Here is a 57,671-nt window from a genome sequence, read left to right on the forward strand (position 1 = left end):
CTGATCCCTTCTCGAACTCAGAAGTGAAAACGTTCAGCGCCGATGGTAGTGTGGGGCTTCCCCATGTGAGAGTAGGTCATCGCCAGGCTTTTATTTTAAACCCCAGCATCAATGATGTTGGGGTTTTCTTGTTTTAGAGTTTATGTTTTTAGCTATCTAAACGCTTTCCATTTCCCTCTTCATTTAAGCGATACATGACATCCGTTCGGATGATGTATTTAGTCCCAGAATATACTTCTTTCCCTTCGTGAATGATTGGATGCTGGAACAGCAAACCCATGCCTCTCTTTGGCGCAAAGCTGACCTCTGGCTCGACACAAAAAGAAGTTTCACCTCCTTTTTCTACTTCATTTAGATAGATTAGAAAGGTGTAATAACTGCGTTCTTTTGGATTGCGAATAAATGCGGCATCAGGGTGTGGTGCGAAGCGCATTCCTGGCTTATAACGGTAGTAACGAAAGAGTTCGTTAATACCACAGATAGATGCGCCATGTATTTCTGCTGGAAGTTTATCTTTGATGGATTGATAGATGCTTTTTGCGAGTTTCTGATCTTGTTTAAGTATGCGCTCATTGTTTCTTATAGAGGATTTATATTTCTCTCCGTAAGCAGTGAGGACAGGTGCCATTGTTGGATTATTCGATTCGATAAAATCGATATGATGATTGCATTCTTCTTGGCTGAAGATGTCATCGATAGTAAAAATATATGGACCGTTTCTATCCAGATTCATTGAAAGTTTCCTGTACTAGGTTGCTCTTTTTATTTCCGTTCCTTCGGAGACTGATATTGATCTTTCCGTAATCTGACTAACATTATAACGAAAATCAAAACTCAATATTTTGTTTTCTAGTGTGCTTTATATTAGAGCTTAACTCACTTCCAACAAGTAGTTTAAGGGGGCTTAAACCTAGTTGCTCTTGGTAGCCGACTATTTGACTTCCTTGATAAAAAAGGGAATGCTAATGCTGCAATATAGGTAAAATCTATGATTGGAGGCTAGCATGAAATACCAGGAGCGGTGCCATATTCTCTTATGCTCTTTCTTGAGTCTGATGCTTATCAGTTGTGGCTCAAATGAGAGTACTCCTCCTTATAGTTACAAGGAGCCTGCTCAAATAAATGATGGTTGGCAAACGGCACATCTAAATGAGCTAAATCTTGATGATGCGTTATTGTCACAGATGATGAATAACATCAATCAAAAAGTGCAGAATTTTAAGCATATTGACTCTGTACTCATTGCAAAGAATGGACGTCTGATTTTTCATGAAGAAGTTCGCACTCAGCTAGATTTTACAGACAACTGGGCGAGTAATCAGGATGTTAGTCTTCATGTTATGAATTCTGTCACCAAGAGCTTTGTGTCAGCTTTGGTTGGTATTGCCATTGAACAAGGGCATATAGCTAATGTTGATGTGATGGTTCACGACTATTTTCAGCATAAGTTTCCGGTTGCTAACTGGGATAATGAAAAAGCGGCAATAACACTTAAGAACTGGTTAACAATGCGGCATGGTTATGTATGGGACGAGTGGGATGTATCCTATTTTGAGCCTACTAATCTGAATGCTCAAATGAATGCTTCTGCAGATCCTATTCAGTTCTTGTTAGATCGACCAATGACTACCACGCCGGGAACAACGTTTGCGTATTCAACGGGGGTTTCTTTCGGTTTGGGCCGTCTCGTTCAACTGGCTACAGGACAGCCTCTAACAAGATTTATGGAGAACAACCTGTTGCGGCCTTTGGATATCAATAAATACACTGCTTGGTACTTAGATGGACAGATCCACACCGGGAGTGCACTTTATTTGACCACTCGTGATATGGCGAAGCTAGGGCAGCTTTATCTGAATAAGGGAGTTTGGAATGGTCAGCGTATTTTGTCTGAGTCCTGGGTAGATGAGTCGATTGTTAAGCACGTCGATAATGGGAATAGGGGATATGGATATCAGTGGTGGATGAGTGAATATCGAGTCGATGGTCGTATCTATGAAAGTTATAGCGCTCAAGGGTTAGGTGGACAGTACATTTTTGTTTATCCAGAATTGGATGCCATTGTCGCTTTTACTGGTAGTGCTTATACTGATGAAGAGCTATCACAACGTAATCTTCGACTTGTTTTGGAGCAGTATATATTGCCTGCGATCGAATAGTCGCAGGCACTTTTAAAACTTGTGAGCTCTTTTAATTATTCAAAAGCTTTGGGTAATGCACTGTTAGCATAGCAACCTAATATTTTTAAAAATTTACAATGTTTTTCTGCTGAGCTTAGCGCAGAAGAAATAGTTGGGTCTTCAATATGGCCGTCAATGTCAGCATAAAATAACTCTTCCCAAGGACGGTCAGGAATAGGTCTTGATTGAAGTTTTGTTAAACCAATATCATTTTGTTTTAAACAATTAAGTACGCTGACCAATGCTCCTGCTTGCTGACCCGTTGAAAAAACAATGGATACTTTTGCTGGAATTTCTGATGCTAACTTTTTTTCTTTTTTAGAAATTAAAATAAATCGAGTGAAGTTTTGTTGAGCATTAGATACATTTTTTTCTATGACTTTTAAGTTATAAAGTTCGGCAGCAAATTGGTTTGCCAGAGCTACAGTTTGGTTGTTACTTCGACTGATAACTTCTTCTAAAGCATTTGCACTACTCGAGCAGTATTCAACTTTAATATCTGGGTTTTTAATCAATAGTTCATTGCATTGTGCAATCGCTTGCGGATGCCCTAATATTGTCGTGATCGTTTCTTGAGCAGCGTCGGCTTGGCCGACCAGACAGTGTTTAATCTCAAGTATATCTTCTCCAATTATATAGATTCCGCTGCCTTGAAGTAGGTCGTAAACCTCTAATATTGCTCCAGAAGTTGTGTTTTCTATCGGTAAAATACCAATATCCATAACATCATCTTGAACGGACTTGAGGATTTCTTTAAAGCTTTTAAATCCAAAGGAAGAGATGGAGGCATTCTTATCAGAGAAATGTTTTAACATTGCTTGATGGCTATAGGAACCCTGATCTCCTAGATATCCAACACGATAATTTTTTTCTGGCTGACTGTGTTTTTCATCTTTCATTTGATATTGCATTCTTACCGAATGCTCGATAACCAAATCAAACAATTGATGAGTGAACTTTGGGTTGAGTCCTAAACGTTTACCGAGCGCAATCTTTTTTAATATGATTTCTTTTTCTCTTTCGAGATCGCGTGTAGGATGGCCTGCTTCAATTTTATGTTCTCCAACTTTTACACACAGCTCATGACGTTTTGCCAACAGCTCTAACACTTCGATATCTATGTGATCAATATTTTGGCGCAACTCATCGAGTTCTTTTGACGACAGCATTTTATCCCCCTAAAAAAAAACCTCCCGAGGGGAGGTTTTTTGAATTCAGCAGTTAACCTTCCCCATTTATTGTGGAATAAAATAAAAGAAAAAGAAGTTAACAAAAATAAAAGTTTTCATGCTTACAACTTAATAAGCTTAGAAAATAAAGTCAATAAAAAACCCGGCCGAAGCCGGGTCAACCATAACTGGAAGGAATATAACGTAATAACCAAGACTTGGAAAACCTTTAGAGATGAAAGAAATTGAGTACCAGCATAAGCTGAAATTGCCAACATCTTTTGGGGCTTCCGAAGTCAAGTATAGACTACGTTAATTGGAGATATATCTTTGGATAAAGTTGATCTGTTAACGTCGCTGAATCAAGCAATTAGCGGGCTCTATTGAGATTCTGAATCAGGTACTAGAAAAATAGGGTGATAAAAAATAATTTTTTTATTCGAAATAAGTATTAAAAAAGGCGGCAAATACGCCGCCTCGGGATTATTTGTCAAAAGAAGTTAATATTTTTGCTGCGTAGCCACAATAATCACCCTGAAGAATCTGATTCTGGATGGGGGAAATATCTTCTGACATATATCGATCTTTATCATAAAAGCTCACCGCACTACGAATATGCGCAAAAGCATTTTGTAGCTTGGGAGATGTTTTGAGCGGCGAGCGGAAGTCGAGACCCTGTGCCGCACAAAGCATTTCAACAGCGATAACACCGGCAGTGTTTTCGTTCATATCGGTTAATCTGCGAGCGGCAAAGGTCGCCATGCTCACGTGATCTTCCTGGTTGGCAGATGTTGGTAAGCTGTCGACAGAGCCGGGGTGAGCCAGAGTTTTATTTTCACTCGCTAACGCCGCAGCGGTAACCTGCGCGATCATAAAGCCTGAGTTAACACCACTATCATTCACAAGAAAAGCGGGCAAACCACTAAGATGTTTATCCATAAAGAGTGCGATGCGTCGTTCGGAGATAGCTCCGATTTCTGCAATCGCTACCGCCAGAGCATCTGCTACCAATGCTACTGGTTCTGCATGGAAGTTTCCGCCAGATAAAATGTCACCATCTTCACTGAAGACTAATGGGTTATCAGATACCGCGTTTGATTCCGTTAAAAGAACAGAGGCGGCATGTGCCATGTGATCAAGGCAAGCGCCCATAACCTGTGGCTGGCAACGCAATGAATAAGGATCTTGGACCTTGTCGCAATCTTTATGAGATTGATTGATTTCGCTACCTTCAAGCAACTCTCGATACAAAGCCGCTGTCTCGATTTGACCTTTGTGTCCACGTACAGCGTGAATGCGATGATCGAAAGGAACGACACTACCAAGCACTGCGTCAACACTTAGGCTTCCGGCTACCATGGCGGCAGCAAAGTTGTTTTCTGCTTCGAATAAACCTTTAAGGGCTAAAGCCGTCGATGCCTGTGTTCCGTTAAGTAACGCGAGGCCTTCTTTAGGAGCAAGCTCCATTGGTTCCATTTTTAGTTCGGCAAGCACTTCTGCTGCTGGGCGTTTGTCTCCCTTGTAATACAAGAAGCCTTCGCCTAATAAGACACCGCTCATGTGAGCAAGTGGTGCAAGGTCACCTGAGGCACCGACAGAACCTTTCTCGGGAATAGCTGGGTAAGCTTGAGCATTGAGCAAGTCGATTAAAAAATTAACTGTCGCTAGCTGAATACCTGAGTGTCCTTGTGACAAGCTGTTAATTTTTAACACCATCAACAGGCGAACTGTATCACCGTCTAAATCTTTGCCTACGCCCGCAGCGTGAGAAAGTACCAGAGACTTTTGCAGTAGTTGCAATTTTTCTTCAGGAATACGGGTCTGTGCTAACAATCCAAATCCAGTATTGATGCCGTAAACAGTTTGGTTTTTATCAATACAGTTTTGAACGGTTTTTGCAGACTGATGAATTTTATCAAGGCAGTCTTTATGCAAAGCAATGGTTAGATGATTTTCGTAAACGTTACGCAAATCAGAAAGAGTCAACTGACCAGGATTAATAACTAAAGTTTCCACGTTATTCTCCAGTACTATTATTCGGTAATCATGGGCAAGCGGAGGCCCTGTTTTTTGGCACAATCTTTAGCAATGTCGTAACCCGCATCGGCATGACGCATGACGCCAGTACCAGGATCGTTATACAACACGCGCTCAACCCGTTTAGCTGCTTCATCAGAGCCGTCACAGCAGATAACCACGCCTGAGTGTTGAGAGAAGCCCATGCCAACGCCACCACCATGATGTAGGCTCACCCAGGTTGCACCACCTGCAACGTTGAGCATGGCGTTGAGCAGAGGCCAATCCGATACGGCATCAGAGCCATCCATCATGCCTTCTGTTTCTCTATTGGGGCTGGCAACGGAACCAGAATCCAGGTGATCTCGACCAATAACAACCGGCGCTTTAAGTTCGCCATTTTTTACCATCTCGTTAAATGCTAAACCTAAGCGATGACGTTCACCTAAACCTACCCAACAGATACGAGCAGGTAAGCCCTGGAACTGGATTTTTTCTCGAGCCATGTCTAGCCAGTTGTGCAAGTGAGGATTATCAGGAATCAACTCTTTTACTTTTTGATCAGTTTTATAGATATCTTCTGGATCACCAGATAGTGCTGCCCAACGGAAAGGTCCTACACCTTCACAGAATAGTGGGCGAATGTAAGCTGGAACAAAACCGGGGAAATCAAAAGCGTTATCAACGCCTACTTCAAGAGCCATCTGGCGAATGTTGTTGCCATAGTCAAACGTTGGAATACCCATGGCGTGGAAATCAAGCATCGCTTTTACTTGCAATGCCATCGATGCTTTGGCTTCTGCAACGACTTTTTCTGGGTTGGATTGGCGTAGTTCTTCTGCTTGCTCAAGCGTCCAACCAACGGGCAGGTAGCCATTTAACGGATCGTGCGCACTGGTTTGGTCGGTTACCATATCAGGTTTGATATCGTGTTTTACCAGTTCAGGAAATACTTCTGCGGCGTTACCTAATAAGCCAACAGAGATGGCTTCGCCTTTCTCGCAAGCCTCGGTGATCATCTTGAGCGCTTCGTCCAGAGTGTAGGCTTTTTTATCCAGGTAGCGTGTTTCTAAACGCTTGTCGATGCGGGTCTCATCGCACTCAACGGCTAACATACAGGCTCCGGCCATTACTGCTGCCAGAGGTTGAGCACCACCCATGCCACCTAGTCCACCTGTTAAAATCCACTTGCCTTTTAATTCACCATCAAAGTGGGTTTTGCCAGCGGCAACAAAAGTTTCGTAAGTGCCTTGAACAATGCCCTGGCTACCAATGTAGATCCATGAGCCAGCGGTCATTTGACCGTACATCATTAACCCTTGCTTATCTAACTCGTTAAAGTGTTCCCAGTTAGCCCAGTGGGGGACGAGGTTTGAGTTAGCGATTAATACTCTGGGCGCATCGGCGTGAGTTTTAAAAACGCCTACTGGTTTACCGGATTGAACCAACAAGGTTTCATCTTCGTTGAGTGAGCGTAATGTTTCGACAATTTTGTCGTAGCATTGCCAGTCGCGTGCTGCACGCCCGATACCACCGTAAACCACCAAACCTTGAGGAATTTCGGCGACCTCTGGGTCTAGATTGTTCATAAGCATACGAAGAGGAGCTTCTGTCATCCAGCTTTTGGCTGTGAGTTCGACGCCGTGAGGGGCTTTAATGATGCGTTCTGCATCAAAACGAATATCTGTCATTGTTGTCACCTTTGGTTGAAGGTTTTTATTACGATGGTTCAAGTATACTGATTCTACTTGTATATACAAGGTGTTTGAGGTAAAAAAATCCCTATGAATATCATAGGGGATTAAAGCTAGTTATCTGGAGTAAATCGCGTACCAAGTCGATAGCGTTTGCCTGGATGGTAAAGCTTGGCAAAGCTCACAGCTTTCTCAAAACTCCAGGTGGTTCGCGTTAGAAGCAGAACGGCCTCGTCAGCTTCTAGATTAAGCAGGTTATTGATTTGTTTTTCGGCCACAATGGCTTCGATAAGATGCTCAGCTTCGGTGACCGGGGCTACTGAAGTTAAGTATTCATTCGGAGTTGTGGTTTTGAAGTCTTGCTTCAGGTAGTCTGCTGCTACGTTCGGATTTATAAAGCGTTCTTCAACCTGAATAGGCATATCATCCTGATAGTGGACAATAATTGAGTGAAAAAGGTTGGCGCCCTCTGGTAGCGAAAATAATTCTCGCATCTCAACACTGGCGGGTATTTCGCTCATTTCCATCATCGAAACACGATGTTCGTGTCCTTGCTCTTTAATTTCTGTTTTAATATTGCGTATAGCAAGTAGAGATGATTGATGCTTTTCTTCGGCGACAAACGAGCCTTTTCCGCGTATACGATAAAGAATGCCTTCAGAATTGAGTTCTTCAAGAGCACGGCGAGCGGTCATGCGGCTGACGCTGCATATTGAAACCAGTTCATTTTCAGAGGGAACTTGTTCGCCCGAAGTCCACTTGCCTTCGCGAATACCATCGAGAATGTAACGTTTGACCTTAAGGTAGCGTGATTCTGATTTTTGCATTTATAATGGTTGTATATACAGGGGTTAATTGAGAAGATCCTATATAACCATGGTGCATAGTGTCAATAAAAGATTAAGTTAAGTGTAGCGATAAAACAATGTCCGATATTCAATTTATTCAGTTAGTAGAGTCCTGTCAATTTCCCGAAAGTGATTTTGATCATGAGGCCCACGTTCGATTAGCCGCCAATTACTATTGGTTATCAGGTGAAGAGAAGGGGTTAGAGCAATGCGCTAAAGCCATCCAAAACTACGCCACCAGTATTGGAGCGCTAGAAAAGTATCACGCAACGGTAACCTATGCCAGCTATCGACTGGTGGTAGAAGTATTGGCTCGTCATCCTGAAGTAAAAAGCTGGCAAGAGGCAGAGCCTTTGCTACGTCCATTTATCCAGGATGGTTTAAAACTTATTAAAAACTATTATTCCGACTTTGCTTTGTACTCCGATATTGCTCGCACAGCGATGTTGTTACCTGACATAAAGCCTTTTGCGATTATTGATGGGGTAAGCCATAAAACATTTGAGTGGCAAGAAGGCAAGGTGCCCGTTTTGATCAGCATGCCACACAATGGTACCTGTGTTCCTGATTCCATTGCTGCGACCATGACTGATGCAGCTCACCCGGTCACTGATACCGATTGGTATTTGCGTCAGTTGTATGATTTTGCAGAGGAATTGGGGTGTTATTTGATTGCACCACTTTATTCTCGTTATGTGATTGATTTAAATCGACCATCTACCGGAGAATCTTTGTATCCGGGGGCGAATGTTACGGAGCTATGCCCAACCTCTACCTTTGCTCTGGAGCCTCTGTATCAAACTGGGAAGGCACCTGATGAACATGAGATTGAGTCTCGTATTCAGCACTACTGGCAACCGTATCATCAACAGTTGGAGTCGGGACTTAAGCAGATTAAAGAAAAGTTTGGGCACGCCATTTTATTTGAAGCACACTCCATTGCTTCTCAAGTGCCTCGATTTTTCGATGGGCAGTTACCGGATTTCAATTTAGGTACTAATGATGGCAACAGCTGTTCGGAGTCACTTCAACAGGCGTTAGAAGCGTTTTCGACGGATGCTTACTCAAAAGTGGTTAATGGGCGCTTCAAAGGTGGTTTTATTACACGCCACTACGGGCAACCTGAGCAAGGTATCCAAGCTGTGCAACTAGAACTGTCGCAAGCGACTTATATGGACGAGCCAACTCTAGCCTTTGATGCCGATAAAGCGAATCAGGTAAAAGAGACATTACGTCGTCTATTGCAACTATTAGTTGAACAAAATGGCGCATAATTTGCCACTTGTTGAAGTTATTGCATATTCTTAGATGGGAAAACCCTGCCATTTATCAAGGTAAGAGAGAGCTGCATTGAGCCATTTAAAACGCGTTAAAGTTCTTTGTGATCAGTTAGACGTTGGTATGTTTGTTTCTGATCTCGACCGTGAGTGGAGTGAAACAACGTTTTTGCTTCAGGGTTTTACTATCGAAAATCAGCAAGATATCGATGAAATTAAAAAGCAATGTCGATATGTGTTTGTCGATTTTGCTTCCGAAATAGACTATAAAACCTTCCGCCACAAAACAACTAAATCCACAACTCTTAAAAAGAAATTTGAAACGGATTTGCCCGCTCGAAACTTAACTATTCGAGAAGAGATGGGCAAGGCGAAACAAGCTCGTAATCAAGCCAGCACCGTGGTTAAAGGGGTGTTAGAGCGCATCATGTTGGGTGAAGATTTCGAGATTGCGACCGTTAAAGAATCCGTTAAGGAGTGTGTGCAAAGCATTTTGCGTAATGAAGATGCCATGCTCTTTATGACGTTGATAAAGAGTAAAGACGATTATACGGCTGAGCATTGCTTGAATGTTGGCATTGTGAGCATCGCGTTTTGCAAGTTCCTTGGATTTTCGCAAGAGCAGCTAGAAAACATTGGTCTTTGCGGAATGCTTCATGATATCGGCAAGATTAAGATTCCTGATGCCGTGTTAAATAAGCCTGGGCGTTTAACACAAGAAGAAGCGGCACTGATGCGAGAACACGCACGACTAGGTTATGAGATTTTGTTAAAGAAACCCGAAGTGCCTCCATCGGTTATTGATGTGACTTATACCCACCATGAACGTCTTAACGGACATGGTTATCCTCGTGGTTTGAAAGATGATCAAATCAGCGCTTTTTCTCGAATTATTGCTATCGTTGATACCTTTGATGCGATTACATCGAATCGTTGTTATGAGAAAGCACGCTCTATCATGGATGCCTATAAGGTCTTGATGGGCGGACGCAACTCTCACTTTGACGAGCATCTGGTGCCCAAATTTATTGAATGGAGGGGGATCTACCCTCCAGGGTCAATTGTTGAGATGGAAAACGGAGAAGTGGGCATCGTCCTGTCCACAAATCCCAAGTATAAATTGCGCCCGAAGGTGATGTTAGTGCTTGATGAACACAAAAAAGCTCGAAAAGAGCGAATTGTTGACCTGTCAAAGCTTGATTTAGACGCAGAAGCCCAAACATATCGAATTATTAAGGCGGTGCCGAACAAAGCTTATGGCATCAGTCTGCAAGAGTATGTCGATAAAGGTTTAAAAATTGACGCTGTTTGATTGTCTGGCAAGTAATAAAGTAGGTTAAGTCATGTCATTAGAATCCCATTTGGATAAATTGAAGCAAGTATTAAGTGCAGAAGATCTCGAAATCTTCGAATCCCTGAGCCGACGTATTAACGAAGTGGGGGGCAATTTACAGGCATTATCTAACCATGACAAAGAGCTGATCCAGGCAATGGAGCGTAAATATAATGATTCCATTCGAGAACAAGCTATTAACAATGTACAAGATGTTGTGCCCGAAGAGTTTCCGATGCTTAAAACGGAATTTGCGACTTACGTAAAAGATATGCTGTTAAGAGAGCTTGGAGATGAATTTGGTTCGATGAAAGCCGTTGTTTATCATGCTTTTGAAACCAAATGGATGCCCTCGGAGTTAAGAAACCCTGATGTCTGCGAGACACTATACGAACGCTTTTTTGCTGATATTGAGCAGGCTAATCAGTGGCGGGCGCAAATTCAGAATGAACAGGCCGATTTATCAAATAAACCAGTAGCCGTTGGTTTAGCCTGGTTTATGTACATCTTCCAGCTAAAGCAGTGGGTTGAGCAGTACGAAGCTTAATGACGGAAAGCTTATTGGCAATTCAGGCTATAGATTCTATAGCCTGAAATCTGTACTTGATGGATTACAATTGGTCTGCAACCCAATAACGCTCATTGAAGTCTATGCCTGAAGTCAAATTAGAATAGTTCACCCAAACATCTACGTTGTCACTGCCTTGAGCGTTTCGATCAATTCTCAATCGCTCGCTTTCATAACCATTTAAAGGAACAGCAAAGACAGAACCTGGGAATTCTGCTCCACAAACCGTCGGGCCCTCGTTAGCATGGCCTGTATTATTAGTAATTTTCCAATTAACAAGCCCATGGTGATCATAAGTTTTGCATGCAAATCGTTTTACTGCATCACAGTAATCATCCTTAAATTTACCATTAGCGCCATCGTCTTGATAGGCACAGCGGCTTCTAATAGGATTTAATTTAGGAAAGTTTTGTTCCCAACTCCAGACTTGAGCCGCTATAACAGAATCGTTCATTTCAAGAGGCTCTGGACCAATACCATTAAATCCGCATTTGACCATTTTGTCTACTAGAGCAGGAGAGAACTTTGGCTCTGGATCATCGAATACCGCTGGACCTCCATTAGTCGATTCATTATAAGCTCGAACAAACTGTTGCTGGATGCTTTGCGCAGTCCAGACTGTATTGTGCTTATCTTTGATAGTACATGTTGCCCAGTCAAGATCTGAGTTTTGATCTATCCATTGTCCGTTTTCTTTTTTTAATACAGAGATAGTATGAGGGAATCCTCCCATAAACGCATAGTCCCCCCAGTTCCCTAAGCAGACATTGGGATCTTGAGAGGCATTGTCAGCCAGGAGTACTATATTAGCCCCTGAGTTTCTTACTTGAGCTTTGGTGAGATCATTTGGAAAGGAGTTACAGTTACCGCTAGGGCGAGATGCATAAGTAACCGATTTATAAATCCGCGAGCCGAACCGTTGGTTCATCATGCCTATAGCATGATCTAAATTGGAAACAGAAATATCAGTATCCCAAAAAACGATTAACACTTCGTCGGGGTTTTGTTCAATAAAGTCCTTAATTTCATCCAGAGCAGAAGATAATGACCGTTCTGCACCTAACTGGCAAGCTACTCCACCAAATTGTCCGTCATGGCAAATATAAGGTTCTATTCTTTGTCCGAAGTTATTTTTGTCATGTACATCGAGTTCTATTGCTCTAATTCCTGAGCGTAGCTGATTAAAAATAGTTAAGTGCTGGTTTGGAGTATAGTTAGTACCAGTGCTGGAATAAGCTGATGAAATTGCTGAGTTATGAGTAAGAGGAAATACTGCTTTTGAAAAAGGTGCGTTTTTATCAATGGAGTTTTGCAGCCTTAGTGCTGCATATTGCCAACTCTCAAAGTTTGTTCCGTAGGCAATTTCTCCATCGATAAGGCCTATGGCATCTTTTTTAATAACCCATTTATCTTCCTCTAATGGAGGCCCCCAATTCCAAGAGGCTGCGAAAAGGCCGAGGTTAAAGCCATCGTTATTTGGAGGAACCTGATTCCATACGCTGCCGTTATAACTTCCTCCACTGTTTGAATCATCCCAGACCCATTGAGAATTTGCGGGTTCGAGTAAGCTATCTTTAACGCAGCGAACTTCATCCCATTGTGGCCAATCGTAACCACCATTCCCAAAAGAAAAACTAGAATTAGCCATGTGGCCTATGCATTTATAGCCAGCTGGTGGAATTGGCTTCCATAATGAACCATCATGATTCCCTCCTGTGTTGGTGTCTTTCCAGCGAAAAGCATAGCCTAAGGGAGGTGCTAATAATCCGTCGTTATTATCTTTTACTAAATAGCCTGAGCCTGGTTTGTCATTATGCCCCTGTGTGGCCATATGCCCTAAATAGTAATAACCGGGAGGAAACTTAAATTTATTGATTCTCCAGATGGCTAAGTTGTGAGAGGCACCCGTTCCGCTATCGTCATAAACTTTTTCTATGTGATCGTGCACTCTTATTATTTCAAGTTTTGGTTCTTGGTTGGCCAGCAAAGGTTTTGAAACATCGAAGAGTACCGCGGCTGAAAATAACAGCAAAAGCTTAATTTTTTTATCGACTGAAGGTTCCATAGTCAGTTCCTGTTCATTAATGTGTCAATTAAGTTATCGCGAGCCAGATTTAACGAGCTCTAAATATAGGTAACGAGAAAAGACTGTGTAAGACATCAAAGAATATTTACCTTTGACAGTGAACTTGCAGAGATATTTAGTCGTGGCTTATGTTTTGTGGATCTTTTTTTAGCTGCTAACGGTGGCTTAACGAAATTCCGTTAAGCCACCGTTGTTGATGGTGTTATTTATAATTCATTGATATAAAAGGTTTGATTATTTCCTCCTTGGCAAGCGTTCTGTGAAATATTATTGTTTGATGAATCACTGCTCATGCATTGATCTTGATTGAAAACCTGCTGTGGCTTGAGGACATAAGCGCCATCTTGCTGCACTTCCAGTTTCCAAGCTTGATTGGCTTGATAGCCACTCGAACAGCTAAACAACTGTATGTTGGCACCACTGTCGCTGGAAGCATTAAAGACATCCAGGCACTTGCCACTTTGCTTGCCTCTTATTTTGTAAACGGCTTGACCATGATCATCATATTCTTTTTTGAAGTTCCATCTTTGGTTGTCAGATCTTTGACAGGGATAGCGTTGAACATTTGAGTTATTGCTGGTCGAACCTCCAGCAACATCAAGGCAATCTCCAAAGCCAACCGATTTGATTTCATAATCTTTATTGAAGTCAATTAAGGGAGTGATGACCCATTTTTGATTGTTGCTTCCATGGCACGAGTGCTGAGATACGTTATTACTTGAAAGGCTTGCATCAACACATTGGTTTTCGTTGGTTGAATGCAGTGGCTTTAACATATAGGTTCGATCCGCTTGAACTTCTGCTCTGAATGCTTGATTTTCCTGCAGTCCTGGAGTGCATGAGTATAGCTGTATATTGGCACCACTGGCGGTTGATGAATTGTAAACATCAAGACACTTATCACTTTGTACGCCTATGATTTGATAAACGGGTTCACCTTGGCTATCTCTTTTAAGATTAAACTTGAATGCTTGATTTAACTGATTGTGACAACCAAATGTTTGCACATTCGCGCCAGAATCGGTCGATGCATTTTCTATATCAAGACATTGTTGATCGTGTACTGATTGTATCTTATAAGAGATATTCTCGACTAAGTTGAAACTGACTGGAATGACTGAAAACGTTTCGACGTTCGTGTCACTACATCCTGTGATAATTAGATTGTTGCCATTGCTTCCAACACAAGCGTTAGCGCTGTTTATGCTTTTCAGCTTGACTAAACCATCGGTCAGGATCTCAAACTGAAACTTTTGTCTTGGGCCATCGTGGCAGTCGAATATTTGCAAATCGTTGTTATCGCCAATGTCGATACATTTTCCAGTGCTGAGAGATTCTAGTGCGAAGGCATTGGTTTTGCTGTCAAAAGAAACAGGGTCCCAAATTAAGTTGCTATCATTGGCATCGCAGCTGCCTGCTCGTTTGCTGACATTGGTGTGATTCGCTGAGTTGCCTCCCTCCACATTGATACAACCTGTTTGATTGAATTGAGTGCTCTGCAACATGTAATGGTCGTCTCGTGAAAGAAGTGCTGGCATGGCCGATACTTTTCCACCATCACGAATTAAGGAGTCGACATTGGAAGGCAGAGGCGTTCCATTAGTGTCTTCAAGTTCGTATTCGCCAATATTAAAGGAAGTTTGCTTAAGAAGAAAGGGCCCAGAGGAAACCTTGACAATAACTTTTCCTTCAAGTCCTGCTTCACGTGTACCCCAGTGGGCATTGCCATACTCTTTTATCCAGTCGATCGTCGAGTATTCTGATGCGTTGATATCTGTGCCTCCCCAATTAATTCCCTGTACATTGTTCCAAGTGTCCCAGGCATGTCCTTTTTTAGTAATATCTGGGGTTAGTATTGTGAGATCAATATCTGCAATCCCCGCCTGATTTACTATATTCTTTTTAGCAGTGACAACAAAATTTTTTTTATCGCTCAGGTGAGTTCCATGTCCGCCGAGTGCTGAATAGATAACTGCATGGGTTTCTGAAACTTTTTCGACAGTTGTCCATTCAGTTTCTTGATATTCACCGTGGGCTCCCGTCACCACTGAGATTGGTTTACCTTTATAGAGCCGAACAGCAAAATACTCTGTATCTGTTACATGATTTCCTAGTGGATTCTCTGTATTGACTGTGAAGTGAATACTAAGCGGAAAGAAGTATGAAGATTGAGACGTCGATTCACAAATCCAATCGCTTGCTGGCTGAGTATTGTCAACATCTACAATTGGATGAAATGGGTCCACAATATGAGGATTTATGAACCAACCTTTGAAGTTAAAAGAGACGTCACAAGCAGATTTTCCACCATTATAAGGGTAAAATGTGGCATAAATAATATCAGTAAAGTCGCCTCGTTTTCTTACATAAGCATAGATTGGGGCTTCTGATAAATTAGTGTTTCCAAATAAGAATGGAGGAGTGGGGTTATTGAAATCGCCTACTTGTGCTGCAGTATAAAGATCAATATTGCTCGAATATTTATGAGCTCCGGTAGGATCGACGGCATTAAGAAAGAACTCAGTGCTTGATGGAAAAAATTTTTCATCTGGGTGCAGCCAGATTTTAGGCGCGTATCTTTCTACTAGTTCTCTTTCCTCATTGGTGAAAGGTGTTGCTTCTAGTTTAATCGAATATACTAAGCAAATTCCTAACGTAAGTAGTAAGTGAATAGCATTGATCACTCTGATTTTCTCTTTAAGTAATATCATATCTTCACCTTTAAACTGTATTGGCTATTGCTCAATGGCCCAAGCATATACAAGGCGTCAGTCACTGTTATATGCCTGTGATATTGTGTGTTAAAAATGCTGACGTTTTCAGCATCCAATGCCAATGAAAATAGACCTTTTTGTGGCTTTGGTTTCATGTGTTTTTGTAATTGAGACTTAGATAGTTATGTTTTCATTCATGCCTCCGTTGAAGAGTTTTGAGATTTACAGTTTTTATTTATCTCAATAACAGGTAACGAAAATTGACATTCCAACACATCAAACTGTTCAGCACTTTTTTCTATGGTTTAACTAACTATTTGAAACAAATGGAGTTTATAAAAACATTGTGGAAGATTGGTTTCTAGGATTTATCCGCATTCTCTTTGTGTGATTGGGTTGGGTGAAATTTATATGTAACACTCTTGATTTTTCTATCTCTAAATGGTTATAACTAACACTCTGGTGTTATAGGAGGGGGTATGGAGACAGTCGGTTTTTCTGAAGTGAACGATGTACTTTACGGTGAGCTTAAGCAGTGTGCTCGTCGGCTATTAAAAGGGAATCATCAAGCTTTTTTTACAACAGAGCTGGTTCATGAAGCCATGGCTAAAATCATTAAAAGTGATCCTTGTATTAATGACAAACGACATCTAGTTCTTATGGCCGCTAAAACAATGAGGTGGATTGTGGTAGAGGAAATACGAGCGAAAGTGGCGAAGAAACGAGAGGGAGGAAATCGTCTTACGCACTGGTATGATGAGCGGATAGGAAACTGGGCTGAGTTAGAAAACATTATCCACATAGATCGTGTTCTTAACCAACTCCAGAGTGTTAGTGAGCGTTCTGTTAATATCATTGAGCTGTATTACTTTTCTGGTTACTCACAAAAAGAAATTGCCGATATTCTTAGTCTCAGCATTCCCACTATTCAAAGAGATTTAAAGTTTTCAAGGGATTTTTTAATGGCATCAATTAGATCTATCGAAAATGAAAACTCCGCAATCTCGTACTGAGTTTGTTGAGCTTAAGCGGCTCTACCTTCAGTGTTGTGATTTACCTTCTCATAAGAGAGAGGATTTTCTTTCGCAGCAAAATCTATCTGCCGAACATATTTTGTATCTTAAGAATATGTTCAATGTATGTGATGAAGAAACAAGCTGGAAATATGAAATCACTCAACAGGCCCAAGAAGCTATCAGTCAATTAGAAGTAGGCGAGTATCTTAGTGTTTACCGTATTGTCAGAATGATTGGAAGAGGCGGTATGGGCTTGGTTTATGAGGCAGAAAGGTGTGATGAGCATTACACACAGCGAGTCGCTATTAAAGTTCTTAGCGCCGTAGACTCTCTACAGCATGTTGAGTTATTTCACAATGAACGTCAGTATTTAGCTACACTGAATCACCCATGTATTGCATCTCTAATTGATGGGGGGACATGTACCGACGGTTCTCCTTATCTGGTAATGGAGTATGTTGAAGGCAGCTCTATTGATGTCTATTGTAAAGAAAACAACCTTTCACATTCGGAGGCCATTGAGCTTTTCTTACAGGTTTGTTCTGCTGTCGAGTATGCTCATCGACATCATATTATTCACTGTGATTTGAAGCCATCAAATATATTAGTGACGAAGGATGGATGGGTAAAACTTATTGACTTTGGAATATCCTACAATATTTCTGGCATAGAGTTTAATACTAAGGCTTTTACTAAGGAGTATGCTAGTCCAGAGCAAGCAGCTGGGAAGACAATTAATCTGGTAACCGATATATTTAGTTTAGGCAAAGTGTTGCAAGAGTTAATCTCTCATGCTCCCAGAGCATCAACATTTCTTTATCATGCTGACATAAGCAATATTATTAAGAAAGCAACAGACGAAAGTCTAGATGTTCGTTATCAATCAGTCGAGTTGATGAAAAGAGATTTACGTAACTACCTCACCGCGAGGCCCGTTACTGCAACTCGTTATCGGCCAGGATATGTTTTTTCACTGTTCTGGCGTCGTTATCCTGGGCGAACAGTTTTGGCAATCTCCTTAATGTTAAGCATTTCTGTCGCTGTTGCTGGAAGTATTAAACTTAATATTAAATTAAAGCAGGAGCGTGATAGAGCTGTTATTGCCGAGCATGATGCTGAAAGTAAATCCAGTTCCTTACAGCATACTGTTGAAATACTTTCTAGTTTATTAACGGGAATACAGCCTGACAACCTCAAGTCTAAGACTATTAGCATTGATTTTCTAATCAGTAATATAGTCAAAGCAGTGGATGAAACACCCAATATCGAGCCGCTTGCAGAGTATCAGGTTTATAACTCTCTCGCACAGCTATGCTTCAATGTTGGAAGATTGAAAGATGCTCTCAAATACTATAGAAAAGCATTAAACATCTCTAAAAATAAATCCCAACTACCATCATCTAATTATGTTTCTTCGACTTTTAGAGTTGTTGAAGTATTGCGGACACTAGGCCATTTAAAAGATGCTGAGCAAGAACTAGAAAACATGATGCTTTCTCGTCATGGCGAGTTATCAGAGGAGCAAAAAGCCGAAGCAAACAACTTGATGGGAACTCTATTATTACGTCAAGGCTTACCTGAAGAGGGGCTGATGTATCTGGAAGCCGCTGAGAAATTTTGGGCCGGAAAGAATAACATCGAACAAATGATTTATATTGGAAATAATATAGCGGCTGCCTATTATGATTTGGGCAGATTTGAAGATGCCTATAAAACTCATTCTCGAGTTCTACAGCAAAAGCAGTATTTTTTCGGTGAGCTTCATTCGAGTACTATGCTGAGTGTTAATGGAGTGGCTCATTCATTGTCAAAGCTAGGAGAATACACTCGAGCGAGAACTTATTTTTATCGTGCTTTAAGTGTTGGAAATTCTATTTTAGATAAGGACCATCCTGTCTTAGTGACTGTTATTAGACAGCTTGCTAAATTGGAATCAGAACTAGGGCGTTATAAACAGGCAAAAAGCATCTTGAATGATGCTCTTAACAATATGGATGATGCTTCTATTATGCGAAGCCATTTAAGGGCTGATCTGGGTCTGATCGAGGCATCTTTTGGTTTTTGGGAGGAAGGCCAAGTTCTGTTAGAGCAAGCACTCCAGGAGCTAGGTAAGGAGTATGGCCCATCTTCAGCTCGAACTTTGTTGTATCGCGGAACTTTAGCCGAAATATATTGGCGATCAGGTAAGCGAGAACTTGGTAAATCTATGCTAGAGCTTGCGGAGTTACAGAATAAACAAATGTTTGGCGAAGATGATTACGGTTTAGGAGGGATCTATATTCGAAGAGCTAGGACGGCTCTATACGATGGCAACTGGGAGCAAGCCAGGCTTTTTATAGATAAGTCAGAGATTCTGCTTGATAAGTACTTTAAACCCAAACACTCAACTCAAATACATCTTTTGCTAGTCAAAGCTAATTTAGCTGAGAAGCAGCTTGATTGGAAACTTGCCCAAAAATATTATCAGGAGCTTGAGCTACGTATGGAAGGATTTCCACCATCATCTATATGGAGGCGATTACTAACCGTATATAGTGCTCAGGTAAAGTGGATGACTACTGACAATCAGTTAGCACTGGAGTCGCTAAAAGAAAGCTACCTGAAAATTCGCGAGGATTTAGGGGAGAAGATGATGTTTAGTGCAGATTTAAGCGCGGTTGCTAAAATGCTGCAACTGAACAGTTTTTCGACATCAAAAGAAAAGCGCTAGTAACATAATCAATAAAACGGCAATAATGGCCATAAATGGTTCCTTTTTTAATCTTTATATCTAATGGACACTAGAGATTGTACTGAATACATCTCTAGTTGCCACCCCAAAACATTAAATAAATGTTTCTGCGGTTATTTTGTATGCTTGTCGAGTTGTTGTTTCGAATGTTACTTGTCTCGAGCGCTTTTCTCTTTTAGTTGTTCTTCGGTCACCGGATCTTTCAGACTTTCTAATGGATCTGGATTACTTGCCTGACAAGTTTCCTGATAACTCCTGCTTGATTCGCCCTTAGAGTCTATTGAAACACTCCATGAGTGATTGACTTCACCAACACAGTCGCCTGAGTAGTAGTTGTTGAGAGGATCTCTTTCAGCTTGATGAGCACAAGCGCTAAGCCCTAGTAGAGTCATTAGGGTAAAAGAAACTGATTTTACATTTTGCATAGGAGCTTCCTTATTTTGTGTCGCTCTTTTGACAAGGACTGATCGCCAGTGTTCCTTACTTTGTAAACTATCATGATTATTATCAGGCGGCCAAATCTGACATGGATAGAACGGGAAATTTTATTTTGAGATATTGTGTTGGTTGAAGTAATCAGCTCGACTGACTTAAACTGACAAAAAAGACCGATGAGCTAGTACATGAAAAAAATACAATGGTACTTCGACTTTCTTTCTCCTTTCGCTTATTTCCAGTTACAACAGTTTAATCAGTTACCTGCTGATGTTGAGGTGGAATTCAAACCTACCTTGTTAGCTGGTCTACTAAAACATTGGCAGCAAAAAGGTCCTGCTGAAATCCCACCCAAACGCGAGTTCACTTATCGCTATATACACTGGTTGGCTAAGCAACAAAATATTCCCTTCAAGATGCCACCAGAGCATCCTTTTCATCCACTAAAAACGTTACGACTCGCCATTGCTTGCCGTAGTTCTTATCAAAGTGTTCACGCTATTTTTGACTACTTGTGGAATGCTGGATACTCGCAAGACGATGCGACTCAATGGGAGCTACTTTGTCGTAAACTGGATGTGACAGATTGGCAACAAGCGGTTGCTTCAGACAACGTAAAACAGGAACTTCGCAGCAACACTGATGAAGCCATTGCTCGTCAGGTGTTTGGGGTGCCTACCTTTGTATGCGATGAAAAAATCTTTTGGGGATTTGATGCCTTCCCTATGTTGCTGGACTATTTGCAGAATGGTGATATGTTCGATGATGAAGAAAATGCCAGATTGGAGCAACTTCCTGAAGGTGTTCAACGCAAGATTGATTAATTGAAGATGGAGTGAGAAATGGGTTTTTTAAGTGGCTTAATGGGTAATGCTTCTGAGGTTGATTTAGAGAAACTTAGCGAAGACCTTAGCCCTATCTTGGGTGAGGGCGAAGCCATTACTATGGGGTATAAGGTTGTTAGAGATATGTTTGTTTTTACCAACAAACGTATGATTTTGATCGATAAACAGGGGATGACTGGTAAGAAAACGGAGTATCTTTCTATTCCTTATAAGTCCATTACCTCGTTTTCTGTCGAAACCGCTGGGCACTTTGACATGGAAGCCGAACTGATTGTATGGATTTCGGGACGCTCGGAACCTATTATGCGTGAGTTGAAAAAAGGTACCGATGTCGTTGGTATTCAAAAAATGATCGCAACTTATGCTTTGAAGTAATCTCTATTCTGAATTACTGTTGGCGAACTTTCTCAATGCATCTGTTTTAGAGCTTGTCCTAGTTGATGGATAAGTTCTTTTTTAGGGTTAATGGTTCGCCAAACTAAGGCTATATGGCGTGAAGGCTTAGGATCGTCGAAATTGATATACGCTAGATTATCATTGTCTTTTTTGGCTATAGATGGAATTAATGTGATCCCTGAGCCCGCTGCAACCATCGCTCTTAATGTTTCCATTGAGGTTGCTCTAAAGTCTTCTTCGTCACTATCTACCTGTTTGCAAATATCCAGTGCCTGGGAGCGAAGGCAATGACCTTCTGTTAATAGTAATAACTTTTGTTGTTCTAATTCTTTTAGTTGAATGCTTGCTTTAGATGATAGAGGATGCTCTGTGGGAACCGCTAACAAAAAATCATCCTCAAATAGTTCTATGTTTTCAAACTGGTCATCATTGACAGGGAGGGCTAGTATTGCGCAGTCAAGTTCTCCATTTGCCAGTTGCTCTAATAACACTTCGGTTTTTTCTTCCACTAAGAGTAACTTTAACAAGGGATATTCTTTTTTGATAAAAGAGACATAGCTTGGCAGCAGATAACTTGCAACGGTTGGAAATGCTCCCATCTTCAAAGTGCCTTTTTGTGGTTCTTTTGAGCTCTCTGCCACACGGTTTATCTGTTCTACCTCAGCCAATATGCGGCGAGCAGAGGCTATGATTTTCTCTCCATTATCCGTTATGAGAACTTTTTTATTGGTGCGCTCAAAAAGTTCCACATCGAGATATTGTTCCATTTTTTTTAACTGAGTCGACAGTGTTGGTTGACTCACATGACACTGTTCTGCTGCCTGGCTGAAGCTTTTTAAATCGGCAACGGCCACTAAGTATTTTAAATCTCTAAGATTCATATTTTCGTCTTCATTGATTGTATCTATTAGTCACATAGATTCTGTCAATAGTAGGGTGAGCTTTATAGATAAATTTAAACATGACACGGATTTATGGTGCAAGGTATTGCTCGACACTAATTGTATTTATTTTCGTTGACTAATAGAGTCGCAAAGAATCATTGTGTTACAGACAGGTGAAGCTCATTGGGTAATAGAAGATACTCGAGTGTTAGGAGTAGGTTCCATATAAGGCAATTTGGTTTCGACCATGTTGTTTTGCGTGATATAAGGCTTCATCAGCCTGTTTGATGCTACGAGAAAGCGATTCGCCAGCCTTTGCAATACCGATGCTGACGGTGAGATGAAGGGGAGTATGCTGGCAGGTGATCGGGCTATTCTCTATTCCTTCACGAATACGATCTGCAATGACTAATGTTAAATTTTCTGGTATGTTGGGAAAGTAAACGACAAATTCTTCTCCACCATAACGACCAATTGTGTCGGTGCTACGTAAATTACTTTGAACCAGCTCAACAATATGGCGCAGAGCTTTATCTCCTATCAAATGACCGTGTTGATCATTAATCTTTTTAAAATAATCAATATCAATGATGAGTAAGTAACCCTGTGCAGTTTCATCATGACGTTTGATTTGTCGTTTTAAAGATTCAAATAATGCTCGACGATTAAGAATACCCGTGAGGCCATCGATATTGGCTAGATACTGAAGTTGTTTGTTGCGCATACCGGATATAATCATCAATGCAGCATAAAAAAGTGCTGCGATACAAATAGCATGAGCCATTCTGATAAGTTGAGCGATGGTGTAGGTATTTAACGCCAGGTTTTGATCGTCAGGAAGAAAAAGTCCTGCCATTCTGAATAAATAGAGCAAGGTTAAAGTTAACAATATATACAGCAAAAATGCGACTTCATCTGGCAGCAATCCCTTTGGCGTTTTGAGGATCTGGTAAACAGTATAAAAACATAAAGAGGCTAAAAAAATACAGAGTATCGAAACTCTCCAAATAACATCCAGTCCGACCCAGTAAGCTGTCAGGTTAAAGCCAGTGCCAACAATAACCCAAATGATCAGCAAAGAAATATGTTGATTAAGATTGAGCGCTTTGAAGCATCCTTTCAAAATTAGAACATAAGCAATGAGGATGAGGGTGTTGGTCAGAAGCACTAGCAATTCAGAGGTTGATTGTTCTGGTTGAAAAACGGGAATGGAGTCACGCAAGAAAAATAGCAGAGCCGCAAGAAACCATTCTAATGTACCCGCCGTGGCCTTATTTTTTAGCCAAAAGTAGCCAGAAACGATAAGTAACTGGGACGAAATTAAAAAAAGAAGGGTGGTTATGGTGTCATTATCATACATCGAACATGCTCTGGTGATAGCGCTGATATCACATTGATTTACGTCAGCCAGCAATGGCGCTACCCTGAAGAATCCATTTATGTATAACTAAAACTGGATAAAAAATCAACAAAGTAAGACTTGGTGGTTAGTCTACTCGTGGGGCCTTTGTTTAGTGTCTGCTAGCATTGGGTTGCTGCAGTGCGATGTGGCCTTTTGTCATTGATTTAGGGCAATTGAGAGGTTTTTTCTTTACTCTTGATAGGGCCCATATAATATTGGACGGTTAGCAACTGTAAGTTCAGGAAACTTGGTATGAAATATGTTTTAGGCGTCATTGCCGGGCTAGTCGGGTATTTTTTCTGGTTCGAGCCTTTATTTATTAATAATGGAGAAGAGTCTCATCCGCGCATGGCTTTGTATAACGCGTCTCAGACCAATGAGGTGATTAAGGCCATGTCAGAGCAGGCGAAGCAAGATTCAGCGAAAGGAAAAGAATCCGGTAAAAACTTTATTGCTACGTTAAAAGACAAAGATTTTAGTGATCCAGACGTGCAAAAAGCCTTGTATCAGGCAACGAAACAGTTGTGTGAGAATCCTGCTTTTAGCCAAAGGTTTGAATTGTCGACAGAGCAATGTATCGAGCGAACCATGGCTTACTATAAGAAGTGCGAAAATTCTTTATTGGATGACATGATGACCATTATGTTAAACCCTGATGCCGTGATAGAAAACGGAGTTGGTGCACTTAAATGCCAAGCCTAGTTGTTAATTATTAGTCTTTAGAGGCTGTTTTTTTTCGGCAGTCTCTATATCCCTCTTTTTCATATTGGTACTCCCTTCAAGAATTGAGATAAACCTCTCAGCTTATTATATATTGCGAAATTTCTGCGCTAAATTAGAGTCCTTTGCACAAAAACAGCTATTCTTTTTCTATCAACATGATTTTTACGACAAGTTGTAACAAACAACACCGGGATTAATCTATTGAGCAAGCTCACAACCTTTTTGATGACAATTCTGAGCTGAATATTTGTATGACATTGTCGTTTTGATCTGGAGAGTAAGTATGAAAATGAATGATAAAAAATTGACGGGCGCTGCGTTGGCTATGGCCGCTGCAACATTAGTAGGGTGTTCGTCGGTTGGCAACGATGGTTCTTCATCGGCGTCGGCTGCTTCGGCGGGAACAACGGATTTGGTGCACTGTTACGATGTTAATGTATGTAAAGGCCATAATGATTGTAAAACCGCTGATAATGCTTGTGCTGGGCATGCTGAATGCAAAGGCACTGGCTTTGTGGCTATGCCTTCTAAGTCCTGTAGCGATGTGGGTGGCAAAATTAAAGACAGCTATCGTGGCACAGTATCTACAGCTGATTTAGTCCATTGTTATGATGTTAATATCTGTAAAGGTCATAATGATTGCAAAACTGCTGACAATGCTTGTGCGGGTCACGCTCAGTGTAAAGGCACTGGCTTTGTCGCTGCTCCTGCAAAATCTTGCAAAGACATTGGCGGAAAAATTGGCGCTTAATGTTATCAATGATCATCTCTCGGAGGCGCTAAGCGCCTCCTGCTATTAGTTGAGTAACGATGCAAAAGAAATATCTTGGATTTGGTTTAGGACTTAGAACTGATCACTATCATCATGTGTTAGAGCACAAACCTGATGTTGATTGGTTTGAGGTTATTTCAGAGAACTACATGGTCGGTGGTGGCAAGCCGAAACATTTTTTGCATTCGATTCGGGAACATTATCCAATCGTCATGCATGGCGTATCAATGTCGATAGGAAGTTGTGATCCATTAAATATGGATTATCTTCGTTCGTTAAGAGCGCTCATATCTGAAGTTCAACCTGAATGGGTTTCTGATCATCTGTGCTGGACCTCCATTGGTGGTGTTAATTCTCATGATCTTATGCCTATGCCTTATACCGAAGAAGCTATCGATCATCTCGTTCAAAGAATAACTCAAGTGCAGGATTTTCTGGGCCAACAAATACTACTAGAAAATGTTTCCAGCTATATCACTTACGAACAATCTAAAGGTCAAGAATGGGAGTTCTATTCTGAAGTGGTAGAAAGAGCTGATTGTTTGATGTTGCTTGATATTAATAATGTTTATGTGAGTGCACGTAATCATCACTTTGATGCCGTTCAATATTTAGATGCTTTGAACCCAGAACGAGTAATGCAGTTTCATTTAGCGGGTCATACGGATTATGGCGACTATGTTGTTGATACCCATGATCATCCTGTCGTTGGTGCCGTATGGGACTTGTATGAAAAAGCACTTCAGCGCTTTGGTCCTGTTAGTACGATGATCGAAAGAGACGATGATATTCCTGCGTTTGCAGAGTTAGATAAAGAACTCAGACAAGCGAAAGACATTGCATATCAAACACTGCCAGAGTTTTATGGTAGCCACTGTTTGAAGTATCAGGTGGGATAATGTCTGAGTTAAAAAAAATACAACAGGAGTTCATTAGCTTTTTACGCGACAAAGATTCATCCATCGCTGAATCTATTGTGTCGTCTGATAGCGACGATAAGAATACCCGCCTTAATATCTATCGTTTTGCTTATGAAAAAAGATTGAGCGATGCCATAGATAATGACCATCCTGTTTTAGGGCAGTACTTAGGTGATGACTGGTTTGCTGACTTAGTTCAGTCTTATCTGGCTAAACATCCATCTCAAGTGTTTTCTTTACGTCATTTTTGTGATGCGTTGCCTGAGTTTTTACGCATCGAGCCTCCTTTTTCTGAACACCCTATCTTGTCGGAGATTGCTCAATTCGAGCGGTTGTTACTATGCGCTTTTGATGCTCCCGAAATGCCAGTGCAAAACATTGAAGATCTTCAAGCAATAGATGCTCATGTTTGGCCACAGTTGCGTATTCGTTTTCAACCGAGTGTGCAGCTTTTTATTGCTCACTGGAATTCCGTTGAAAGCTGGCATGCGATTAAAGCGGAAAATCCGCCTGAGCCTGCTACCGAAGGCGTTAATAAAAACTGGTTGATATGGCGAAATCAAGAACGTTTAACGGAGTTTCGTTCTATATCTCGTGATGAACTTTATATGTTGCAAACTTTTTTGCAAGGGGCTAACTTCTCCTTCGTCTGTGAGGGACTATTAGAGTGGCATGCACCGGAACAAGTTAGTATGTATGCAGTTAGCTATTTAACGCGATGGTTAAACGAAGGCATCGTGATTAAATTAGAAACATAAGCATACGCAAAAAGCCGTTTTCAATTAAGCCGCAAATTTTAATCCGTACATATTTCCAACTTGCCAAATACAGGTCGCTTTTTTTCGAGCGAATTTGGGCGAGCTGACCAGCACATAGTCTTTCTTTTGCAGTTTATTGTCACAGCGAATGCAAAGGCCTCCATGAGAGGAGTAGTCCAAAATTTCGCAGGTCGCAAAAGCATTGTGAAATTCTAGCGTGCCATGTAAACCATCGGTTTTTACTCGTTCTTTACCACGTCGGTCACTGGCATCAATTTCGTCTTTAACAACATCGACATGGTTTGGATAGGCGGACAGATTGTTTGGATGGTAATCTTTATCAAAAGACATGCGTCGCAATATGCTGTTGTGGATACTGACACTAATGGCCAGCTCTTCTTCTTCTCCATCCAGACTGCGTTGTTCTTCCGGTCCCAGACAATAAGACAAAAAGTGTTGTAACCAGTGATGTTGTTGATGGAGGATGCCTGAAATTAAAGGGTTGATATTTTTTTTGCTGCTCACATAAGCGGTATTAAATTCCAGACCTATTTCTTCTGCTTGCTTGATCATCCAGTTGAGGGATATATCGGATAAACCACACTCTTTGAATCCTCCGCAAATATCTTCGTGGGTACCAGGAAACCAGACCTGTTTAATGTCCTGGTAAGGAAGAGCGGTGCCGGTCCACAAAGCGGGCTTAAAGTGGTTTCTATTTTCATCTATGGCAAGCGCTTGATAAGCATTTTCTACAATTAAGCTAACATGGGTGTTGTTGAATGATGCTGCCTCGTCGCCGACGGCTTTCATAAAGATATGTGACAAAGGTGCTGCACCGATGGTATCCCAGACGCCCAATAGTTTAATAGCAGGTCTTAGATTATCTTCATATTCATCTTGATAGCGACGTTGGTTAGGATTTTGATAATAAGAAAACGCATTGTTTAAGGCTTTGTCGTCAAGTACTTTGAGCACGCCGACTGTGTCAACCAAACCGACAAGCATTCGTATAATAAAGGCACCTCGACTGACACCAAAACAATAAATTTCGTCTCCTGGTTGGTAATTTTCGGCAAGAAAGCGATAAGCATGAATAACACGTTGTTTGATATCTAAACCAATAAAGGCATCCAGATAATTTTTGGAATGCTGCACATGTACTTCACCCTTGTCGTAATAAATTTTTTGTAATGTACCGCTAAGAGAACGAGTTTTAATGCCCTGCACGATCTTTTGAACATTAGTCGAGTAGGGGGTTGGTAAGCTCCAGATCCCGTCGCAGCAAATAACAATTCGTTTATTCGCAGAGTCCATGATGTGTTCCTACGTATCTAACTGTTAAACCTATTTGAAAATTCCATTATCAGAGCCGCCTAGCTCTATTTTCTTTTATTATAGATAGTGCTTGGTTGTAAGCCACATAGTGAGTACAGAAAATAATCGTAAATTTTATTTTGAGATGATTTTGAAGGGTGGTTATACGAAAAAAGGATTACGTTGGCTGGTTTTAATTCCTGAGATTATTAAAAGTATTTCCAACCAACGTCTATTACTACAAGAGGGATATTTATAAGCGCAATGCGCCGTCAACCTCAATGGTTCGACCACTGATGTAGTCATTTTCGAAAATGAACTTAACGGTTTGAGCTATATTGTCTGGCTTCCCCATGGCTTGCAGAGGAATCGTCTGACGGATCTTGTCGAGAATTTCTGGTTTTATCATCTGGGTCATTTCGGTTTCGATAAAACCAGGGGCGATAGCGGCTGAACGAATACCGAAGCGCGCTAATTCTTTGGCCCAGGTTGTGGTCATTGCAGAGACGCCCGCTTTCGCCGCAGCGTAGTTACTTTGGCCTACGTTACCATTACGAGAAATTGAAGAGATATTAACGAGAACACCCTGTGTCTGGCCGTTAACCATGTGTTTGGCGGCTTCTCGGCCACACAAAAATACTCCTGTCAGGTTAACATCGATCACTTGCTGCCAGCTCGATAAGCTTAAAGTATCAACCACTTGACCATCTTTGGCTTTAACCAACATGCCATCTCGAATAATGCCGGCATTGTTAACCAGACCATCTATTTGACCAAAGTCAGCCATGATGTTTTCGAACAGGCTAATAACGCTGTCTTCGTTAGCGACATTGGCAATGTAGGTTTTGGCTTGAAAGCCTTTTTGTTCAAAATCTTGCAAGGCGTCTTGTAATTGCTCTTCGTTGATATCAACCAAGGCAATCTTGGCCCCTGACGAAGCCAACTCTTGGGCGATGGCGTTGCCCAGGCCTCGAGCGGCACCTGTAATTACTATGACTTTATCTTGAAGTTTCATAAGTCTACCTGCTTCAATTAACCTGAATTTGTAAATGTTGCATTACAGCATAGGGAATAAATATTAACCTTATATGATGTGAACTGCCAGTTTTAATAGCGAATAGAGTTGTAAATGACGATTTTTTATAACAATTATCGTTTGGGTTGTATGAAAAATAGACTGTTTGTGGTGGGAGTCTAAAAAATAAAGAGGATTGGGATTATTTGAGATATCAATAAGAATAGGCTGGGGAACATAGTAACCGGAGGCATCGCCTCCGGCTATTCAAGACGAGATTATTTTAATCCCAGTATTTCTTTGCCTTGCTCAAATACGATATCAACAGGAATATTAGCGGCTGCTAATTTGTCCAGCTCTGCTTTTAAGTCGTCTTTGATAACGCCTTTTTCTTCGAGTAGGGCTTTGGCTGCTTCATAGTCGCCGTTACCTTGAATCGTCAGTAACAAGTTTGACAGCTCGTTCATTGCAACAGTCATCTGATTGAAATCAACACGATAACGACCAGTGTCTGGGTCAACCTTAAACGCGCCTTTTTCTTTAAAGAAGTTAAAACGCATCATGTTGGCTTTACCATGCGCAGAAGATGCACCAAAGCGTACCGAACGGAAAATACCTGCCAAGAAAGTGACATAGTTATCCATTAGCTTACCTTCGGTCATTTCACCTTTTTCGAACAGCTTGGTGATCATATACAAACCAAGAATATCGGCTTTACCTTCTTCAAGCGCTGAGGCGGTTTCTTTTAGAGCCGTTCTCACAACACCTTTACCATTGATGGTATTTTTGATGCCTAGACCGTGAGCGACTTCGTGAAACATGGTGTTGCCGAAAAAGGCATCAAAAGTAATGAACTTTTGTTGATCTTCTGCAATCAATTGTTTTGAAATCGGCACTAAAATTTTATCGAACTTAGCACGCATGGCGTTTTTAAGTTGCAATCGACGAGTACCTTTTTCTAATTGAACTTCTTCATCATTAGGTAGGTTAATAGCAATGGTTTTTGAACCTGCGTTACTATGACCTGCATAATAAACAACATCGTAAGCATTCAAGTCGGCATCAGTTCCAGGCATTTCTGATTTGTACTTTTGCTCAACAGGGAGTCCTTTTTGTAACTCGGGTAAAAAGGCTGCAAATTTCGATAACTTTTCGCTCCAGGCCAAATCTTTAATCAGTACGTAAGATTCAAAGGCTGAACGATAACCAAATAATAAGTCTTCATAGGTTTCAATAGGGCCAATCACCACTTCAATCGGATTGGTTTTCATATCCATCCAGGCAAAGTCAGAGGCTTGATAATCATTTGATAAAAGCGCATCGGCACGCATAGAAAGGTAACGCTTAAACTCTTTGTTATCGGCAAGTTCAGCTGCTTCTTGTAACAGTGCCGCTGCTTTGCTCAGTTGCTCAGCGTATTTTTTGTTGTAAGGAACCATGATTAATTGGTCATCCTTACCACGTTCCATAACAGAGTAAAGCTCAGCAAATTTATCTTGCTTAAGCAGGTTTTCGTTTTCTTTCTGCCATTTTTCGTATTCTTCTTTGGTCATATCTTCTGGATAAAACTGTGCACCCAGAGGCTTATGAGGAAACTTGTCAATAAAGGGTTTATCACCATCCAGACGATCCCAGGGGCCGTAGTTAATATCGGCAAATTGCTTAACTTTGCTGTCATCCAGGCCGCTGAGGAGTGAGTCTTTAGGGCCGTAAGCTTGAAGCCAGAATAGGTCGTCCATTATTTTACTGGCATCGATTAACAGACCGATCATTTTTTTCTGGTTATCGCTAAGATGAGACAAGTCAGCTGTTAAGGTGAAGGGGGCGTAAATATCGAAACGTGAAGGAGCAGTTTTTTCGGCTTCTGCTTTTTTCTCGGCTACCTGTGGCATGACAGGCTCAGCTTTTTTGGTTGGCGCGGGTGTTTGCTCCTGGCAGGCTACAAGAGTTAAAGATGCTGCCAGTGCTAAAGATAACTTATTGATTTTCATATTAATTTGTTCCCAAAAAACAGTGTTAACGGCGATACTATAACAGGATTCTGGCCAACCGCCTATGTCGGTTGTTTTTTGCTCAGTGGGATGTGAGTAAAAGCGGTGAGGATTATAAAGAATGGCCGCTACTTGATGTGAGCGGATAGAGATTAAAGGGTAATGAATATTTGCTAGAGCTATCTACATAAAGATAGCTCAGCCTTAACCAGAATTGATGAGCACTGCTACACAGAGCTGTTAAGTCGGCGGCCTCCCTAGGCAGGCTCTGATGCTCTACCCATTTTTGCCATCGAGCTCGTAAAGTTTCAATGGAGGCTAGCTGCTGTAGCCGGCCAAAAAATTCATCTCGATAGAGCCTGGCATCGTCCAATATGGCTTCATTAATCGAGCTATCATCCATTGCGAATAACGTGACGAATGGCCAAAAGGAATGATGAAATGCTTTGAGTGATTGAGTGCTGCTGGCTTCATAAAAGTGGGCCAGCAAAAATACTTGAGTCAAAAAGAAATGGCGAGGTTCATCCTGTTGCAATGCCTGTTCATCAATCATGGGCAGCCAAGGAGCTTGCTGTTTCATTGTGTGAATAAACAATCCGCTGGCCTTATAGGCTTCGGCTCCGTCTACGAATATGGGCGTATCGGTGATACCGCAGCTGGGTGATTTCGACTTTGAGATAATGCCGCAGGTTGATTCCACACGTTCTTTACTGACCTGACAAAAATTCAACATGGATTCTGTGTGTTCATTCTGCGGTGAAGCAACTTCTCTAAGAATGAGCTGCGCGTTCTGGTCGCATACCTGAATGGGAGGACGAGGAATAGGCATACCACAACCGACTTCTGGACAGTTTGACGCGAGTTCTAGCAACGGACTAAGTTGGCTTAACAAAAAGTCATTTTGTTTATGATGTCCATCATAGCGCACTTGCTCGCCGAGCAAACAACTGCTTACAATAACTTTAGGTTTCTGCTTGATATTGTACTTTAAGTATCCCATATCTAAGTAATGCCGTTGGAGTTAAGCCTGTTGATCTTTAAGGCTCTAACTAGTAGATGAATGTGATGGGTATCTATATACTATTGAAAATGTTGGCTGTTGCCTACTTCTAAAGAAGCGAATTGTGATGCTGCAAAAATTAAAAGATTTTTTTGATAAATACATGAATGTTGAAAATGCCAGTGAGCCAGAGGATCTGGAGCATTCTCTGCGTGTGGCGGCTGCGGTATTGATGATCGAAGTAATGAAAATGGATTTCGAAATTAAAGATGAGGAACAGGAACAAATACTGTCTTTGCTAAAATCTGAGTTTGAACTCAACGATGAAGAGGCTGATGAGCTGTATAAGGTTTCAACGGACAAAGCATTATTTGCAACCGACTTCCATGAATTTACTCAACTGATTAATAATCACTATGCGGTTGAGCAAAAAATTCGCCTCATTCGTTTGTTATGGAAAGTCGCTTTAGCAGACGGAAAAGTTCACGCTTATGAAGAACATCTTATCCGTCGAGTTTCGGATCTATTAAACTTACGTCACAGTGAATACATTCAAGCAAAGCTTGCTGAACTCCATGAGCTAGGCTAGCCGCCTAGCAAAACATTCTCTGCCAGTTCAATATAATCCGGATCCCCAGACAGTAAGACGATATCCCCTTGTTGAAAAGTAAAGTCGGGGGTGAGGGTGGTGAAGGATTCTTTTCCTCTTTTTACCGCTTTAATATGGACTTTTGATTTGGGAAACGAAAGATCTTGCACTGTAGAGTTGGTCGCTGTTGCCCGCTCTGTTAAAACCACGGCGTGCAATTGTTCGCGATGCGTCTCGAGCACTCGCATCAGATCAGAAGATTCTCCATGATAGAAGCTATGCAAAAGCTGATAGCGATTTTGGCGAACGGCTTGTACCTTATCAATGATCTCTCGCATCGGCACTTTTAGTACAAACATAACATGGCTAACCAGCATCAAAGCGGCTTCTAATGATTCGGGCACTACTTCCGTTGCACCTGCCTGTTGCAGTTGTTCCAGGTTTCTATCGTCTTTTGTTCGTACCAACACCGAGACATTCTTTCGATTTTGTCGAATGGCGGCAAGGCTTTCAAGAACGCCATCAAGTTCGTCAAAAGTAATGATGATCAGTTGGGCTCTTTCTAATCCTGCGGCATTTAAAATAGAGCGGCGCCGTGCGTCGCCAAAATAGATATCTTCACCTGCAGTTGCACCTTCTCTTACCCGTCGGGGATCACGATCAAGGGCTAACGTCGGGATCCCTTCGTTATCCAGAAATCGTTTAATGGTTTGCCCTATACGACCAAACCCACAAATAATGACATGTTGATCCCACTCTTTGACGGCTTGTGCAATCAAGCGCTTGGCGTTGCTGTTTAATCGAGCTTCTTCGCGGCTACCAAATAACATGTGGCTGATGCTACTGGCATAGTTCATCAAAAACGGAGTGATGGCCATGCTCAGAACACCGATAGACAATATAATGGAGGTCACCTCTTCGGAAATAATGTCTTGCTGGCGCGCCAGGCCAATCAACACAAAGCCCAGTTCTCCGGCCTGAGAAAGTGCTAGAGAGGCTTTTAGTGAATCTTCCCAGCGGGCTTTCATCAGGCGAGATATACCAATCACAATCAGCATCTTCGTACTGATTAAGATCAACAGTAAAGTTAAGATCAATAAAGCATGATCAAATAACGTGGCCAGATTGACCAGAGTGCCGATAGTGACAAAGAAGAGTCCGAGTAAAATATCTCGAAAGGGACGTATTTCGGTATCTATTTGGTGCTTGAACTGAGACTCGGCCAGTAGCATACCAGCCAAAAATGCCCCCAGCGCCATGGATAAGCCCAACCACTCAGTAAACCAGGATGCAACCAAGGCCACCAGTATGCTGGTCATAACAAAAAGTTCGTCACTGTGAGCACTGGCTACTTCATGAAACAATCGTGGCAATAACCATTTGCCAACAATCATCAGTACGATAACGGCGACGATTCCCTTAAACATGGCCAATGAAATCGACTGAGTAATCATGTCGGTGTCGGAGACTGCAACGATAGGCACCAGGATCAGTAGCGGAACCGCAGCCATGTCTTGGAACAGCAAGGTAGAGATCGCCATAGTGCCATGACGGGAGTGGGTTTCTCTCTGTTCATCCAGCTGTTTGGTGATGATGGCTGTTGATGACATGGCCAGTGCCGCAGCAATAATAAAAGCGAGGGTCCAATCGATACCAAATAAACGTGCTATAAACATGAAGGTCAGCGTCGTTAGAACCATTTGCAGGATACCCATACCGAGTACCTGATTACGAAGGGCTATCACTCTGGGCACTGAAAACTCTAACCCGAGGCTAAACAGCATGAAGACGACACCGACCTCTGCGATATATCGGGCGTTAGAGTCAGGTGCGAAAAACTCGAAGCCCATTTGACCCAATAGAAAGCCGACACCGATATAAGCGAGAATGGTTGGAAGCTGGAAACGACGGAATAATGCCACCAGAATGACACTGCTCGCTAAGGTTACCAGTAGTTGTGCATAAATGATGTGGTGCATATAGAAAAAGGCAGCTTCCCGATGTTTTTTTATGTCTATTAAGGATAAGTGTAGAAGTGATTGGGCAAGTAAGACAGTTCGCTTGGTATCTCATACCAAAGAAAGATGGCGTTTTAGAGGTTTTGGTCTATTTAAAGTTGCCGATAGGCTTTTGAGCTAGTTCCAGAATTTGTTATTAAGAGTTCAGCGATGATTCAGTTTACAAGGTGTTTAATAGCCTTAACGATGCTTAAAGCGAAAGGAAAAATCATGAAACTGAATATGACAACAGCTCTTGTAACTGCGGCCTTGTTGGGAGCCGCCAGCCAAAGTTTTGCTGACGATAATAGCAAAGCGCCATTAAAATCTTTATCTGGATTATTGCCCCATGTATCTGTTGTCGAGGCATCAAATAAAAAAAGTTCAAGTGAAGCTGAGTATCAAGCCAAACAGAGTCAACGCCAATCTGAGATTTCTGTAAAAGCTCATTCGGGTGAAGAAAAGAAAGCCGAGAAAAAGCAGGCGCAAAAGTCTAAGCCAAGAGAAATGCGTAAAGCGGCGCCAGAATTATCCAGCCACCATCATGACTTTTCTTTCTTTGATGCCAGCGTATTTTTGCGTGACGACTTAGATAACGATGGTTACTACAGCCGTTTTACAGTGGAGTTTGATGCTGACACGGTTTATAGCTGGGCTGACGTTTACGCCAAGCTGTACATCAGCCAAAACGGCAGTGACTGGGAGCTTTATCATACCACTGATATTTTCGAAATTAATAATGGCGATGGGGATGATGATTATCAGGTAACAACGACCTTAAACATCGAATATCCCGCCGATAGTTATGATATTTTGATTGACCTTTACGAATATGGTTATTCGGGCATTGTGGCGACCATTGGGCCTAATGAAGATCCAAATCTATATGATATCCCACTGGAAGATCGTACTCAGGAAAGCTCTTATCAAAGTGGTTTTAATATCTACACGGTAACTACGGATCTACTAAGAGACAATGATGGCGATGGCTTCTTCAGTGAGTTTGCGATGGCCATTGATATCGATACTGATTACGACAGTGCTGATGTTTATGCAGAAGTGTATTTTGAGAATGAGCAAGGTAACTGGGAGTTAGAATATACTTCTAGCACACTGACCTTAAATGGTGACTCAACTTTAGATACTTTGCATTTAGAGTTTGATTGGCAGTCGGGTTATCCCGTTGGTTATTATGACTTTAAGATTATTGTGAAAGATGCCTTTAGCAATCAAATCTTAGTGGAGTCCTTCAGTCAGTTTGGTGCTCTAAATCGAGTACCTCTAGAATCTGCTGATAAAGATAATCAGGTAGACTCTGTTCGTCCACCGATTAATAACAACAGCAGCAGTAGTACAGAAAGCGGTGGCGGAAGTGCACACCTATTATTGCCTTTCTTATTATTGTTGGCTGGAGTTCGCCGTAAATTTAAAAAGTAATTCATTTTTCTGACAAGCCAGGGACGGCGTTTGTTTTTAATTCATTTGAACGACATCTGCTCATAAAAGGAATTCTTGGTATCTCATCTTGTAACTATATCTCATGCTTTTTCTAATGTGTAATTGACTCCGTAAAATCATTAAATCTAAGATGCCGGCTCATTTATTCTGGTACAGAGAGTACTTCGTGAAAAAACTCATTTTGATAAGTTTCTATATCTTCTCACTAAGCATTATTAACCATCTTCATAGCGCTGAGGTTGATTCGACTCGCCAAGCACTTGAAGTGATGAAAACTCATGCACAATGGCCGTGGGAAGAACCTATATCACCGATGCTAACGACTTATGAGCAAGCCGAGTTTGAGCAGTACCAGGGCACAGCTCTCGCAAAATATATGATGAAAGATCTAGATATGCATCGTTGGGGCAATCAGATCACAGAAACAACCGGGCTGTTCCAATTGTTGTTTTCTTTTAATTCTGAAGACTATCAAAACCAACACCGTGAAGCTTTTGACCAGGCATACGAGGTGGTAGAAGCTTTTCGTATCGACATAAATCAAGAGATTCAGAAGGTGCATCCTGGATATGACCTAAAGCACGGTTTGTTAAAATTGAAGAATACGGGCAAGGGCATTACGGTAGCAGTATTTGACCTTTTTGAAGCCGACCTTCTCGAACAACAGCGACAGCATTATTCTCAAGCGACCATCGAAACGGTCCAAAACTTTGGTGATCCTGTCAAACTCAATCATGGTAATAGTGTGATTGACGTCATTCTGTCGATTGCACCAGAAGTAACCATTGTTCCTGTGAGCGCTGAGTCGAGTACTTATAATGACGCCATGCTATATATAAAAGAACGCACCGATGTTCAGATAATGAATATGAGTCGTGCCTTTGCCGAGAAGGATGGCGCTCTTGATCCAGAGTTTGAAGCTCTGCTAAAGGATATTCTTAAAACCACCATAGTGACTAAATCTCTGGGTAATACTGGCACTGATCTGGATGAGGTTGTCACTCCTTATCGTGCCAGTCTTGGCTTGCCTCCAGTCAATACCTTCTCCTATGACCTTAAGCTGATAAAGCAGTTTTTGTTATCCAACCAGCTGGAGAAAAGCCACCAGCACTTATTGTTGGCTGCTAATCTGAATCCCTTCGCTGATCAGATAGCATTGACGGCGACGATTCCTGGTAATAATGCTTTGGCTGTTGGACGCACTTTATCGGTGCCTGCTGAGGCCGTGTATTCCTGGACGACAGGCAACTTTGAATCGGGTAGTTCCTTTGCTGCTCCTCAGATGGCAGCATTAAGTGCTTTATTGTGGCAAGTTCATAATAAACGTTACTGGTATTTACCCAAAAAGCAGCGTCATGCAAAAGCCTTAAACCGTATTTCTAATAATCTGACCATAACGGCCAGAGCTTCTGAACTAGGCGCTTTTAATACTGGAAAAGGATTGCCTAATGCGAATGTTGCTTACTTGAAAATTTTGTTTCCTTGGTGGGACTCGTCGATGAAAGAAACTACACTTAAGTTTGTTGTAGAGTAATTATTTAACTTTTCTAGTTCTGAAGAGCATCAATGGTCTGGTGCCAATAGCTGCGCCAGACTCTCTCGCAAAAGGTTGCAATTCGTAACCAGAACAAGCAGTTAGCTATAGCACTGAGCAACTTGTTTATACAATCTCCTGAATTGGAATAAGTGAAGAAAAAAAGAGCTTAGAGCTTCACTTCTGTTGCTTATTCCAAAAAACTATTTTGAAAATTTTCGATTAACTTATACATTCAAATCAACTTAGCGAAACTTTTGTATTGAAGAAATTTAAATGAACCCACAACGTTTAGTGATTATTGTCGTCGTCGTCATCGTGCTCATTCGAGCTGCGAGGGGGACGCCTGCACACTAAACGAGACAGGCGAAAGAAACACAAAACCCCCGAACTGAAAAGCTCGGGGGTTTTTTCGTTTTAGGGCATTAAAAACAGGCTTTGCATTACAAACAACTGAATTGAAATTAATAAACATTTAACGATTGGAGACAAAAAATGACACGGTTATACGGGAACGAAGATGCAAAACCTGAATTACTCAAAGGCAAGAAAATCGCCATACTTGGCTATGGCAGTCAGGGCCGAGCACATGCTCTCAATCTGCGTGATAGTGGTTTCGATGTATCTTTGGGCCTCCGTGAAGGAGGAAGTAGCTGGCAGCTTGCCGAGAAGGATGGATGGCAACCTCAATCATTTTCTGACGCCGCCAATGCCGCTGATCTGATTATGTTTTTGGTGCCCGATATGGCACAAAAAGCCTTGTACGAAGAATATGTAGCTCCGGGTCTGACGGCCGGAAAAGCCCTCTTTTTTGCCCATGGATTTAATATTCATTACGAGCTTATTCAACCTCCAAAAGATGTGGATGTTGCTCTCGTTGCTCCCAAAAGTCCGGGGCGTCTGGTGCGAAGACAATACGAAGAAGGTGCTGGTGTTCCCTGTTTGTTTGCGACTTATCAAGATGCAACCGGACAAGCAGATGAACTCGCACTAGCTTATGCCTACGGCTTAGGTGGCACTCGCGCTGGAGTTATTAAAACCACTTTCTCTGAAGAAACAGAAACCGATTTATTTGGCGAGCAGGCGGTTCTTTGTGGAGGCGCAACTGAGTTAGTGGCTGCTGGTTTTGAAACTTTGACCAAAGCGGGTTATCAACCAGAAGTAGCTTACTTCGAATGTTTACATGAATTAAAGCTAATTGTGGATTTGCTTTATGAGGGTGGCTTTAAGCGCATGCACGAGTTTGTATCGGATACCGCAAAATACGGTGATTTAACTCGTGGACCACGAGTAGTGGATGACCATGTTCGTGCTTCTATGGAAACCATTCTCGATGAAATTCGTAACGGCAAGTTTGCCAAAGAATGGATCGATGAGCATCAAGAAGGCGAGAAAAACTACCGTCAATTGTTAAGTGATGATCTAGATCATCCTATTGAATCTGTAGGACGTCAGTTGCGTAGTCACATGACCTGGTTACCCGCGCAATAGCATCGGCACATTTCTAAGGAGTCAGCGAAGTGAAAGGTGCTGAATACATCATTGATGCTCTGGTACGAGAAGGGATTAGCCATATTTTTGGCTATCCCGGCGGTGCGATTATGCCCGTATACGATGCCTTGGTAGATAGTCCCATTAAACATGTTTTATGCCGTCACGAACAAGGTGCGGCATTAGCTGCTGATGGTTACGCCCGTACTAGTGGAGGCCCTGGAGTTTGCCTGGCAACATCAGGACCAGGTGCGACTAACTTATTAACCGGGCTGGCTAATGCCTACATGGACTCGGTACCGTTAATTGCCATTACCGGGCAAGTTGCATCCCATCTAATGGGGACGGATGCGTTTCAGGAGATTGATATTTTTGGTATGGCGATGCCTGTTGTGAAGCACAGCTATGTGGTGACCGATGTGGCAGAGCTGCCTCATATCATGAGTAATGCTTTGCATGTTGCGACCAGTGGCCGACCGGGCCCTGTATTGATCGACGTGCCCAAAGATATTCAACTCGCTGAGTTTTCACCAGAGCCTGTGGCACATAAAACGGATTCGCTGCCTTTGTTGGAGCAAGACACTTTACAACAAGCTTGTCAGTTGTTGCGTCAAGCGAAGCGTCCCTTGTTATACATCGGTGGTGGCGTTGCCATTGGCAAAGCTGAGGAAACATTAAAAGCCTTATTAGAGCAATGGCAAGTTCCTGCCGTATCGACTTTAAAGGCGATTGGCTCGGTAGCCGATTATCCCAGACACCTGGGGATGTTGGGGATGCACGGTCTTAAGGCTGCGAACTACGCGATACAAAACTGTGATTGCTTGTTTGCCATTGGTGCTCGTTTTGACGATCGAGCAACGGGCAAGCTTGAAGCTTTTGCGAGTGAAGCGACGATTCTTCATCTGGATATTGATGAGGCTGAATTTAGCAAGCTTAAGAATGCGCATTTAACTATGCGTGGTGAGTTTAATGATGCATTAAATCGTATGGCTCAATCCATTGAGGCTCTAGAGATTGATGAGTGGCGTCTTTGGTGTGAACAACAACAAAGCGAACATGCCTGGAACTATGATGCACCAGGCGAAGGCATTTACGCACCGGCTATGTTAAAGCGTCTAACGGAGTTAACGCCGAGTAACGGGGTTATCGCTTGTGACGTAGGGCAACATCAAATGTGGGTAGCACAGCATTGTCAGTTTAATGCCGCCAGTCGTCATTTGAGCTCTGGTGGCTTAGGCACGATGGGGTATGGCCTGCCTGCGGCAATAGGTGCGCAGTTTGCTGAAGCGGAAACTTGCGTTATCAATGTGTGCGGCGATGGTTCTTTTGCCATGAATCTACAAGAGTTGATGACCATTAAGCGCTATCAGTTACCCGTAAAAATTTTACTCATTGATAACGCGAGTCTGGGCATGGTTCGTCAATGGCAGCAGTTATTTTTTCAACAACGCTACAGCGAAATTGATTTATCAGACAACCCAGATTTTGTGGCAGTAGCTAAAGCATTTGAATTAGATGCACAACGCATCACGCAAAGAAAAGAAGTAGAAGAGGGTTTACAGTGGATGCTCAATAGCAACAAGCCTTGCTTGTTACATGTGTGCATCAGCAACCAAGAAAACGTGTGGCCTTTGGTTCCACCAGGGGCATCCAATTCAGAAATGATGGAAGGGGCAACATCATGAATGCATTACTACATATTCAAATGGACGAAGAGCATGGCAGTTTAGAGCGACTGTTGCGTGTGACTCGTCATCGTGGGTTTAACATCACTCAAATGAATGTTTCTGCTAACCAGGAACATCAAGGATACGACATCACTTTGCGTGTTGCTGGTGAGCGAGAACTGAAATTGTTGACTCGCCAGTTAGATAAGTTAATGAATGTTCAACAACTGAATGTACTCAGCCATGCCCATCAAGATGCAGCATCGGCTTTTTACGCTCAGACTGGATTTAGCGAGAGTCAGCATGCACACACTGCCTGAAAACTTGTGGCTTTATGACACAACACTCCGAGACGGGGCTCAGATGCAGGGCGTTCGTTTTTCGGCAAAAGATAAGTTAACGGTTGTACAAATGCTGGATGATTTTGGGGTTCATTACATTGAGGCCGGTTGGCCTGGTGCTAACCCTGTGGATGATGAAGTCTATGCAGCATTAAAAAATAACCCTTTAAAACAGGCGAAGCTAGTAGCGTTTGGAGCAACTTGCAAGCCGGGTTCTCAAGCTTCTAGTGATAAGCAGTTAGCTGCATTGCTTGAGTCAGAGGCTCCAGTGATTACGTTAGTTGCAAAAACATCGGCGTTTCATATTGAAAGCATTTTACGCACCACTCGTGAAGAAAACTTACGCATGATCGCGGACTCAGTGGCGTTTCTTAAACAGCATGAGCGTGAAGTTTGGATTGATGCTGAACATTTTTTTGATGGTTACGCTGACGATCCACAGTTGACTTTGGATTGCCTACGAGCGGCGGTTAATACCGGTGCTGATGGCGTTGTTCTATGTGACACCAACGGTGGTACTTTACCCAATCAAGTTGCCACACTGGTACAGCGTGTGGTGAAAGAGTTTGGTATTCCTGTTGGTATTCATGCGCACAATGATTGCGAGCTTGCTGTGGCTAATGCATTAAGTGCTTATGAGTCGGGTGCAGCCATGATTCAAGGAACCATGAATGGATATGGTGAGCGTTGTGGCAACACCAACTTGATCTCACTTATTCCAACATTGCAACTCAAGTACAAGGCTAATTTGTTTGCCCCAGAACAACTTGGCCGATTAACAGAGTTGTCTCGCAGTATGGCGGCTCGTGCGAATCGCACTCCGGATCCTTTTGCGCCTTATGTTGGTCAAGCCGCTTTTGCTCATAAGGGTGGTCTGCACGCTTCAGCAATGAGTAAATCGACGGCCAGTTATGAACATATCGATCCCACCTTGATTGGCAATGACCGTCATATTCTGGTTTCTAATCAAGCAGGACGAAGCAACCTATTACAAAAAGCATCTGCGTTTGGTTATGACATTCAAAAGCCAGAAGAAGCTTTAGCTTATGTAAAGCAAAAAGAGCAGCATGGTTTTCAGTTTGAAGAAGGGGATGCTTCTCTGGAGTTGTTGCTGCGACGGCGAGACCCCGAGCATAAAGCCGCGTTTCAAGTTGAAGAACTATCAGTTCACAGTATGACGCGCGATGGCGGTGAAGGTTTGCATCGAGCATCGGTGAAAGTGAATGTTAATCAGCAGTCATTATGGTCTGCGGCAGAAGGTCGTGGTCCGGTAGAAGCCATTGACCGTGCATTAAAGTCGGCGTTAGGAAGTTTTTGGCCAGAGTTAGAACAATGTCATTTAACGGATTACAAAGTTCGAATTCTGGACCCTGATGCAGCAACGGCTGCAACCACCCATGTGTGGGTCGAAGCCTCTTACAATGGTGCGGTATGGAATACTATCGGTTGCTCGCCGAGCATTATCGAAGCCAGTCAGCAAGCACTCAGTGATACATTAGAATATTTTATTTTAAAGCGGCATGAACTGACTTGTTCGTCATTAATGACAACGGATCGCTCATCGCCAGCAACTCGAGATTCTCAATTAGCATTAAGCAATACCCAAGGAGACAACAATGGCCATCAAGCAGCCTGAATTTATCTGGTTTAACGGAAAACTGATTCATTGGAATGACGCAAAAGTTCATGTGTTGAGCCATGCGATTCATTATGGTTCTTCCGTTTTCGAAGGCATCCGTTGCTATGAAACAGAAGATGGTCTGGCGATATTTCGCTTGCAGGATCATGTAAAACGACTTTATGACTCAGCCAAAATTTATCGGATGGAAATTCCATTTTCGGAAGAAGCTATGAATCGAGCCTGTCGTGATGTGATTACAGAAAATCGACTGGGTGCTGCCTACTTACGTCCAATCGCTTTCCGTGGTTATAGCTCGATTGGTGTATTGCCCGCGGATAATCCGGTAGAAGTATCTGTTGCCGCTTTTGAATGGGGGGCTTATTTAGGTGAAGAGTCTCTCGCTCAAGGAGTTGATGTTGGTGTATCCAGTTGGAATCGAGTGGCACCTAATACGATTCCTACAGCGGCAAAAGCTGGCGGAAATTACTTATCATCACAGTTGGTGGCTGAAGAAGCCAAACGTCATGGCTATGCCGAAGGTATTGCTCTGGACACGCAAGGCTATATCAGTGAAGGTTCTGGCGAAAATATATTTATTGTTCGTAACGGCAAGCTTTATACGCCTCCGGCAACCGCAGCTATCTTGCCGGGAATTACTCGTGACACCATCATGACGTTAGCGCGTGAATTGGGTTACGAAACCATTGAAGCTAATTTGGCAAGAGAGGCCCTTTATCTAGCCGATGAAGTGTTTATGACAGGCACTGCGGCAGAGATTGTTCCTGTGCGCAGTGTGGATTCACAAATTATTGGAGCTGGTTGTCGAGGACCCATCACCGAGCAGTTGCAAAAAACTTTCTTTGGTTTGTTTAACGGCACCACTGAAGACAAGTGGGGATGGTTGGATCACATTTACCTTGAGCAGCCCATGGCGGTTTATGGTAACGGGTAATCCATCAAAGTGCCGACGTTAAAACCACTAACGTCGGCTTACCTGCACAACAGGGCACTCATTGAGTTCTAATCTATACCTAAAGTATTTCAAGGCACAGGCAACACCGCTGCACCTTGAAAGGCGATAGTTATATAACAAGTAATTAGCGGTAGGAGTTTTATAAATGCCACATTATCGATCACGCCAGTCGACTCACGGACGTAACATGGCGGGGGCGCGTGCGCTATGGCGTGCGACAGGAATGAAAGATGGCGACTTTGGTAAGCCTATTATTGCGGTCTGTAATTCTTTTACCCAGTTTGTACCTGGGCACGTCCACCTAAAAGACATGGGTGCACTTGTCGCCAAACAGATTGAAGCAGCAGGTGGTGTGGCAAAAGAGTTTAATACGATTGCGGTTGATGACGGTATTGCTATGGGACACGAAGGCATGTTGTACAGTTTGCCATCGCGAGAACTGATTGCTGACTCAGTTGAATACATGGTGAATGCACATTGTGCGGATGCCATGGTTTGTATTTCTAATTGCGACAAAATTACTCCTGGAATGCTCATGGCGGCCATGAGGCTTAATATTCCTGCGATTTTTGTATCGGGTGGTCCGATGGAGGCGGGCAAAACTCGATTGGCGGGCAAAGATTTTAAACTGGATCTGGTTGATGCCATGGTAGCCGCTGCCGATGACAGTGTGAGTGATGAAGATTGCGAAACATTAGAGCGCAGTGCTTGCCCTACATGCGGTTCTTGCTCTGGCATGTTTACCGCTAACTCTATGAATTGTCTTACTGAAGCTCTTGGTTTGGCATTGCCGGGCAATGGCAGCTTGTTAGCGACACATAGCAAGCGTAAAGGTTTATTTGAGCAGGCAGGGCGACAAATTGTGTCTTTAGCCAAAGCATGGTATGAGCAAGAAGATGCCTCGGTGTTGCCGCGTAATATTGCTAGTCGAGACTCTTTTATTAATGCTATGCGAGTTGATATTGCGATGGGAGGGTCTACAAATACCGTATTACATTTGCTGGCGGCGGCTTACGAAGGTGAGATTTCTTTCTCGATGGAAGATGTGCATCATCTGTCAAAAGAGACGCCTCATTTATGTAAAGTCGCACCAAGCACTAAAGAATATCACATGGAGGACGTACATAGGGCTGGTGGCATTATGCGTATTCTAGGTGAGCTTGAGCGAGAAAAGTTGTTGAACACATCGGTGCCTACGGTATTGCAAATGCCATTGGGGGAACAGATTCAAGCCTGGGATATTGCACAAAACAGTGATCCCGAACTAGAGCGTTTCTATCAAGCCGGGCCAGCGGGTATTCCAACACAAAAAGCTTTTAGTCAAAACTGCTACTTTGATAGCGCAGATAAAGATAATCAAAATGGATGTATTCGTAGCCTTGAGTATGCTTATAGTCAGGATGGAGGCCTGGCGGTGCTATCAGGCAACCTGGCAGTGAATGGATGCATTGTCAAAACGGCTGGAGTGGATGAATCGATATTACTGTTTAATGGGTGCGCGCGGGTATTTGAAAGCCAGGACGATGCTGTTGCGGCAATTTTGTCGGATCAGATCGTTGCAGGTGATGTTGTGGTCATTCGTTATGAAGGGCCTAAAGGTGGGCCAGGCATGCAGGAGATGTTGTATCCCACCAGCTATCTTAAATCAAAAGGGTTGGATAAGGTTTGTGCATTGGTCACAGATGGTCGTTTTTCGGGCGGAACCTCTGGGTTATCCATTGGTCATGTATCGCCGGAGGCTGCTAGTGGGGGGGCCATTGGATTGATTGAAGAAGGTGATCCTATTGCGATAGATATTCCTCAACGACGTATTCGTATTGATATTACAGATGAAGAGCTGGAACAACGCAGGCTTAATATGGAAGCTCAAAGCCAGCCGTGGCAACCTGCTCAGCGTCAACGGCAGGTATCAACAGCATTAAAAGCCTACGCTAGTATGGCCGCAAGTGCTGATTTAGGCGCTGTGCGTCAGTTATAAAGGTAAGGATTCTTCATTTTCTGGTTTGAGCCAGTGACAATAGACGGTGGGTATATCTAAGGAGCCCATCGTCATTTTTTGTGGAGGTTTTAAGACAGTCGGAATCATATTTAAGACAAAGGGATTTTTGAAACAAATGGAAACAAAAAACACCAAAAAAATTGTGAAAATTTACATAAAATCAACACCCTAAAATGCCATAAAAAATAAAACAGGACTATTATTGAATGCGCTCTTTTTATACGCAGGCTTTTGTTGGTTTAATAGGATTACTTAGTGTCGGGACGACTCCGCTCTTTGCGCAACAAAAGGCTGTTAATTATACGATTCCTCATATAGAAGAAAAACCGTCTTTGGATGGTGAGATGAATGAAGCCGCATGGCAGAGAGCTCACAAGACGGTATTAGGTTACGAAACCGATCCTGGTGAAAATATACCGGCCAAAGTTAAAACGACAGCCTACTACTATGAAGATGGTGCTAATCTGTATGTCGCTTTTGTTGCTGAAGATCCTCAAGTAGGCGAGTTAAGAGCCTTTTTTCATGATCGCGATCAATCGTGGAGTGATGATAATGTCAGTATTATCATCGATACCTTCAATGATGAGCGTCGAGCCTATCAATTTCTTGTCAATCCTCTTGGCGTTCAGTGGGATATTTTAATTGATGATGTTGTTGGCAATGAAGATTCTTCATGGGATGCAATATGGGATAGCGCTGGTAAAGTAAATGACAAAGGCTACGTTGTCGAAATGGCTATACCGTTGCGTGCTTTGCGTTTTAACGAGTCGCTAGACAATCAAACTTGGGGGATCGAGTTCGTCCGATTTTATCCGCGTGATCAACGCCATCGCTTTTCTAGTATGACGCGCCAACGTAGCATCGCCTGTAACCTTTGTCAGTTAGAAAAAATTTCGGGCTTTGGTAAAATCTCTGCAGCGAAAAACTTTGATGTAACACCTACGCTAACTTTGTCTGATTCTGAGCGTCGCGATGATGTGAACTCACCTTGGACATCAGATGGCACCGATAGCGAAGCGGGTGTCGATCTACGCTGGGGTATTACACAAGACTTATATTTGAATGCGACGGTGAACCCAGATTTTTCTCAGGTAGAAACTGATTCTGCACAGTTAAGCGTTAACAATACCTTTTCTTTGTTTTTCCCCGAAAAACGTCCTTTCTTTTTAGACGGTGCCGATTACTTTAATTCGCCTAATCGTTTGGTTCATACTCGCAACATTGCTGATCCTGATTTTGGTGTGAAGCTTACCGGAAAAACTGACCAAAATTCTTACGGCGTTATTTTTGCCAACGACACTAATACCAGTTTTTTATTGCCGCGTTCTTTGCGCTCTCATGTCGTGTCTATTGATGATACCGAGAGCGATATTGCTGTTTTGCGCTGGCGTAGAGATGTCGGTGAAAAAAATTCCATCGGTGCTTTGGTGACACATCGTTCTGCTGATAATTACGAAAATAACCTTCTTGCTGTCGATGGTCGTTATTGGTTTTCGGACACTGACAACCTGAGAGTTCAGTTAATGTCTTCAGAGACAGAATATCCTGATGAAGTTCAGCAAGAGTACGGTCAGGAAGCTTCCTTATCTGATAATGCGTTAAGCCTGAGTTATAACCATAATGATCGAGAGTGGGACTGGGGCGCTTTTCATCGTGATTTTGGTAAAGGATTCCGTGCTGATCTTGGATTTATTACTCAAGTGGACGCGCGTAAGTCTGGCTTTAGCGGACGTCGAAAATGGCGCGCGAATGAAGGCTTGTGGACGTATATCGATATTTATTCCGATTACGATATTACTCATGATGACAGTGGTCGAAAGATTGAAGAAGAAGTTGAAATCTGGCTGAACATCGATGGCATAAAACAATCTGCTATGTGGTTTGGTGGTGGACGACGAGAACGCTTCTTTGCCAAAGTTGCTACCGACGGCAGTGAAAGCGGAGGCACCATTTACTTTGAGAATTTTATGGGAGCCGGATTTGGCTTTAGACCGATACCGCAGTTGTTATTAGAGTTAGGTATGAACTTTGGCGACAGAGTGGATACTTTTAATAATCAGTTAGGTCAGACTCATGAGTTTCGTCCTAGAGTTGAATGGCAGGTTAATGAACATTTGAAACTTAAACTGCGCCATATCTTGAACTGGTTGGATGTTGATGGTGGCGAATTGCTGAAAGCCAAAATTACCGAGCTAAAAGGCAGTTATCAGTTTAATATTCGTCATCAGCTAAAGTTTACTTTGCAGATGAGAGACATCGATTTTAACTTACCTTTGTTTTTGCCCGATGAAGCGCCCGATAGCGCCACTGATAGAAAACTCGGCCGACAACTTATTTATTCGTATAAGGTGAATCCTCAAACTCTATTTTTTGCAGGTTATTCTGATCTGGGCTATCAAGACGATTCCCTAAACAGTATAGAAAGTAGAGAGAAAACCTTTTTTGCCAAGTTTAGTTATGCCTTTCAACTATAGATAGGGGCTGTAGGACTTTCGATTAATGAAAGAACTGTCTCTCCTAGACATCCGCTATCCTCTTCTTTTTATTCAAAAAAGAGGGGGATACGCTGCTAAATTCCGATAAAACATACCTCAAACATGACATTTTCCCTGTTGATTTGATAGAATTGCGCGCAATTTTACTGGTCAGGGCATAGGAGCTCGAAAATGAAAAAACTGGCTTTCTTATTAAGCGCACTTCCAATTGTCGCATTCGCTGGTGATGCGGAAGAGAATAAGTTATGGAAAGGTAAGGCAGAAGCTGGGTTGGTATCGACAACTGGAAACACAGACACAAGCTCAACTAATCTTAAATTAGAGCTGGTTTATGAGTCAGGTGACTGGCGCCATAGTTTTTTGACGGAAGCGTTTCTGGCCGAAGCTGAGCAAGTTGTGGGAACAGAACTAGATGGTCAAGGTAACCTGGTTGAAAGAAGAGAGAGTCGTGATACTGGTGAGAAGTATTACACTTTGATCAAATCAGATTACAAATTCAGTGAGACTGCTTATTTCTATGGTTTGGTCGACTACACTGATGATCGCTTCTCTGGATTTGATTACCAAGCCAATGCTTCGGTAGGTTTGGGCAAAAACTTTATTAAAAATGACAAGTACACTCTTGATGCCGAAATCGGCTATGGTGCGCGTCGTTATCAAGAAGAAGCTCAGTGGGATGCCGAGACAGAAGGCGTTACTAGAGTGGCTGGTAAGTTTCAGTGGAATATCAGTGAGAATGCTAAATTTAACCAAGAGTTGAACTCACAGATTGGCGACGACATTACAGTGTCTAAGTCAATTTCTGCTTTAACTGCTAATATAAACAGCAGTATGGCGTTGAGCATTGGTTACGAGATTGTTCACACTTCAGATGTTCCAAGTGCTGACATTGAAAAAACAGACCGCAAAACGACGGTTAATCTGGTTTATTCTTTCTAAATGAATATCCTGATCAAGCCAGAGCGACTCTGGCTTGATACTTTTGCACGGCTTTAGCCTGTTTTAAAATCCTTCTTCTTACTCTACTCTTAATCTATCTCTCCTACCTAAAGAAACTGTGCTAAGCTCATAGTTTGTCATTGCTGTATTTTGCACTGTAGCGGTGTGCATTTCGGGTTGGTTCATGTTAAAAAAGATATCTGCTTCCGAGTTGAAAGTCGGCATGTATGTTGACTCCATTATTCAGAAGTCATCAACACTAAAAATCAGTCAGCAAGGATTTATCAGTTCCGATTCTATCTTAAAAAAACTTAAGGATTCCGGCGTTGTTTACGCCATTATTGATACGGATAAAAGTCAGAATGAGTCAGAGCCTGATAAGCCGGAGTCGATAAAAGAAGAAGCGCCCAAGCGTACTAGAAAGTCTTCTGCATCATTGAGTGGGAGACTTAAAGCCGCCTCTAAGCTTTATGAAGAAGCTCGAACTTTGCAGGCGCAGGCATTAAGCAATATCAAAGAGGGTAAGAAGCTGAATGTCGAGCCTCTCAATCATATGGCTGAGGCGCTTATCGATTCTATTTTTGATGACCAAGATACTTTGTTATGTGTGAGTCAGATGCGTAACAAAGACTCTTATCTCTTGGAGCATTCAATTAACGTATCCATTTTGATGACCGTTTTTGCCAATCATCTTAAATATCCTAGAACTATTATCCAGCAATTAGCCGTTGGTGGTCTGCTTCATGATATTGGTAAAATCAAAGTACCTGATAGCATACTCAATAAGCCCGGACGTTTAACACAAGAAGAGTTCGAAGAAATGAAGCGTCATGTGGAGTATGGTATCGCTGAAGTTCAAGATATTGCTGATATCTCTGACATTAGTATGCAAGTCATTGCTATGCATCATGAAAAGTTAGATGGCAGTGGTTATCCCAAAGGCTTAAAAGGGAATGAAATTACACCTTTTGGTCGTATTGCTTCTATTGTTGATATTTTTGATGCATTAACAGGAGAGCGGAGCTATAAAAAAGGGATTGTGCATGTACGCGCTCTTAAAATGTTAATGGAGCAAAAAGAGTTATTAGATATGGGAATGGTTGAGCAGTTTATTAAGTGTATTGGCGTCCATCCTGTTGGTTCTATTGTTCTCTTGAAGAGTGGCAAATTAGGCATTGTTACTCGCTCTAATCCTGACAGTCCTCTCAAGCCTTTGGTTAAAACCTTTTATAGTGCTAAGCATCGCCATTTTCTTGAAATAAAAGAGGTAGATTTAGCCAGCAAGTTTTGCGAGGATGAGATAGAAAAAAGCGTGAAGGCTGAAGAGTTTGGTATTAACTTTCAGCACTTTTTTAATGAGCAGTTTGTTGCCTAAACAAGGTATCGTCTTTTAATGCTTTACTAAAAACCTGATCAATATCGATTCGTTTGAGCCCTTCATTAAAAATTTCGGTAATCAGTCGCGAATTTGCTGTCTTTTTAAAACAAATATAAAGCTTCTTATTTTCTAATGTTTTTTTATTAAAACTCACTTTATCTCTTATTCTCAACAGATGCTTATTGTTATTTAATAGATAACTCATCACATTTTTGTCGATAACAATCAGTGGAAATCGTCCTGCTGCCAGTTTTTGCAGGTTTCTGGCGTCACTGGTTGCTGTTTCTACCTTGATATTGCCATTGGCTACTCGTCGATCAAACTCGGTAGTGTTTATGTAATCCTGAACAACACCTATTTTTGACTGTCTGGCAATATCATTGAGTGTATTCCACTGAACAGGGCTTGATATGCGCTGAGCAAACCCAAGTGGTCCTGAACCCATCGGGTTAGAGAGGTGGCAGTATTCATGCAGTTTTGATGAGTAGTATTCGGGAAAGTAACCAGCATACTTAGAGCGATCAGAAAGACCTAGTTTGACAGCCCGAGACCAAGGATAAATGTCGATATGAAGTCGATAGCCAACGGCAGCAAAAGCTGCTCTGGCAACGGCTGCTGATGCTCCTTGATCAGCCCGCTCGTGAGTTGTATAGGGAGGCCAGTCAAGAGATGTCAAATAGATCACTTTATCGTTTTTTTCTTTTGCGGCTAGAACTAATGGGATTAGTAGCACCGTCAATAAGATCGTAATGGCAAAATGTTTTAGCATAAGTACAAAGAACGATACTCGGTGATTGTTGGAATGAGAGCGCTTCTTGGCTCAGCGATAAATTACATGACCTCACCTATAATGTTATCTCAATTTTCAAGAATCTGCACTTTCCTGTAGGCACAATATCTGCCAACTTCCTCTTTATATCGCAAATAACGTTAGTTTATCGAAGAAAACAGCCAGTAAAATTGAGCTATTGCAGCATGTGATATTGGCTTCTTGTTATGGCCTGGAGTTTGTCGAGGCGGCTGAAAATGCGGTGGCAAAAGGGCTAGAGGCGAGGTCGGTGAACTTGTCTATTTTTGAGCGTAATTATTTATACGAAATTTTGAAAAGTTGGTTATTAGCACCTAGGATTAAAGTACTATTTTAAATAAGAATTTTCCATGACCATACCTGTTACTATTTGTGATGATTCGAACTTGGCCAGAAAGCAAATGGCGCGGGCGCTGCCTCCAGAATGGGATGTCAGCATCACATTTGCCAAACATGGACAAGAAGGAATTGAAGCGATCGAAAACGGCCTCGGAGAAGTCCTGTTTCTCGATTTGACCATGCCTGTTAAAGACGGTTATGAGGTGCTGGAACATATTCGGGAACATGATCTAAACACCATGGTGATTGTGGTGTCTGGTGATGTGCAGCCAACAGCAAGAGAAAGGGTTAAGTCGCTAGGCGCTTTGGAGTTTATCAAAAAGCCCATTAAAGGCGACCAGATTGCGATGATTCTCGAAGAATTTGGCCTGCTTACGGAGCTTAAGGAGCCTGCTGATACCTCGAGCGCTCCTGCCGCGCAACCAAGTGCACCACCGGTTGCACCCGCGGTTAAACAGTTTGAAGACAGTTCTGCACCGATCTCGTTAAAAGACAGTTACCAAGAAATCGCTAATGTGGCCATGGGCCAGGCTGCTGCGTTGCTGGCAACGGTACTGGATGCATTTGTGGTTTTACCGATCCCTTCTGTCAACAATATTGAACTAAGTGAGTTGCGCATGGCGTTGCAGTTCGCTGGGAGAGCTAAGACTGTTTCTGCTGTGTGTCAGGGATTCATTGGTAACTGTATAGCGGGAGAGGCATTAATCATTTTTAATGACTCAAGCTTTACTGATATTGCCAAGTTAATGAAGTATGAAGGCGAGTTAGACGAAAGCATTGAGTTAGAGTTGATTATGGATATTGCCAGTATCCTGGTTGGTGCTTTTCTTAAAGCATTTGCCAAACAACTTGATATTCAGTTCCAACAAGGGCATCCCCGTGTTTTAGGGCAGCACTGTAATATTGCTGATCTGATTAAACCTGAAAACTCGACTTGGAAAGAAACATTAGCCATTGAAATCACCTATACATTAGAAAAGTACAATGTAGATTGTGATTTGTTAATTCTGTTTACCGAAGATTCCATTAATGAACTCAATAGCCGGGTATCGTATTATTCATCATGAATGAAGATTCTAATAGTTTTGAAATAAAAGAAATGCACTGGGTGATGGACATGCTCCACACCGTTGATGTTGGCATTTTGGTTTTGGATTCTAGCTACACGATTAGAATGTGGAACGCCTTTATGGAAAACCACAGCGGCAAGACTGATCGAGAAGCGATTGGCAGTAACGTATTTAGCGTATTTCCAGAAGTACCTCAGGCATGGTTCAAACATAAAATTGACTCCGTATTTCTATTAAAAAACCGAGCCTTCTCGGTATGGGAACAACGTCCATACTTATTTAAATTTAAAAGCTATCGACCTATTACTGGAACCGAAAGCTTTATGTATCAGAACGCTACGATCATTCCTCTGATGTCAGCAGATGGTCAGGCTAATCATGTCTGCGTGCTTATTTATGATGTGACGGATACTGCATCGAATAAAAAAGATCTGACGATGGCTAATCAAAAGTTGGAAAACTTAAGCCGTACTGATGCGTTGACCCAGCTTTATAATAGAGGCTATTGGGAAGAATGTTTCTACAAGGAGTTTCGCCGTTGCCGTCGTTACGACAGCGACTGCTCACTGGTTATTTTTGATATTGATCACTTTAAACAAGTGAATGATACTCATGGGCATCAAGCAGGTGATGCTGTCATTCGTTCTGTGTCTCAGACCGTTAAAGGTTTGTTACGAGATTCTGATATTTTTGGCCGTTATGGTGGCGAAGAGTTTGTTGTCTTTCTACCTAACACCAACTCCAATAAAGCTAAGATGCTGGCAGAGCGCATTCGCCATGCAGTAGAAGAGCTGGTTATCACTCACGAAGGCACGGATATTCGCTTCACAATTAGTTTGGGTGTTGCACAACTGACCGATGCTTATGAAAAGCCTGATCAATGGATTGCAGCGGCAGATGATGCTCTGTATGCTTCTAAGGAAAATGGACGTAATCTGATTACAATTGCAAAAGAAATATAGTATCAAATGTTATCTCTTTCTCCTGACAGCGATATTCGTTTGTTAGTCTGATCTTGATACTATTAAGTGAGTCGATCTATGGCAGAAAATAAAATGTCTTCCACAGTACATCCTGTGGGAAGTCTTGATGTCTTGTCTCAACATGAAGTTGAGCTTCTATGTGATGTAAAAGAGCGAGATCTACATCGTTTGTTACGCTTGTGTTCGCTTGCCGTACTTAGTGTTGGGAGTGAGGCGGATGATTGTAAAACGATTTTAGAACAACATAAAAATTTTGATATTCAAGTTCATCAAACCGATAGAGGCGTTAAGCTTGAGTTAGTTAATGCTCCGGCTAAAGCCTTTGTTGATGACGATATGATCACGGGTATTCAGGAACATCTGTTCTCGGTATTACGAGACTTAGTGTATTCTCATAATCAGGTGACTGGCGGTAACCTGTTTGATCTGAATACCACAGAAGGACTCACCAATGCATGCTTCCATTTGTTGCGTAATGCGGGTGTGTTGCGCCCTGGCAAAAATCTGAATCTGGTGACTTGCTGGGGAGGTCATGCGATCAGTCGTGTAGAGTATGACTATACCAAAGAGGTCGGGTATCAGTTAGGCTTACGTGGGATGGACGTTTGCACTGGGTGTGGTCCTGGCGCGATGAAAGGTCCTATGAAAGGAGCTGCCGTTGCGCATGCCAAACAACGTATTTTTGATTCCCGCTATATTGGAATTTCTGAGCCAGGTATCATCGCTGCGGAGGCACCTAATCCTATTGTGAATAAACTGGTTATCATGCCAGATATCGAAAAGCGTCTGGAAGCGTTTGTTCGATTAGCACATGCCATTATTATTTTCCCCGGTGGGGCAGGTACTGCAGAAGAACTTTTATACTTGTTAGGTATTTTGCTGCATCCTAAAAACAAAGAGCTACCTTTCCCATTGATCCTGACTGGGCCGGAGAGTAGCCGAGCCTACCTAGAAAGTTTGATGGCGTTTGTAAAAAACACCTTGGGGGACAGTGCTGTTGAGCGCTGTCATCTGGTTTGTGGTGATCCGGTTGAAGTATCACTGTATGTCAGAGATTCTATTGCTGAGGTTCGAGAGTTTCGTAAACGCTACTCCGATGCCTACTTCTTCAATTGGCGTTTACATATTCCTTATGATTTACAAATTCCTTTTAATCCAACCCATGAGTCCATGGCAAAGCTTAACTTAACTCGCTCTCAGCCAGTGCATGAATTAGCGTCTCATTTGCGTCGGGCTTTCTCTGGCATTGTGGCGGGTAATATTAAAGCTGAAGGCGTTCGCGCGATAGAAGAATTTGGGCCTTTCCAATTAACAGGTGAAGCATCGATTATGGACGAGTTGGATGTTTTGCTAAAAGCCTTTGTCGACCAAAAACGTATGAAAATTGGCTCCGAGCAATACACGCCCTGTTATGAGCTGACTTCATAAGCACTACAGGGCGCATGCTCTGCCTTGCTGAAGACAAAGAGATTTTGAGGCTTTCTATGGAAGGGCAACGGCCCCTGATGGTTCAGCTTTCCTTCATATTTCTTTGTTAGGCTTACAGAATTCCAGACCTTTGCTTTTTCTGGTTAAAAAGTGAGCTCTAAGCCCTGGGTGTGCATGACGCACTGTTTCTCTTACTGGCTATGTTATACTGCCGCACTATTTCGGTTCTGTGGCTCTGGGTCACTTTCCTGAGGTAGCCTGGAGTCGGTATTTTGCTGACGATGGTTATCAAGAAGTAAAATTGAATAGATAGGTTTAGATGAATGAAAATTAAAACGCTACTGTTGGGAATATGTAGCTTCATCATGAGTGCGTCTGCGCAGACTATTGTTGATGAAGTGTCTTACTCGAATACCGATGAAGTCAAAACGCATCATGTTCATTTAGAGCTAGATGTCCGGTTTGATAAAAAAGTACTTAAAGGATTTGTTGAGCACCAAATGACTTGGGTGTCTCCTGATGCTAATACTCTGGTTTTGGATACTCGAGATTTGGTGATCGATAAAGTCGAAGCCAAAGAGGGTGAAAAGTGGGTGCCACTTAAGTTTCAACTCGCTAAGCGAGATCCTGCTTTGGGTTCAAAGCTGACCATTGATATGCCGAAACAGTACACCACTGTGCGTGTTCATTATCAGTCGCAGCCTCAGGCCAGTGGTTTGCAGTGGTTGAAAGGCGAACAAACGGCAGGTAAAAAACACCCGTTCATGTACAGCCAGTCGCAAGCCATCCATGCACGTAGCTGGATCCCTGTTCAAGATACACCGGCAATGCGTGTTACATACACAGCTCGTATTACAACGCCTAAGCCTTTGTTAGCAGTAATGAGTGCTGATAACTCTAAAAATACAGAGTTGGATGGCGATCACGAGTTTTCTATGCCACAAGCAATTCCTCCTTATCTGATTGCTATTGGTGTTGGTGACTTAAAATACAAAAGAATGTCGAAGCAAACGGCCGTTTTTGCCGAAGAATCTATTCTTGATGCCGCCGTTGCCGAGTTTGATGATACGCAAAAAATGATTGTTGCCAACGAGGAGCTGTATGGCCCTTATCTTTGGGGACAGTATGACTTATTAATTCTACCTCCAGCTTTTCCTTTTGGCGGTATGGAAAATCCTCGTCTTTCGTTTATCACACCAACGGTTATTGCGGGTGATAAAAGTCTTGTTAACTTGATTGCTCATGAGCTGGCTCACTCTTGGTCTGGTAATTTGGTAACCAACGCAACCTGGCGTGATCTATGGCTAAACGAAGGCTTCACCAGTTACGTAGAAAATCGTGTGATGGAATCATTGTTTGGTCGCCGTCGTGCTGTGATGGAACAAGCTTTGTCTGTTGCGGATCTAAAAGAAGAATTAGCACATTTACCTGCTGATGATACTCGTCTAAAACTTCCATTAAATGGACGTGATCCAGACGAAGCGTTCTCAGGTGTTCCTTATGTAAAAGGCCAGTTGTTCTTGATTTATCTAGAAGAGAAGTTTGGTCGTGAGCGCTTTGATCCTTTTGTCAAAAAATACTTTGATGACCATGCGTTCAAATCTTTAACAACAGAAATGTTTATCGAGTACTTACAGGAACATTTGTTAAAGCCTTATCCTAATGTGGTTTCAATGGATAAGATCAACGAATGGATTTTTGAGCCTGGTTTACCTGCAGATGCACCAAACCCTACCTCTGATGCTTTCGAAAAAGTTGAAGAAGAGCAAAAAGCTTGGTTAGCGGGTAAAAAGAAATTGAAGAACCTGTCTGCGAAAAAGTGGAGTGTGCATGAGTGGTTGTACTTCATTAACACACTACCCAGAGATATTTCTCGTGATCGTATGGCAATGCTGGACAATGCTTTTAAGCTGACTAACTCTAGCAATGCTGAGATTGCATTCGCCTGGTTCCGTTTGGCCATTGGCAATAATTATCCAGCCATTACCAAATCATTAGAGAATCACTTGGTGAGCATTGGCCGACGCAAACTGATTGTTCCTTTGTACAAACAGTTGGCTGAACACTCAAAAGAAAAACGAGTATGGGCATTAGAAGTCTACAAAAAAGCTCGCCCTGGTTATCACCCTCTAGCGCAAGGGACTATTGATGCGCTTTTTAAAGGTTGATAAATCTTTATAAATTCCAAGGCCTCTTTCATCAGGGGCCTTTTTTTATTTTTGTCCTCCCCTCAAAGTAAAGGTCGAATCCATTTACACATATTACTTGTGTAGAGATTTGTCTAGATTGTTAATCTTATCCAGTGGGAACTTAAGCTTTTCATTTAAAAGTTACATCACTTCTGCAAAGTGAAAGTGTAACGACCACTGCCACTATAAGAGTGAATTCTAAAGTAGTAGTAACCAGCACTGGCATTGTAATCGATGCTCTCAATGGATTGAGGAGAAATCGATTTTGCGACTTCTGACCAGTTT

At 42.2% G+C, this 57,671-nt stretch carries 45 protein-coding genes and 1 rRNA gene (1 of these 46 running past the window's edge); 29 read left to right on the plus strand and 17 right to left on the minus strand.

Translation table 11 applies throughout. The annotated features are described in order from the left end of the window. A 5S ribosomal RNA gene (gene rrf, locus NH399_RS22880) occupies positions 1 to 88 on the plus strand; the annotation flags it as partial. A gap of 60 nt (positions 89 to 148) precedes the next feature. Here rrf and NH399_RS22885 read toward each other — a convergent pair. Continuing rightward, complete coding sequence (locus NH399_RS22885; protein WP_253043553.1) at positions 149 to 733, minus strand: 2OG-Fe(II) oxygenase; 585 nt, start codon at positions 731 to 733, stop codon at positions 149 to 151. A gap of 271 nt (positions 734 to 1,004) precedes the next feature. Here NH399_RS22885 and NH399_RS22890 point away from each other — a divergent pair, with 271 nt between their 5' ends. Continuing rightward, positions 1,005 to 2,159: a serine hydrolase gene (locus NH399_RS22890; protein ID WP_253043554.1), complete on the plus strand. Its 1,155-nt coding sequence runs from the start codon at positions 1,005 to 1,007 to the stop codon at positions 2,157 to 2,159. Between the two features lie 35 nt (positions 2,160 to 2,194). Here NH399_RS22890 and NH399_RS22895 read toward each other — a convergent pair whose 3' ends face one another. The 4 genes from NH399_RS22895 to hutC all read right to left on the minus strand — a co-directional run bounded on the left by NH399_RS22895 (position 2,195) and on the right by hutC (position 7,886). After that, positions 2,195 to 3,322: a bifunctional chorismate mutase/prephenate dehydratase gene (locus NH399_RS22895; protein ID WP_253043555.1), complete on the minus strand. Its 1,128-nt coding sequence runs from the start codon at positions 3,320 to 3,322 to the stop codon at positions 2,195 to 2,197. 510 nt (positions 3,323 to 3,832) lie between these two features. Beyond that, positions 3,833 to 5,365, minus strand: a complete 1,533-nt coding sequence (hutH, locus tag NH399_RS22900) for a histidine ammonia-lyase (RefSeq protein WP_253043557.1) — start codon at positions 5,363 to 5,365, stop codon at positions 3,833 to 3,835. Positions 5,366 to 5,382: 17 nt separating this feature from the next. Further along, a complete protein-coding gene (gene hutU, locus NH399_RS22905) occupies positions 5,383 to 7,056 on the minus strand; it encodes a urocanate hydratase (RefSeq protein ID WP_253043558.1) in 1,674 nt (557 codons plus the stop codon). Between the two features lie 116 nt (positions 7,057 to 7,172). After that, positions 7,173 to 7,886 (minus strand): histidine utilization repressor, encoded by a 714-nt coding sequence (hutC, locus tag NH399_RS22910; protein WP_253043559.1) that lies wholly within the window; start codon positions 7,884 to 7,886, stop codon positions 7,173 to 7,175. 98 nt (positions 7,887 to 7,984) lie between these two features. Between hutC and hutG the strand changes: the two genes are divergently transcribed. The 3 genes from hutG to NH399_RS22925 all read left to right on the plus strand — a co-directional run bounded on the left by hutG (position 7,985) and on the right by NH399_RS22925 (position 11,064). Then, the gene (gene hutG / locus NH399_RS22915; RefSeq protein ID WP_253043560.1) at positions 7,985 to 9,181 is read left to right on the plus strand and encodes an N-formylglutamate deformylase; all 1,197 of its coding nucleotides are present in this window, start codon (positions 7,985 to 7,987) and stop codon (positions 9,179 to 9,181) included. 76 nt (positions 9,182 to 9,257) lie between these two features. Continuing rightward, entirely contained in the window at positions 9,258 to 10,496 is a 1,239-nt protein-coding gene (locus NH399_RS22920) for an HD-GYP domain-containing protein (RefSeq protein WP_253043562.1), read from the plus strand. A gap of 31 nt (positions 10,497 to 10,527) precedes the next feature. Further along, positions 10,528 to 11,064: a hypothetical protein gene (locus NH399_RS22925; RefSeq protein ID WP_253043563.1), complete on the plus strand. Its 537-nt coding sequence runs from the start codon at positions 10,528 to 10,530 to the stop codon at positions 11,062 to 11,064. A 64-nt stretch (positions 11,065 to 11,128) separates the two neighbouring features. Here the strand turns inward: NH399_RS22925 and NH399_RS22930 are convergent, their stop codons facing one another. Together NH399_RS22930 and NH399_RS22935 are read right to left on the minus strand one after the other, a co-directional pair. After that, positions 11,129 to 13,150: a phosphatidylinositol-specific phospholipase C domain-containing protein gene (locus NH399_RS22930; RefSeq protein ID WP_253043564.1), complete on the minus strand. Its 2,022-nt coding sequence runs from the start codon at positions 13,148 to 13,150 to the stop codon at positions 11,129 to 11,131. A 227-nt stretch (positions 13,151 to 13,377) separates the two neighbouring features. After that, positions 13,378 to 15,882 (minus strand): RICIN domain-containing protein, encoded by a 2,505-nt coding sequence (locus tag NH399_RS22935; protein ID WP_253043565.1) that lies wholly within the window; start codon positions 15,880 to 15,882, stop codon positions 13,378 to 13,380. A 482-nt stretch (positions 15,883 to 16,364) separates the two neighbouring features. On the opposite strand from NH399_RS22935, the gene NH399_RS22940 reads away from it, so the two are divergent. After that, positions 16,365 to 16,898, plus strand: coding sequence for an antiterminator Q family protein (locus tag NH399_RS22940; protein WP_253043567.1), 534 nt, complete (start codon positions 16,365 to 16,367; stop codon positions 16,896 to 16,898). After that, positions 16,873 to 19,611, plus strand: a complete 2,739-nt coding sequence (locus NH399_RS22945) for a serine/threonine-protein kinase (RefSeq protein ID WP_253043568.1) — start codon at positions 16,873 to 16,875, stop codon at positions 19,609 to 19,611. Before NH399_RS22940 ends, NH399_RS22945 begins: the two co-directional genes overlap by 26 nt. Before the next feature lie 170 nt (positions 19,612 to 19,781). Here NH399_RS22945 and NH399_RS22950 read toward each other — a convergent pair whose 3' ends face one another. Beyond that, a complete protein-coding gene (locus NH399_RS22950) occupies positions 19,782 to 20,057 on the minus strand; it encodes a hypothetical protein (protein WP_253043569.1) in 276 nt (91 codons plus the stop codon). A gap of 198 nt (positions 20,058 to 20,255) precedes the next feature. On the opposite strand from NH399_RS22950, the gene NH399_RS22955 reads away from it, so the two are divergent. Both NH399_RS22955 and NH399_RS22960 read left to right on the plus strand, forming a co-directional pair. After that, the gene (locus tag NH399_RS22955) at positions 20,256 to 20,891 is read left to right on the plus strand and encodes a 2-hydroxychromene-2-carboxylate isomerase (RefSeq protein WP_253043570.1); all 636 of its coding nucleotides are present in this window, start codon (positions 20,256 to 20,258) and stop codon (positions 20,889 to 20,891) included. A gap of 18 nt (positions 20,892 to 20,909) precedes the next feature. Further along, entirely contained in the window at positions 20,910 to 21,287 is a 378-nt protein-coding gene (locus tag NH399_RS22960; RefSeq protein WP_253043572.1) for a PH domain-containing protein, read from the plus strand. Positions 21,288 to 21,319: 32 nt separating this feature from the next. Here the strand turns inward: NH399_RS22960 and NH399_RS22965 are convergent, their stop codons facing one another. Together NH399_RS22965 and NH399_RS22970 are read right to left on the minus strand one after the other, a co-directional pair. Then, the gene (locus tag NH399_RS22965) at positions 21,320 to 22,189 is read right to left on the minus strand and encodes a LysR substrate-binding domain-containing protein (protein WP_253043573.1); all 870 of its coding nucleotides are present in this window, start codon (positions 22,187 to 22,189) and stop codon (positions 21,320 to 21,322) included. Positions 22,190 to 22,400: 211 nt separating this feature from the next. After that, entirely contained in the window at positions 22,401 to 23,606 is a 1,206-nt protein-coding gene (locus NH399_RS22970; RefSeq protein WP_253043574.1) for a GGDEF domain-containing protein, read from the minus strand. Positions 23,607 to 23,846: 240 nt separating this feature from the next. On the opposite strand from NH399_RS22970, the gene NH399_RS22975 reads away from it, so the two are divergent. The 4 genes from NH399_RS22975 to NH399_RS22990 all read left to right on the plus strand — a co-directional run bounded on the left by NH399_RS22975 (position 23,847) and on the right by NH399_RS22990 (position 26,767). After that, on the plus strand, positions 23,847 to 24,296 hold the full coding sequence (locus tag NH399_RS22975) for a hypothetical protein (protein ID WP_253043576.1): 450 nt from the start codon (positions 23,847 to 23,849) through the stop codon (positions 24,294 to 24,296). A 304-nt stretch (positions 24,297 to 24,600) separates the two neighbouring features. After that, positions 24,601 to 25,068 carry a hypothetical protein gene (locus NH399_RS22980; RefSeq protein ID WP_253043577.1) on the plus strand — a complete coding sequence of 156 codons (468 nt, stop codon included), beginning with the start codon at positions 24,601 to 24,603 and terminating at the stop codon, positions 25,066 to 25,068. Between the two features lie 59 nt (positions 25,069 to 25,127). Beyond that, the gene (locus NH399_RS22985) at positions 25,128 to 25,988 is read left to right on the plus strand and encodes a DUF692 domain-containing protein (protein WP_253043578.1); all 861 of its coding nucleotides are present in this window, start codon (positions 25,128 to 25,130) and stop codon (positions 25,986 to 25,988) included. After that, the gene (locus NH399_RS22990; RefSeq protein WP_253043579.1) at positions 25,988 to 26,767 is read left to right on the plus strand and encodes a DUF2063 domain-containing protein; all 780 of its coding nucleotides are present in this window, start codon (positions 25,988 to 25,990) and stop codon (positions 26,765 to 26,767) included. The genes NH399_RS22985 and NH399_RS22990 overlap by 1 nt, the downstream gene beginning before the upstream one ends. A 24-nt stretch (positions 26,768 to 26,791) precedes the next feature. Here the strand turns inward: NH399_RS22990 and NH399_RS22995 are convergent, their stop codons facing one another. From NH399_RS22995 to NH399_RS23010, 4 genes are all read right to left on the minus strand, one after another. Next, positions 26,792 to 28,081 carry a DUF2235 domain-containing protein gene (locus NH399_RS22995; protein ID WP_253043581.1) on the minus strand — a complete coding sequence of 430 codons (1,290 nt, stop codon included), beginning with the start codon at positions 28,079 to 28,081 and terminating at the stop codon, positions 26,792 to 26,794. Between the two features lie 253 nt (positions 28,082 to 28,334). Next, a complete protein-coding gene (locus tag NH399_RS23000; protein WP_253043582.1) occupies positions 28,335 to 29,096 on the minus strand; it encodes an SDR family oxidoreductase in 762 nt (253 codons plus the stop codon). Positions 29,097 to 29,374: 278 nt separating this feature from the next. After that, on the minus strand, positions 29,375 to 31,087 hold the full coding sequence (locus NH399_RS23005; protein ID WP_253043583.1) for a hypothetical protein: 1,713 nt from the start codon (positions 31,085 to 31,087) through the stop codon (positions 29,375 to 29,377). 112 nt (positions 31,088 to 31,199) lie between these two features. After that, a complete protein-coding gene (locus NH399_RS23010) occupies positions 31,200 to 32,087 on the minus strand; it encodes a DUF523 domain-containing protein (protein ID WP_253043585.1) in 888 nt (295 codons plus the stop codon). A 127-nt stretch (positions 32,088 to 32,214) separates the two neighbouring features. On the opposite strand from NH399_RS23010, the gene NH399_RS23015 reads away from it, so the two are divergent. Further along, on the plus strand, positions 32,215 to 32,676 hold the full coding sequence (locus tag NH399_RS23015; protein ID WP_253043759.1) for a TerB family tellurite resistance protein: 462 nt from the start codon (positions 32,215 to 32,217) through the stop codon (positions 32,674 to 32,676). Here the strand turns inward: NH399_RS23015 and NH399_RS23020 are convergent. Next, positions 32,673 to 34,655 (minus strand): monovalent cation:proton antiporter family protein, encoded by a 1,983-nt coding sequence (locus NH399_RS23020; RefSeq protein WP_253043586.1) that lies wholly within the window; start codon positions 34,653 to 34,655, stop codon positions 32,673 to 32,675. The two genes, NH399_RS23015 and NH399_RS23020, sit on opposite strands and share 4 nt — an antisense overlap. Positions 34,656 to 34,904: 249 nt before the next feature. Here NH399_RS23020 and NH399_RS23025 point away from each other — a divergent pair, with 249 nt between their 5' ends. The 11 genes from NH399_RS23025 to NH399_RS23075 all read left to right on the plus strand — a co-directional run bounded on the left by NH399_RS23025 (position 34,905) and on the right by NH399_RS23075 (position 50,566). Next, positions 34,905 to 36,110, plus strand: a complete 1,206-nt coding sequence (locus tag NH399_RS23025; RefSeq protein WP_253043587.1) for a choice-of-anchor H family protein — start codon at positions 34,905 to 34,907, stop codon at positions 36,108 to 36,110. A 187-nt stretch (positions 36,111 to 36,297) separates the two neighbouring features. Then, a complete protein-coding gene (locus tag NH399_RS23030) occupies positions 36,298 to 37,665 on the plus strand; it encodes a S8 family serine peptidase (protein WP_253043588.1) in 1,368 nt (455 codons plus the stop codon). Between the two features lie 495 nt (positions 37,666 to 38,160). Beyond that, positions 38,161 to 39,156 (plus strand): ketol-acid reductoisomerase, encoded by a 996-nt coding sequence (gene ilvC / locus NH399_RS23035; protein WP_253043590.1) that lies wholly within the window; start codon positions 38,161 to 38,163, stop codon positions 39,154 to 39,156. A gap of 29 nt (positions 39,157 to 39,185) precedes the next feature. After that, positions 39,186 to 40,841 carry an acetolactate synthase 2 catalytic subunit gene (ilvG, locus tag NH399_RS23040; RefSeq protein ID WP_253043591.1) on the plus strand — a complete coding sequence of 552 codons (1,656 nt, stop codon included), beginning with the start codon at positions 39,186 to 39,188 and terminating at the stop codon, positions 40,839 to 40,841. After that, positions 40,838 to 41,143: an acetolactate synthase 2 small subunit gene (gene ilvM, locus NH399_RS23045; protein ID WP_253043592.1), complete on the plus strand. Its 306-nt coding sequence runs from the start codon at positions 40,838 to 40,840 to the stop codon at positions 41,141 to 41,143. The genes ilvG and ilvM overlap by 4 nt, the downstream gene beginning before the upstream one ends. After that, on the plus strand, positions 41,127 to 42,800 hold the full coding sequence (cimA, locus tag NH399_RS23050; protein ID WP_253043594.1) for a citramalate synthase: 1,674 nt from the start codon (positions 41,127 to 41,129) through the stop codon (positions 42,798 to 42,800). Before ilvM ends, cimA begins: the two co-directional genes overlap by 17 nt. Continuing rightward, complete coding sequence (locus NH399_RS23055) at positions 42,781 to 43,737, plus strand: branched-chain amino acid transaminase (RefSeq protein ID WP_253043595.1); 957 nt, start codon at positions 42,781 to 42,783, stop codon at positions 43,735 to 43,737. The genes cimA and NH399_RS23055 overlap by 20 nt, the downstream gene beginning before the upstream one ends. Before the next feature lie 166 nt (positions 43,738 to 43,903). Beyond that, entirely contained in the window at positions 43,904 to 45,736 is a 1,833-nt protein-coding gene (gene ilvD / locus NH399_RS23060) for a dihydroxy-acid dehydratase (protein ID WP_253043596.1), read from the plus strand. 227 nt (positions 45,737 to 45,963) lie between these two features. Further along, positions 45,964 to 48,231, plus strand: a complete 2,268-nt coding sequence (locus NH399_RS23065; protein WP_253043598.1) for a carbohydrate binding family 9 domain-containing protein — start codon at positions 45,964 to 45,966, stop codon at positions 48,229 to 48,231. Between the two features lie 192 nt (positions 48,232 to 48,423). Beyond that, on the plus strand, positions 48,424 to 49,191 hold the full coding sequence (locus NH399_RS23070; RefSeq protein WP_253043599.1) for a YdiY family protein: 768 nt from the start codon (positions 48,424 to 48,426) through the stop codon (positions 49,189 to 49,191). A gap of 184 nt (positions 49,192 to 49,375) precedes the next feature. Then, complete coding sequence (locus NH399_RS23075; protein ID WP_253043600.1) at positions 49,376 to 50,566, plus strand: HD-GYP domain-containing protein; 1,191 nt, start codon at positions 49,376 to 49,378, stop codon at positions 50,564 to 50,566. On the opposite strand, the gene NH399_RS23080 is transcribed toward NH399_RS23075, so the two are convergent. Then, the gene (locus NH399_RS23080; protein ID WP_253043602.1) at positions 50,544 to 51,338 is read right to left on the minus strand and encodes an ABC transporter substrate-binding protein; all 795 of its coding nucleotides are present in this window, start codon (positions 51,336 to 51,338) and stop codon (positions 50,544 to 50,546) included. The genes NH399_RS23075 and NH399_RS23080 overlap by 23 nt on opposite strands. 389 nt (positions 51,339 to 51,727) lie before the next feature. Here NH399_RS23080 and NH399_RS23085 point away from each other — a divergent pair, with 389 nt between their 5' ends. The 4 genes from NH399_RS23085 to NH399_RS23100 all read left to right on the plus strand — a co-directional run bounded on the left by NH399_RS23085 (position 51,728) and on the right by NH399_RS23100 (position 57,365). After that, positions 51,728 to 52,783 (plus strand): response regulator, encoded by a 1,056-nt coding sequence (locus tag NH399_RS23085; protein ID WP_253043604.1) that lies wholly within the window; start codon positions 51,728 to 51,730, stop codon positions 52,781 to 52,783. Further along, positions 52,780 to 53,748, plus strand: coding sequence for a GGDEF domain-containing protein (locus NH399_RS23090; RefSeq protein WP_253043606.1), 969 nt, complete (start codon positions 52,780 to 52,782; stop codon positions 53,746 to 53,748). The genes NH399_RS23085 and NH399_RS23090 overlap by 4 nt, the downstream gene beginning before the upstream one ends. Positions 53,749 to 53,826: 78 nt before the next feature. Continuing rightward, on the plus strand, positions 53,827 to 55,197 hold the full coding sequence (ppnN, locus tag NH399_RS23095) for a nucleotide 5'-monophosphate nucleosidase PpnN (RefSeq protein WP_305885109.1): 1,371 nt from the start codon (positions 53,827 to 53,829) through the stop codon (positions 55,195 to 55,197). Between the two features lie 323 nt (positions 55,198 to 55,520). Next, positions 55,521 to 57,365 carry a M1 family metallopeptidase gene (locus NH399_RS23100; RefSeq protein ID WP_253043608.1) on the plus strand — a complete coding sequence of 615 codons (1,845 nt, stop codon included), beginning with the start codon at positions 55,521 to 55,523 and terminating at the stop codon, positions 57,363 to 57,365. A 167-nt stretch (positions 57,366 to 57,532) separates the two neighbouring features. Here the strand turns inward: NH399_RS23100 and NH399_RS23105 are convergent, their stop codons facing one another. Continuing rightward, positions 57,533 to 57,671, minus strand: partial view of a M12 family metallopeptidase gene (locus NH399_RS23105; RefSeq protein ID WP_253043610.1) — the 3' portion only. It continues 1,061 nt past the right edge of the window; the window shows 139 of its 1,200 coding nt (coding positions 1,062–1,200); the start codon falls outside the window, past its right edge; its stop codon occupies positions 57,533 to 57,535.

It is taken from the genome of Pleionea sp. CnH1-48 (assembly GCF_024124665.1).
Classification (GTDB): Bacteria; Pseudomonadota; Gammaproteobacteria; order Enterobacterales; family Kangiellaceae; genus JAMXSB01.

What these genes read in the sequence shown, in the direction of transcription:
- NH399_RS23100 (WP_253043608.1), top strand. Translation starts at nt 55,521, where the DNA reads ATGAAAATTAAAACGCTACTGTTGGGAATATGTAGCTTCATCATGAGT.
- NH399_RS22975 (WP_253043576.1), top strand. Translation starts at nt 23,847, where the DNA reads ATGAAATATGTTTTAGGCGTCATTGCCGGGCTAGTCGGGTATTTTTTC.
- NH399_RS23020 (WP_253043586.1), bottom strand. Translation starts at nt 34,655, where the DNA reads ATGCACCACATCATTTATGCACAACTACTGGTAACCTTAGCGAGCAGT.
- NH399_RS23055 (WP_253043595.1), top strand. Translation starts at nt 42,781, where the DNA reads ATGGCCATCAAGCAGCCTGAATTTATCTGGTTTAACGGAAAACTGATT.
- NH399_RS23080 (WP_253043602.1), bottom strand. Translation starts at nt 51,338, where the DNA reads ATGCTAAAACATTTTGCCATTACGATCTTATTGACGGTGCTACTAATC.
- NH399_RS22990 (WP_253043579.1), top strand. Translation starts at nt 25,988, where the DNA reads ATGTCTGAGTTAAAAAAAATACAACAGGAGTTCATTAGCTTTTTACGC.
- NH399_RS22885 (WP_253043553.1), bottom strand. Translation starts at nt 733, where the DNA reads ATGAATCTGGATAGAAACGGTCCATATATTTTTACTATCGATGACATC.
- NH399_RS23010 (WP_253043585.1), bottom strand. Translation starts at nt 32,087, where the DNA reads ATGGGATACTTAAAGTACAATATCAAGCAGAAACCTAAAGTTATTGTA.
- hutC (WP_253043559.1), bottom strand. Translation starts at nt 7,886, where the DNA reads ATGCAAAAATCAGAATCACGCTACCTTAAGGTCAAACGTTACATTCTC.
- NH399_RS23065 (WP_253043598.1), top strand. Translation starts at nt 45,964, where the DNA reads ATGCGCTCTTTTTATACGCAGGCTTTTGTTGGTTTAATAGGATTACTT.
- NH399_RS23085 (WP_253043604.1), top strand. Translation starts at nt 51,728, where the DNA reads ATGACCATACCTGTTACTATTTGTGATGATTCGAACTTGGCCAGAAAG.
- NH399_RS22980 (WP_253043577.1), top strand. Translation starts at nt 24,601, where the DNA reads ATGAAAATGAATGATAAAAAATTGACGGGCGCTGCGTTGGCTATGGCC.
- NH399_RS23015 (WP_253043759.1), top strand. Translation starts at nt 32,215, where the DNA reads ATGCTGCAAAAATTAAAAGATTTTTTTGATAAATACATGAATGTTGAA.
- NH399_RS22925 (WP_253043563.1), top strand. Translation starts at nt 10,528, where the DNA reads ATGTCATTAGAATCCCATTTGGATAAATTGAAGCAAGTATTAAGTGCA.
- NH399_RS22960 (WP_253043572.1), top strand. Translation starts at nt 20,910, where the DNA reads ATGGGTTTTTTAAGTGGCTTAATGGGTAATGCTTCTGAGGTTGATTTA.
- NH399_RS22945 (WP_253043568.1), top strand. Translation starts at nt 16,873, where the DNA reads ATGAAAACTCCGCAATCTCGTACTGAGTTTGTTGAGCTTAAGCGGCTC.
- cimA (WP_253043594.1), top strand. Translation starts at nt 41,127, where the DNA reads ATGCACACACTGCCTGAAAACTTGTGGCTTTATGACACAACACTCCGA.
- NH399_RS23070 (WP_253043599.1), top strand. Translation starts at nt 48,424, where the DNA reads ATGAAAAAACTGGCTTTCTTATTAAGCGCACTTCCAATTGTCGCATTC.
- NH399_RS23005 (WP_253043583.1), bottom strand. Translation starts at nt 31,087, where the DNA reads ATGAAAATCAATAAGTTATCTTTAGCACTGGCAGCATCTTTAACTCTT.
- ilvC (WP_253043590.1), top strand. Translation starts at nt 38,161, where the DNA reads ATGACACGGTTATACGGGAACGAAGATGCAAAACCTGAATTACTCAAA.
- NH399_RS23025 (WP_253043587.1), top strand. Translation starts at nt 34,905, where the DNA reads ATGAAACTGAATATGACAACAGCTCTTGTAACTGCGGCCTTGTTGGGA.
- NH399_RS22995 (WP_253043581.1), bottom strand. Translation starts at nt 28,081, where the DNA reads ATGGACTCTGCGAATAAACGAATTGTTATTTGCTGCGACGGGATCTGG.
- NH399_RS22940 (WP_253043567.1), top strand. Translation starts at nt 16,365, where the DNA reads ATGGAGACAGTCGGTTTTTCTGAAGTGAACGATGTACTTTACGGTGAG.
- NH399_RS22985 (WP_253043578.1), top strand. Translation starts at nt 25,128, where the DNA reads ATGCAAAAGAAATATCTTGGATTTGGTTTAGGACTTAGAACTGATCAC.
- NH399_RS22950 (WP_253043569.1), bottom strand. Translation starts at nt 20,057, where the DNA reads ATGCAAAATGTAAAATCAGTTTCTTTTACCCTAATGACTCTACTAGGG.
- NH399_RS22965 (WP_253043573.1), bottom strand. Translation starts at nt 22,189, where the DNA reads ATGAATCTTAGAGATTTAAAATACTTAGTGGCCGTTGCCGATTTAAAA.
- NH399_RS22930 (WP_253043564.1), bottom strand. Translation starts at nt 13,150, where the DNA reads ATGGAACCTTCAGTCGATAAAAAAATTAAGCTTTTGCTGTTATTTTCA.
- NH399_RS23090 (WP_253043606.1), top strand. Translation starts at nt 52,780, where the DNA reads ATGAATGAAGATTCTAATAGTTTTGAAATAAAAGAAATGCACTGGGTG.
- NH399_RS23075 (WP_253043600.1), top strand. Translation starts at nt 49,376, where the DNA reads ATGTTAAAAAAGATATCTGCTTCCGAGTTGAAAGTCGGCATGTATGTT.
- NH399_RS22890 (WP_253043554.1), top strand. Translation starts at nt 1,005, where the DNA reads ATGAAATACCAGGAGCGGTGCCATATTCTCTTATGCTCTTTCTTGAGT.
- hutU (WP_253043558.1), bottom strand. Translation starts at nt 7,056, where the DNA reads ATGACAGATATTCGTTTTGATGCAGAACGCATCATTAAAGCCCCTCAC.
- NH399_RS22955 (WP_253043570.1), top strand. Translation starts at nt 20,256, where the DNA reads ATGAAAAAAATACAATGGTACTTCGACTTTCTTTCTCCTTTCGCTTAT.
- ppnN (WP_305885109.1), top strand. Translation starts at nt 53,827, where the DNA reads ATGGCAGAAAATAAAATGTCTTCCACAGTACATCCTGTGGGAAGTCTT.
- ilvD (WP_253043596.1), top strand. Translation starts at nt 43,904, where the DNA reads ATGCCACATTATCGATCACGCCAGTCGACTCACGGACGTAACATGGCG.
- ilvM (WP_253043592.1), top strand. Translation starts at nt 40,838, where the DNA reads ATGAATGCATTACTACATATTCAAATGGACGAAGAGCATGGCAGTTTA.
- NH399_RS23000 (WP_253043582.1), bottom strand. Translation starts at nt 29,096, where the DNA reads ATGAAACTTCAAGATAAAGTCATAGTAATTACAGGTGCCGCTCGAGGC.
- hutG (WP_253043560.1), top strand. Translation starts at nt 7,985, where the DNA reads ATGTCCGATATTCAATTTATTCAGTTAGTAGAGTCCTGTCAATTTCCC.
- NH399_RS22935 (WP_253043565.1), bottom strand. Translation starts at nt 15,882, where the DNA reads ATGATATTACTTAAAGAGAAAATCAGAGTGATCAATGCTATTCACTTA.